Below are 57,671 nucleotides of genomic sequence, written 5' to 3'. Positions count from 1 at the left end.
GGAGCCCGGTCTGGCGCTTGAGGGGGACGACCACGGTCGGGGTGTCTCCCGAGCAGGACACGTACGCGTCGTCGGCGTCGAAGCGCACCCAGCGCTGCAGTGCCGAGATCTTCCGGCCGAGGTTGTGGCCGAACCAGCCGCCGATCCGTGCGTCGGCCTTGTCGATGTCGAACGAACAGCGCTGCTGGCTCCGGCTGTTGCCGCCGAGCGGGACGTCCTGCTCCAGGCCGACCTCGTACCCGGAGAGCCAGCCGCGCCGTTCCACGAGGGTCGCGAACCGGTCCGAGTCGGGCAGGTACGTGATGTCGGAGATCTCGCCGGTGACGTCGCCGAGGTGCGGGGCGGCCTGCGCCTTGCCGACCACGTAGGGCGCGCGGGCCGCCATTTCGGGCACCGGCTCGCTCACGATCTGCACGTTCTGCATGTACGCCCGGTCCTGGAGGTAGGACCCGTACACCAGCCACCAGATCCCGATGCCCAGCCCGAGGACGGCGCCGAGCCATCCGAGGACCACCCCGGCGCTCCCGCCGCCCGCGCCACCGCCCCGCCGGCGCCGGACGAGCTTCACCGCCAGCCCCGCCAGCAGGAGGAGGGCGACGAGCAGCAGCGGCGCGGCCAGCCAGGACAGGAGTTTGCGACCCTCCCAGACGATGATCGTGGTGGCGTACGAGGCCCACCAGAAGAAGAGCCCCGCCAGAAGTACGGGTATCCCCACCCACCATGCCAGCGATACCCGTGATGCCCGCGATGTCCGCCCCATGACCGCCCCCCGCCGTCAGCCTGCCCAATTCTGTACCGGGTACGGGATGTTGTCAGCCACTCGACCGGTTCGGGGTGTCCGGGTCAGCGGGCGGCCGTGGGCGCCGGACATCTCGGGAGCGGGGGCCGGTCCTTCGTGCGCACGGCCGGCAGCCAGGCGATGGCGCCCGGGTCGGCGTTCGGCAGGCGGACCCGGAACCAGTGCGTGGAGCGCGTGTCCGACTCGTCGATGACCACTTCGCCGCGCAGCAGTTGGCAGTCGGCGTCGAGGACGTCGGCGTGCCAGACGCGGGTCGGCACGACGTTCCCGGCGATGTACGGCCGCATGGGGTCGATCGCCAGGCCCAGACTGCACTGCAGGTCCCGGTCCGTCCGGTCCTGGCAGGCCTTCTCGGCGTTGAACACCCGTACCTGGAGCGGCGGTTCGGCAGTGCCGACCTGCGCGGCAACGCCCCCCTCCCGGCCGGCGTGCCCCGCGTACCACCAGATCGCGGAACCTGCCGCGCCGCACGCCGCGAGGGCGAGGAGGGCGGTCCGCGCCGCTCGCCGAAGGCGGCCCGTCCGGGTCCGGGGGGCAGTACGGCCCGCCTGCCGGTCCGCGATGCGCTCCAGCAGGCTCTCGGCGGTGTGCGCGGCGCGCTCGGCGTGGGTCGGGGCGAGGCAGTCGGTGGCCAACAGGCGCCAGAACTCCGGGACACCGTTGGCCATGCGCAGGGGCGCACGCCCGGCGGCGTACTCCTGCACGGCGGCGCCCCTCGCCACCGGTGTGGCACCGGAGAACAGCGGGGCGCCCGAGGCGAACACCTCGTGGATCATGATGCCCAGGGCCCAGATGTCGGCGCTCGGACGGATCTCCACGCCCAGCTCCCCCAGCGGGGCCCTCCAGCGCTCGGGCGGGAGGTAGTCGAAGGTGCCCATCGGGGGCCCGTGCCCGTGCGTACCGGTGGTCAGCTCGGCGGCGAGCCCGAAGTCCGAGAGCTTGACCGAACCGTCCTCGCCGATGAGGACGTTCTCGGGCTTGAGGTCGGCGTGCACCCAGCCGGCGCGGTGCAGATGGGCCAGCCCCTCGCAGATCCCGGCGATCAGCCGGCCGCCTTCGGCCTCGGTCGTCCCGGCGCCGAGCAGATCGCGCAGGCTGCCCTTCGCCCGTTCCATGACCAGGACGATCGCCCCGTCCAGCGCCGGGTGGTCCGGTGCGCTGAGGACGGTGCTGTCCAGCAGCCGGATGAGCCGCGGATGCCCTGCCCGCACCCCGATCTCGACCTCGCGCCGGGCCGCCTCGGCCACGCTGCGGGCCTGGCGCGGTGCGAGTCCGGAGGTGGGCATGATCTTGAGGGCGACCTCGGCGGGCTCCGGGACCGCCGCGTCCCTCCCCCGCGCGGCCGCGCGCTCCGCGCGCCCGCCGGCCGGCCGGCCCGCGTACACGGTGGCCCAGCCCCCGGCCCCGATCGGCTCGGTGACCACCCAGTCGCCCACCCGGTGGCCCGCGGGCAGCAGTTCGGTGTGGCTGCTGTCCCACGAGGCGCCCGGACCGCCCGGACCCTGCACCCGCATCACGTCGCCTACCGCCCCCGCGCGCCCGCTTCGGCCCGGGGCGGCAGCAGTGCGAGGTGCTCCTCCCGTACGATGCCGAACCGCAGGGCGAGCCCGACGACCGCGTCCCGCTTGCCGTTGCGGCGGTCCGCGCCACTCGTACCGCCGCCCGCACCGGGATCGGGTGCGGCTGCCGCGAGGCCGATCCGCAGCTTCTCGTCGGCCAGGTAGTCGATGTGCGAGCTGACCGCGCGCGCCGTCAGCCTGCCGCCGGTGGCATGGCCCCGCAGCCGCTCGACGACCTGCGGGGTGGTGGGCACCGCGACCGGCGACTGGTCGCGCAGCCAGGGTTCGCAGAGGGCGACGAGCACCAGGAAGTAGGTGGCCGTCTCGTCCAGGGAGTACGCCGTGACGGTGCGGCTCGCCCAGGAGCCTCCCGCACCGGGCGGGTCCAGGTAGACGTGGTCGGGCGCGAACACCTGGAAGGAGACGGTGGTGCCGCGGCGCGTGGGCAGCACGACCCGGGAGAACTCGAACGGGATGGGTGCCCCGGCCCGGCGCGGCGACACCCGCAGGTACTCGCCGGCTCCCTCCGGGTTCTCCACGACATAGCTCTGGGTGGTGCTGTGGTTGGTCAGCTGCCAGTGGTCGTCGGTGACCCGGATCTCACCGGCCAGCCGGGAGATCGCCTCGTCGGCGAGCCGCAGTTCGACCGGGGTCGCCGAGGAACCGCGCCCGAACCGCGCGACCTCGCCCGGCCCGAGCCGTAACGTCACCGCGCCACCGCCCGGCTCCCCGTCGGCGCCGCCGCTCCCCTGCGGCAGATGGACGACTATGCCGCTCACCACTCCCCCTGTACGACGTGCCGACAAGACGTCGTACAGGGAACGTTACCGGTTGGAAGCCTGACCACAGGGGGGTTCACCGGCCATTTCCGGGACCCCCGCGAGCGCGGCCTCAGTACCCGGGAGTGCCTGTCGGGAGCGGCGCGACCAGGCGTTCCCCGAAGGAGTTCCACGGTCTCCAGCCGCCGCTGGGCCGGTCCTGGACGCGGGTGCGGATCCGGCCATCGGCGGTGACGGCGAAGACGTGGAGCCGGCCCGTGGCGTCGGCCGCGGCCGTGGGCGTGGCGGCGAGCGGCACTCCGGGCTCCCCGAATTCCTCGGCGGCGGCCCAGGTCCCGCCGGGGTCGGCGTACCAGCGGTGACCGAGCGGGGCCCCGCCGGGCGACAGGGCGAAGGCCTCCAGCCGGCCGTCGGCGCTGGGCGCGAGCAGCGGTGCCGCGGCCGACCAGCCGAACAGGTGCTGCCAGTCGCCCCAGCCGCCGCTGGGTACGGTCTGCCGCCGGTGGAAGGTGGCCAGGCCGGACGGGGCGATGGCGGCGACGGTGAGTCTGCCCGTACCGTCCCGCGCGGCGCGCGGGGCCCCGCCTGCCGCGGTACCGAACGCCTGCCATCCCGCGGCCCAGGCGCCGCCGGGGGCCGTCTGCCAGCGGTGGTGGATCGCGGAGCCGCCCGGCGCGAGGGCGAACACCTCCAGCCGGCCGTCGGCGTTGGCGGCGACGGCCGGGGGCGCGCCGACCGGAGCGCCGAACTCCCCGTCCCACGCGTCCCAGCCCAGCGAGCCGGGCGACGACTGCCGGCGCCGTGCGAGGGAGGCTCCGCCGGGGGCCGGAGCGAAGGCCTCCAGCCGGCCGTCGGCGCCCCGGGCGACCGACGGGGCGGCTCCCGCCGGCCCGCCGAACTCCTCCCAGGCGTACCAGCCGCCGTCGGGCCGCTGCACCCGGTGGTGCAGGTTGACCGCGCCCGGGGCGAGGGAGAAGACCTCCAGGCGGCCGTTGACGTTGCGGCCGAGGGTGGGGACCGCCCCGGCCGGCCCGCCGAAGGACTCCCACTCCGACCACGTGTCGGACTGCGGGTCGAGCTGGACGCGCCGCAGCATCGACCGGTCACCGGCATCGAGCGCGAACACCGTCAGCCGGCCGTCCACGTCGAGGCCGGCGACCGGGTTGTCCATGCTCTGCCAGGGCGGCGGTGCGTCGTCCCGCCAGAGCAGGGGTGCCACGTACAGGCCTTGGCGGAACCAGCCCGCGGCGCTCGCGTACCAGTCCTGTCCGTCGGAGACCACCTCGACGGCGTGGCCGGGGACATGGCCCGCGTGGCCGTCGAGGCCGAAGCGGAACGGGTCCCGGGAGACGAACACGTCCGTACCCTCGTAGCCGCCCCGCGGGCCGATGAACAGGTGGTACCAGCCGTCCCGTTCGACCACGCACGGCGACTCGGTGACCGATGGCGTCGCGTCGGTGCTCGCGTCGGTGAAGGCGGTCTCCGGTGCGCTCCAGTGCAGGAGGTCGGCGGAGCGCCGTACGGCCACGATGTGCCGGCCGGGCGGGGCGGACAGCTCGGTGTAGTACATGACCCACTCGCCGGCGATCCGCGTCACCATCGGATCGCGCGCCGCCGGCCCCCGGAAGAGGGGGCCGGAGGGGACGCGGGTCCAGGTGAACAGGTCGGTGGAGGTCGCGAGGTTGATCGCGGCGCCGCTGCGGCCGCCGGCGGCGTAGAACATCCAGAACGTGCCGCCCGCCTCCACGACGTACGGGGCCCACAGGTGCTCCTCGCCGAAGTAGGACCGGTCGACGGTCAGCGCGTCGGCGTGCGTGGTCCACGGCCCGTACGGATCCGGGGCGGAGGCGTGGGCGAACGCGACCTCGGCCGCGCTGTCCGGGGACTCACCGGGCGGTGCGCTGTCGCCGACGATGCCGAACAGGTGCCACCGCCCGGCCGCCTTGATCAGCGTGTGGTCGTTGAGGTAGCGCCGGCGGCCGGGGAGGGACGGATCGTGGACGTGGGTGAACTGCCCGGCCCCGATCCAGCGGTGCGGCGGGGTGTCCGCGGCGGTGGCGGCGCGGGCGAGGGCGGGCAGCGCGAGCACGCCCGTCCCGGCGACGGCGCCCCGCAACAGGTCGCGCCTGCTGATCGGTTGCACGGACCCCACTCCTCCCGTATCAGCTGACGCCGGGCCCGGCGGAGTTGCCGACCCACGTCCATTCGGACCAGGTGGAGAATCCGGTCTGCCACTTGTGGAACACGCCGGCGCCACTCGTACCGAAGACCTCGATGCGCCCGTCGGCATTGGTGGCCGCGGTGATCTCGGTCCCGCCGCCGCCGAACTCGGCCCACTGGCTGAACGGGGCGTTGACTCCGGTCTGCCAGGCCTGCTTGGCCACGCTGTTGTTGATGGCGAAGACCTCGACCCGGCCGTCGGGCGCGCGTTCGCTGGTGAGCTGCGCGTCGGCCGGTCCCCCGGCGGGCTCCCACTCCGACCAACTGGTGGGATTCGTCTGGTACTTGTGGAAGACGCCGACGGATCCGGAGGCCAATACCTCCAGGCGGCCGTCCTGGTTGTGGTCCACGGTGAGGTCCCGGCCGCCGCCGCCGAAGTCCTCCCAGGCCGACCAGCCGCCGCTGACCGCCGTCTGGTACAGGTGCTGGAAGGTGTCGCCGTTCAGGGCGAAGACTTCCAGACGCCCGTCGAGGGACTTCTCCATCTCGATCCGGCTGTTGGCCGGACCGCCGCCGGCGGGCTCCCACTCCGACCAGCCGCCGTTCGGCGCGGCCTGGTACCTGTGGAACACCCCGACCGGACCGGAGGCGAACACCTCCAGACGCCCGTCGCCGTTCGCGCCGACCGCGATGTCCTTGCCGCCCCCGCCGAAGGACTCCCAGCCGGACCAGCCGCCCGAGGGCTGGAGCTGGTAGCGGTGGTAGAAGGTGGTGTCGTTGATGGCGAACAACTCCAGCCGGCCGTCGGCATTGGGGCCGATCGCCAGCTGCGCGCCGCCCGGGCCGCCGAGGGCTTCCCATTCGGACCACGAGCCGTTGACCGTGTTCTGCCAGGCGTGGTGGATGCCGTCGGCCCCGGCCGCGAAGACCTCCAGCCGGCCGTCCGCCGACCGGGCCGACACCACCCGGCCCGACTCGGCCGGATAGGTCAGCGGGCCCGGTCCGGGTTCGTGGTGGCCGAGCCGGTCCACCGCGGCCCGGGCCTCGTCCATGTGCCGCCAGTGCACGCCCGCGTTGTACGTGGACCAGGGCTCCCAGTTCGTGCCCCCGGCGGAGATCTTGAAGGCGGCGTTCGCGTTGCACTGGGCGTCGTAGGCGCAGGTGTCATCGACCTCGGGGTGCCAGTAGTCGTTGATCTGCCAGAGGCCGCGGTCCCTGGACGGGGGCGTGTTGTTCTGGACGTTGGTCGCCGACGGGTTGCAGCTGGACTCCGCGAGGGCGACGGCGACGGCGGTGACCAGGCCGTCGCCGCGGAATCCCGCGTTGTAGCCGGTCTGCGCGCACAAGTCGCTCGACGCGGCGGAGGCGGGCGAGGCCCCGGCGACCGGTCCCGCCGCTCCGAGCAGCACGGCCAGCGCCGGTGCGGCCAGGCGGCGGACGGTGCGGCGGCGCGGCGACGGCGTCGTACCGGTGGGTAAGGAGCGCTGGGTCCTGGACAACTGCTTCCCCCTTCGGGCGTGCTGGATGCAGGGCGGCGGCGAGGTCGGGTCAGTTGACGGCGGGGCCGGCGGTGCCGGTCACCCACGCCCATGCGGACCAGGTGGAGAATCCGGTCTGCCACTTGTGGAACACGCCGGAGCCACTCGTACCGAAGACCTCGATGCGCCCGTCGGCATTGGTGGCGGCGGTGACTTCGGTCCCGCCGCCGCCGAACTCGGCCCACTGGCTGTACGGGGCGTTGAGGCCCGTCTGCCAGGTCTGCATGGCCACCGTGTTGTTGATGGCGAAGACCTCGACCCGGCCGTCGGCGGTGCGTTCACTCGTCAGCTGCGCGTCGGCGGGCCCGCCGGAGGGCTCCCACCCGGACCAACCGGTGTGGCTGGTCTGGTACTTGTGGAAGACGCCCACGGGACCGGAGGCGAAGACCTCCAGCCGCCCGTCGGCGTTGTGGTCGACGGTGAGATCGCGTCCGCCGCCGCCGAAGTCCTCCCAGGAGGACCAGCCGCCGTTGACGGCGGTCTGGTACTGGTGCTGGAAGGTGTCCCCGTTGATCGCGAACACCTCCAGCCGGCCGTCCGGGGACTTCTCCATCTCGATCCGGCCCTGCGCCGGACCGCCACCGGCGGGCTCCCACTCGGACCAGCCACCGCCGGCCGCCGTCTGGTACCGGTGGAAGATCCCGACCGGGCCGGACGCGAACACCTCGATCCGCCCGTCGGCGTTGGTACCGGCGGCGATGTCACGGCCGCCGCCGCCGAACGTCTCCCAGCCCGACCACCCGGCGGAGGGCGCGGTCTGGTAGCGATGCTGGAAGGTGGTGCCGTTGACGGCGAGCAGTTCGAGCCGGCCGTCCGCGTTGGGAGCGATGGCCAGTTCGGCGTTGCCGGGGCCGCCCAGGGCTTCCCAGGCGGACCAGCCGCCGTTGGCGGCGGTCTGCCAGGCGTGGTGCACGCCGTCGGCGGCCGCCGCGAACACCTCCAGCCGGCCGTCGGCCGACCGCGCCGACACCACCCGGCCCGACTCCACCGGGTGCACCACCGGCGCGGGTCCGGGGCCGGGGCCCTGGCCCGGCACGCAGGGGAAGGTCACCCCGCGTTCCGCGAGGTACGGCTCGGGGTCGGTGCGGACGCTCGCGTTCGGGTCGCCCCAGATCCGCAGGTGGAGGTGGGGCCCCTCGGACTGGCCTTCGCTGCCCACGAGCGCGATCTGCTGCCCGGCCGTGACATGGTCACCGGTGGCGACGTCCCGCCGCTGCATGTGCCCGTACTCGGATATCGTCCCGTCGCCGTGCAGGATGCGGATCCACTGGCCGTAGCCGTCTGCGGGACCCGAGTTGAGCACCTCTCCGTCGCCCACGGCATAGATCGGAGTGCCGTAGTCGCTCGCGATGTCTATGCCGTTGTGCTCTTGGCTGTAGTGCTGGATGATCCAACCGGAATTCGGGCACGAGGCGGCGAAGCCGGCGGCCCGGGCAGCAGCCGTGGACGGGGCCACGAGCGGCGGCAGTACGGCGGCCGCCGCCGCCAGGACCAGCCCCAACGCGCGTCGCGAAAGACCGAGAACCACGTGACGTTCCTCCCCCTGGGTCGTCGAGCCGGGACGTACGGGAACGTAGCAACGGCCCGGGACCAGGGGATCCGGAACATTCCGGAATGACACGCGAGCGCGGCTCGGGTAGGGCTGGGCCCTGTCTCTCGGATCAGGAGGCCCGGCCCGCGCTCAGCCGGTGGTCAGGGCGTCAAGGTGTCAGGCGTCAGGGCGTCAGGGCGTCCACTTCGGCCGCGTAGAGGCGGGCGGGGTCCAGGCCCATGCCCGTGAAGTGGCCCGCCAGTTCCAGGGAGAGCACGCCGTGCAGGCGGCTCCAGAAAGCCAGCGCCAGGCGCAGGGCGGAGGGCGGGGCGTCGGGGTGGCCGCCAGCCCACTCCCGGTGGCCGGCCAGGTGCTGCTCGAAGTCCCCGTCCCCCTCCCCCCGTTCGGCGGCCACACAGGCGTCGAGCAGGACGGACATCATCTCGGCGGTGATCGCGGTGGTGTCCTGCGGCGCGTGGTAGCCGGGTACCGGGGTGCCGTAGACGAGGAAGTAGCGGTGGGGGTCCTCCAGGGCCCAGCGGCGCAGCACCTTCGCCAGTGCGGCGAGGCCGGGCCGGCCCGCTCCCCCGTCGGTGTCGCCGTCACCGCCGTCACCGGCTGCGGCGAAGGCGTCGGCGAGGCTGCGGTACGCGTCCCGGATCAGCTCGGTGATCAGCTCGTCGCGGTTGGCGAAGTACCGGTACAGCGCCGGTCCGCTCATGCCCATCTGCTTCGCGATGGCGTTGAGGGACAGCGCGGAGGCCCCGGATCCGGCGATCTGCTGCCAGGCCTTCTCCTTGACCTCCTCGCGCACCTGCTGCCGGTACCGCTCGCGTGGGGATTCCGTACGTCCGGTCGTGCCCATGCCCGCCACCTCTCATCGCGCCACGTCACTGATGAGTTAGAAGCTATCACTATCGGCAGGTCCCCTCACGATCGGATGAGCAACTCGCTTGACATCTCCAATACACCCGCTCATTCTGGTTACAGCTTCTAACGAACACGAGAAGCAAAAACAGCAAGGCCAGGACAACAACCCCCTCTGGAGGTCATGGTGAACACCGTCGAGCGCGTGGAGATCGTTCTGCCGGGCAAGGTCGAGCCCGAGGGCCTGCAGCTGCACCGGGGCCCGGTTCCGGCGCCCGCGGCCGGACAGGTGGTCGTCGCGATGGAGGCGACCGGAGTCTCCTTCGCCGAGCAGCAGATGCGCCGCGGTCGGTACTACGACCAGCCCCCGTTCCCCTTCGTCCCCGGCTACGACCTGGTCGGCACGGTGCTGGCCGTGGGCGGGGGTGTCGGCTCGGACCTGCTCGGCCGGCGGGTGGCCGCCCTGACGAAGACCGGAGGCTGGGCGAGCCACATCGCGCTCGACGCCGCCGACGTGGTGGAGGTACCCGACGGGGTCGGCGCGGTGGACGCCGAGACGGCTGTCGTCAACGGCATCACCGCCTGGCAGATGCTCCACCGCAAGGCGCGGGTGCGCGCCGGCCAGACCGTCCTGGTCCACGGCGCCAACGGCGGCGTCGGCTCGATCCTGGTCCAGCTGGCGCTCGCCGCGGGGGCCGCGGTGATCGGCACCGCCTCCACCCGCCACCACGACGGACTGCGCGCCCTCGGGGTGACCCCCATCGACTACCGCTCGGGCAACGTCTCCGCACGGGTACGGGCCCTCGTGCCCGGCGGGGTGGACGCGGTCTTCGACCACGTCGGCGGCGAGGGCATCGTCGATTCCTGGCAGCTGCTGGCCCCCGGCGGCACCCTCGTCTCGTACGGCACCGCCGCCACCCGCGACGACCAGGGCTCCGGCTCGTGGCCGGTACTCAAGCTGCTGGGCCGGGTGTGGCTGTGGAACGCGCTGCCCAACGGCCGCCGGGCGTACTTCTTCAACGTGTGGGCCGGTCGGGCGTACGCCAAGAACCGCTTCCGGGCGCGCCTGCGCTCCGACCTGACCCAGGTGTTCACGGCCCTTCAGCGCGGTGAGATCACGGCCAAGGTCGCCGCCGAGATCCCGCTGGCCCGCGCCGCCGAGGCGATGCGCCTGGCCGAGTCGGGCACGGTCGCCGGAAAGGTGGTCCTGGTCCCGTGATCCGGCGTCCCGCCGCGGACCGCACCGACCGCATGTTCGCGCGGCGCGGGGCCGCCGTCACGCTCAACGAGATCGCCCGCGAGGCAGGCATCGGAGTCGGGACGGTGTACCGGCGCTTCCCCGACGTACAGGCGCTGGTCACCGGCGCCGACGTGTACGCCTTCCTGCACATGATCGGCGCCGTCGGCGACCGGACCCACGACATCGACCCCGAAGCCTGGCGCCGCTACGCCGAGGCCCTGCTGATCGGCTTCGGCCTGGACCGGGCACCGGCAGCGCACACCTCGGCGATGACCGACGCCCAGATCCGCCGCACCTGGCCCGAACCCGGTGCGCACCAGAGGCAGCGGCCCGCCCGGGACCCCGAAGGGCCGGCCGGACGGGCCCCGGGGCTCAGCTGACCGGCGCCGTCCTGCGGCGTCCGGCGCGGTGCGCCCGCGGCTGCTGGAGGGGCAGCGTCGACGGTTGCACGGTCGTCGGGTACATCGCGACGGCCTGACGGGCCACGTACACGCGGGCGATGAGCTCGTCGCGGTCGGACTCCGGCACCTCCATGCCGAACAGGTCGCGCAGGAGGGCCGGGATCTCCTCCGGGGTGTAGGTCTGCGCGGTGGCCGTGCCGTCGGGCTGGGTCCGGGTGAGGACGCTGCCGTCGAGGAAGACGTGCTCCCGCTCGCGCATCTGCTGGACCAGGAGCCGGCCCGCGAACGGCGAACGCGCATGCGTGGACAGGAAGTGGTTGGCCACGACCCAGTCCTGCGGATACCGCTGGTCGAGGGTGAAGGCGTGCAGGTCGTACCAGCCGTCGGCGCCCCGCGTCCGCATCGCGTACAGCCGGTCACCGGTCTCGGTGGTCGACCCCTCCAGCCGGAAGCCCCAGCCGCTGAACGAGGTCTCCGCGCCGTCCGCCAGTTCGATGGGCTCGATGGGGTTGCGGCCGAAACCGGGGTCGCACACCCACACCTTGCCGGTCTCGGGGGTCTCGCCCGTCTCCACGCGCAGCATGGCGTGCGTCGCCGCACGGACCGCTCCCTCGGAACCGATGCGGACCCGCGAGGCGAGCCCGGTCACCCGGAAGCCGACGCGTTCCAGCACCGCCGCGAGCAGCACGGTGTGCTCGTAGCAGTAGCCGCCGCGGCGACCGTGGACCAACTTGTCCTGGAGGTCCTGTAGTTCGAGGGAGATCGGCCGGCCGAGCACGATCTCGACGGTCTCGAAGGGTATCGAGGTGATGTGCGCACGCGTCAGCGCCCGCAGAACGTCGAGGGTGGGCACGAGCTCTCCGTCATAGCCGGTACGCCGGAGGTACGCATCCAGGTCGAGGCTGCCGCCCTGCCAGGCCGTGGCATCGTCGTTCGTCGTCATGGCAGACATGGTGCATACAAAACCGGTCATGGCCGGAGAGCACGGGGAAGAGAACGTCACGTCGCGGGGATCCCCGGGATCCCGGGGACACCCCCGCGGCCGCGTCAGGGCCAGGTGCGGGAGCAGAGCACCAGGCGGTAGCCGTCCGGGTCGGCGACGGTGACCCCGTACTCGTCCCAGTAGGGGTTGTGCGCGGGGACGCGCGTGCCGCCGTGCTCGACGAGCTTGCGGACGAACTCCTCGTCGGGCGGCTCGCCCAGGTAGACGACGAAGAGGTCGTCCACGGTGGGGGCGGGCACCATCGGGTTCTCGGGGTCGTGGGTGAGCTCGAAGTGCCATCCGCCCGCGGCCGGCCCGACCATGAGCAGGTCGTGCGCGCCGGACGTGCGCCCGGTACTGCGCCACTGCACTTCCAGGCCGAGCCCGTCGACGTAGAAGCGCTCGGCGGCCTTCAGGTCGAGGGAGGGGCGGGCGACGCGGACATGGGTACGTGAATCGATCATGGGGCAGAGGGTACGGGCGCACCTGTGCCCGGGCCAGAGGGCCCGGGCAGGGTGTGGCAGGTCGGGGGCGGCGGTCAGCGCAGGTTCATGGAGACGTGATGGGCGTCGATCCGGAAGCCGTTGCGCAGGTAGGTCCGGTGCGCGGCGTGGCGCTGGTGGCCCGTGTCGAGGTGGAACTCCTCGCACCCCTCGTCCGTTGCGATGGCCTTCAGGGCGGTGAGCATCCGGCTGCCGAGGCCGCGGCCGCGGACGGCCTGGTCGGCGACGAGGTCGTCCAGGTACAGGATGCGGCCCGAGATCATCGTGTGCATGACGCGGAAGCCCGCGACGACGCACACCTCGCCGTCCTCCTCCAGGTAGACGATCCGGTAGCCCTCCGCGGTCTGCTTCCGCCAGCGCTCGGCGAACCCGTCCTCGTCCAAGTGGGGCCGCAGCTGGGAGAAGACGGGCCAGCAGCGGCGTACGGCGCCCTCGTCCTCGGCAAAGATCACATCCATGGATGAAGGGTCGCACGCCGCCGCCGACTCCCCGCCTCCACCAGCCTGATCCGACCCCTTTGCCGTCAGGTCCGGTGGGGTGCCGTCAGGTCCCGTGTGCGGGCGGGGAGGAGGGCCGGGCCGGGGGGCCGCCGGGACGGGGTCAGCAGCCGATGGTGCCCCTGCGCAGTGCGTGGCCGCCGGTGTTGCTGTCGTCGGACCAGTACACGGGCTTGGTGCCGCTCACGCATTCGTCGGCTCCGGCGAGCGCGAAGCCCTCGTTGTTGAGGTCCGGCATGCCGCTCGGGCGGTCGTAGGTGGCGGTGAGGGCGAAGGTGCCGGAGGCGCCGATCTTCATGGTCCGGTGCCGGCCGTCGCAGGTGTCGTCACACACCAGCCACAGCCGCGCGGCCTGCGGCTCCCACTGGAGCTCCATCACGCCGGACACGCCGCCGGCGATCGTGGCGACGCGGGTCGCGGCCCCGCCGTCCGCCAGGACGTAGCCGTAGACGGCGCCGGTGCCCTCGACCCCGAGGAAGAAGACGCCGCCGGTGTGCGCGCCGTACCGGTTCGGGTCGTAGGCCGCGCCGGTCGACTCGTCCTTGAAACCGGCCGCCGTCAGGGTGGCGTCGGGGATCCAGGTGATCGCCTCGAAGCCGAGGTTGGAGCCGACGGCGGGCAGGCCTGCCGTCAGGTTCCACTCCTTCGTGGCGGTCAGGGCACTGCCCGCGCCGGTGGTGACGTCGTAGCGCAGGACGGACAGCCGGCTGGTGCCGGACGCGTCGCCGTTGCGCTCGGTCGCGACGTACGCGCCGCCCGCCGCGCCCGCGCCGGTCAGGGTGACGGCCTCGCTGTCCGGGCTGCCGGTGCCGCCGGGGTAGCGCAGGGTCTTGCCGGAGGACCAGCCGTTCGCGGTGTCCGGGCGCCAGCCGCCGGAGCCGTCGCGGACCAGCCGCCACAGCTTGCCGGAGTTCTGGGCGCCCCACAGCACGGAGCCCTCCTGGTACAGGCCGCTGAGGTCCTGGCCGAATACGTTCGAACCGTCGGCCGTCGTCGCGGAGCTGCCGCCGGGCCAGGCCACCGGGTTCGTGGCGCCGCCCCCGGAGCCGCAGTCGTTCGGCGCGCCGAGCGTCAGGGCCGCCTTGGCGAAGGCGCCGGTGCCGTCGGGGCAGCGCGACCAGGAAGGACTGGAGTGGCTGCTCCAGCCGAAGCTGTCGACCAGGGTGCTGCCGTCGGGGAGGTAGAGGCGGGCCTGGTCACCGGAGCCGAGGCCGAACGCCGCGTCCACGTCGAAGGCGCGGGCCGCCCCGGGGGCGAGCACCGTCCCGGACGGGATCGTGAACTTCGAGCTCTTGTCGTCGTCCTTGAGGATCCAGCCCGAGATGTCGACCGCGGCCGCGCCCTTGTTGAACAGCTCGATCGAGTCGTCGACGCTGCCGGTCGTCACCACCTCGTTGATGCGGATGTCGTCGGCAGGGGCCGCGTGCGCCGCGGGCGCGAACAGCATCGCGGCGGCCGCCAGCGTGGAGCCGGCGACGGCGAGGTGGAGCGGGGCGAGGCGAAGACGCCGCTGGGATGTGCCTGCTTCGAGCACGGTGACCGTCCCGGGTGAGTGGGGGCTGGAGCCACACGAGGGTCCCGGCCGGCCCCGAACGGCCGTCGGCGTCCGACGGGTTGTCATGTGAACGCATGCCGAACGGCACGTCGCGCACCGCTCGCGTACCGCCGTCCACCTGTCCGCCCGTCCGCCCGTCCGCCCGTAGGGACGGACGTCCGGCCGTACGGGTGCCCGGCGTCGTGATCCAGCCCTTCCGGGGGCGCGGTGCATGGAGCGGCGGATGCCGGGGCACCGATGCCCGCGTGCACCTTGCAGACGCGACACACCGCTCCACCACCCTGTCGCCCCCGGGGCCGAAGGAGGCGTGACGTGCCGTCCGGCTTACCTCCCCCGTCCCGGGCCCTCGCCAGGGACGCCTGCCCCCATGGCACGTGGGAAGTGGTGCGCGGCCTGCCGCATCCGCGGCTGCGGCCGGGTGTGCGCGGTTACCGGGGCTACCGCATGGACCTCGGGTACGGGCGCCGGCGGCTGGAGGTGCCGGACGCCTGTGTCTCGCTGGTCTTCAACCTCGCCGACCCGGTGTGGGTGACGCTCGGCACGCAGCGCGACGCGACCGCCCGCCCCTACACCGCGCTGCTCTCGGGCCTCCAGACCCGGCCCACGCTCGGTGAACACGCGGGCCGGGTGGAGGGCGTGGAGGTGCTCCTCGCGCCGTGGGCGGCGTTCGGACTCCTCGGCCAGCCGATGGGCGACCTGGCCGACCGGATGGCCGAGCCGGTCGAACTCCTCGGCCGGCGGGCCGATCTGCTGGCCGAGGCCCTGTACGAAGCGGTCGGTTGGGGTCCGCGCTTCGCCTTGCTGGACGAGACGCTCCGCACCTGGACCGAGGCGACCGGTACGCGTGCCGCCGAGCCGCTGCGCCGCGCGTGGGGGGAGTTGGTCCGCAGCGGTGGCAGCCTCCCGGTCGGGGAGCTGGCGGTACGCACCGGCCGCGGCAGGCGGCGGCTGGAGTACCTCTTCCGGGAGCAGATCGGTCTGACGCCGAAGACCGCGGCGCGCGTCCTGCGCTTCCAGCGCGCGCTGTGGCTGGTCAACCACGGCGGCCGCCCGCTCGCCGACGTGGCCGCGGCCTGCGGGTTCAGCGACCAGGCCCATATGAACCGGGAGTTCAGGGCGATGAGCGGGCGCTCGCCGCGGCGGTTCCGGTCGGAGCGCGGTGCCGACCTGCCCGGGCCGGCCGGGGTCGACCGGGTGACCGGGCAGGTCACCAGCATCGTGCTGCCCGGCCGGGTCAGTCGATCTTGATGGAGCTGACCCGGTTGTCCCAGCCGCTGCGCATCGCGTTCTCGATGTGGTTGGGGCCGGTGTTGCCCGGGTACCAGTACCCGCCGCCGCCCGCGTTCTCCGCGAGGTGCGCCGTACAGGCGCCGGTCCAGTAGGAGGACGTGGCGTTGTCGAAGCTGTACGCGGAGAGGTTCTGCCAGTACCCGCGGTCGTAGAACTTCAGGTCGCGGCCACCCTTGTCCGTGTACTGGTACAGGTCCAGCGGGGTGGAGCAGGCGGCGAGGACCTGCCGCGCGGTGGCGGTGGCGCGCAACTGCCCAGCCCGTGCCTCCTGTTCGGCGGCCGTACGGAAGCACTCCACCGCCCCGCGGCCCTGCCACACCATGCAGACCCTGGCCTCGCCCCAGTCGCCGGACAGGTCCAGGGTCCGTCCCTCGAACGAGGCGTACCGGGCCGTGGCGTCCGCGGCGGGGGCGGCGGCCGCTCCGGCGGGTGCGCCGAGGAGCACGGAAGCCGCGAGCGTTCCTGCCGCGACGACGCCGAACGTCGTCTTGCGCGTGTCGAACACGGGATGCGTCCCTTCACGAGGTGCCGCCCGGCGGCTGCCGGGACGCCCCCATCCTGGAACCACCTCCGCGCCGGCTTCTTGAACAAACGCGCACCCCGCGCCGATGGACCGGTCACGGCGAGAGAGGCGGTCCCACTCTCGGTGACCGCCGGTTTGAGGGCCGTCAGGCTGGTCAGACGCCAAGGGCCACTCCCCCGCCCACGTGAGCGGCACGAGTCGGGGACCCGCACACGGCGGGGCGGCGGAGACGGCGGCCCTGACGTCCAAACGATCGGAACAGTGCCATGGAAGCCCACCCCCGGAGCCCGGAAGCCCGTTCCTCCCCCGTTCCAGCCTCACGGCGCCTCCTCACGATCTACCTGAACGACCACCTCGCGGGCGCCAGTGCCGGCGTCGCCCTCATCCGCCGCATGGCACGGAACCACCGCGGTACGCCGGCGGGGCCGCCCCTGGCCGAGCTCGCCGAACAGATCACCGAGGACCGGGAGAGCCTGCGCGAGATCATGACGGCCCTCGACGTCCCCGCGCAGTGGTCCAGGGTCGTCATGGGCCGTCTGGCCGAGAAGGCCGGCAGGGCCAAGCTCAACGGACGGCTGGTGAGACGTTCACCCCTCAGTGACGTCCTCGAACTGGAGGCCATGCGGCTCGGGGTGGAGGGCAAGGCGTCCCTGTGGCGGTCGCTGAGCACCCTCGCCGGCGCCTCGTCCGGCCTCGACCCGGCTGCCGTCGACCGGCTGCTGGACCGGGCCCGGCGGCAGGCAGCCGTACTGGAAGGGCTGAGGGTGGACGCCGCGGGCCGGACCTTCACCGCCGACGCCGCATCCCCCACCCGCTCCGGCAGGGGCCGCGCCCCCGGCACAGCACACCACCCGCTGCCGCGAAGGCCCCGCTGGGCGTGACGGGGGCCGCCTGGGCGTGATGAGGGTCGCCGACACCGGTGCCGGGCGCCGCCGGCACGGACGGTCGGCCTGACCCGGGCGGCCCGCCCCGGCGGCCCGCCCCGGTGGCCTGACCGGTCAGACCGGGTGGCCGGCGTCGATCTCCTTGACGTCGTCGTACCGCAGCAGAGCGGGCGCGGTCCGCACCGCTGGGGAGGTCTCGGTGGGTGCCAGGACGAAGCCCACGTGGTCTCCCCCGTCGACCCTCGCCTCGATCCGGCCGACGAACCACGCGCGGGCGCCGGTCAGCAGGGGACTGCCGTCGGCGCTCGGCCTCCAGTCCACCCGTTCGAACTTGTCCACCTCGTCGCCCGTCTCGCCGCCGAACAGCTCGGCCAGCGACCGCTGGCCGCGGTCCAGTACGTGCACCGCCAGGTGCGAGGCGCCGCGGGCCACGCGGAACGTGTGGTTGAGCCGGGAGAGCCACACCACGAAGCGCGGCGGCCCGATCGAGCACTGCGAGGCGAAGCCCACCAGGCAGCCCGACCGCTCGCCCGCCGCGGCCACCGTGACCACGTACACGGGGCCGTCCAGGACGTCGGCGAACGCGTCGAGTTCCGTCTCGGCCACCACTGCTCCCTTGATCTGCCGATCTGCGCTGATCAACGGGATGCGACCCCACGACGCCCAGGCGCCGGGGGGCCGCGTCCTCGCTCACCCGCGAGCCGCGAGGGCTCGCCGGGGCGGCGTCAGGTCCTGTCGCGCTTGTCGCGCAGCGAGTCCTGGATGCCGCGGGCACGCTCCTCGGTCTCGCCCAGGGCCTCCTTCGCCTTGCCCTTGGCTTGGTCCATCTTGCCCTCGGCCTTCATCCGGTCGTTGCCGGTGACCTTGCCGACGGTCTCCTTGGCCTTGCCCTTGGCCTGGTCCATCTTTCCCTTGTCAGCCATGGTGATCTCCTTGGTGTGGGGAATGGAATCTCGACGGTGCCCAAACTAGGCGAAACCGGACCATTGCGCACGGCGGGGGCAGCGGTTCCCACGCGTCCCGTCCCCCGGGCGCCGGGTGCGCGGCGGCCGTCCTTCCGACAGGCCGTCTGCCCCGTCACACCCGTCGCATGCACAACGATCCGCGGGGTGTGCGACCCACGGGCGTCAGAACGCGTAGACGGGGTTCCCGTTCAGGGTCGCGGACATCGCGCACGCGTTGGAGAAGGTGTGCTTCCACGTGACGTGGGCGCCGCGCCATACGCCGTCCGCGGTGACCGTGACGGGGTCGTAGTGCATCGGGCACGCCCGGTCCGGATGCGGAGCGGCCAGCAGGCGGTTGAACTCGCCGCCCGTGGCGTTGAGGGCGTCGCAGGCGGCCCTGGGGGCGGGGTGCGTGCCCTCGGCGGCGTAGGCGCAGCTGAGTACGGTCGCCCGCAGGACCGTACCCGTGGCGGCGTCGTCCCCCTGGGTGACGGTGAAGACCATGGCGGAGGGGGCGTACAGGCTCGTGGGGCTCGCGTCCGCCACGCCCGTGGCGCCGGCGAGACAGAGGAGAGAGGCGGCGGAGACGGTGGCTAAGCGGTGACGCATGACAAGACTCGCTTTCGATTCGAAGGCTTTAGGGGCGCTACGACTTCCATGCAGCGCTCAACTGAGGCCGAGCCTGCCAGGCATGAAGGTCCGCCGCACATCGGCGGTCGATTTACGGACAGTTCGTTCGGATATCGGTTGCGTGAGGGGTATGCGCGCAGCTCCCGCCGACCTCTCGCAGGCCCACGCCCCGCAGGGGCGCGGCGTGTCGACCGGTGTGACCCGACCTCCCGCACCCGCCGCCCAGGTCGCGGCCACCCCCCGTTCGCCGAACGGCCCACCAGGCTGACCGGATCGATGCGGCGACGCCCCCTCATCCCCACCGGAATAAACCATTCCACAGTCGCGCAACCTCCGTGGGGCGAAAGGCTGTTCAGTGACGGAGTGCGGCGCACGATCCGCGCGATCCGTCATCGCGCTGCGCGGAGCGTGAGGATGTACGTCGCCGTGAGCGCGACCCCGGGGTCTTCGTCGTGCGACAGCTCGGTGAGGGCGCGGGTGGCGGTGGTTCCCGGGATGTCCGCGAGGGCCTGGGTCAGTCGTCGGCGCGCGGGAGAGGCGTCGGGGCCTTGCGGGAGGCGGGCGACGAGCGTGGCGGCGATCCGATCGGCCGGCTCGGGTCGGCCGGCCAGCGTGCTCAGCGCGTCGGCCGCGTCGACGTCGTTCGTACCCTCGACGATCATGTCGACGAGTGTGGGGATCGCGTCGGCCGCTCCTGCCGCTCCCAGCGCGAGGGCGGCGTGACTGCGGACCGTGGTGTCGGGGCTCGTGAGGGCGGTTCGCAGGAGGAGGGTCGCCCGTTCGCCCGGAATCTCGGCGAGGGACCGGACCGCCCGCTCCCGTACCTCGGCCACGGGCGAAGCCAGGCCCTGCGCCAGCAGCTCCAGCGCGTCATCGCCCGATCGGGCCACGGCCCAGCGAAGGGCTCCCGCGACGTTCGGATCCGTCTCGCCGAGCGCCGCCTCGACGAGGGCTTCCACCGGGAGCGGCGCCTCTTCGGCCGAAGCCAGCGCCGCGCGCTGGCGTTTCCCGGCGCTCTCCGATCCCAGCGCGTGCAGGAGCGCGACGGTGTGAAGAACCTCCTCCCAGCCGGCCGGATCCGCGGCGCCGATCCGGCGCAGTCGCGTGAGCAGCGCCGTCTCGACGGCGATGCGTTCCCGCGTCTGGCGGATGAGGTCGTCCACGAGAGCCGAGGGCCGGAACCCCGGGTCGTCCAGGGCGCGTGCGACCTCGCGCAGCGACAGGCCCAGGGAGCGCAGGCTCTCGATGTGGAAGATCCGCCGGATGTCCTCGGCCGAGTACTCCCGGTACCCGGACCCGGTCCGTCCCGTCGGCCGCACCAGGCCCAGCGATTCGTAGTGCCGGAGCATGCGGGCACTGACTCCCGACCGCCTGGCGACCTCACCGATCAACATCGCCTTCTCCTGCTCCCCTCGCGGCCGGCCCCGCACGGCCGTACCTGACCGCAATGAAGACCTTGTCACCGTGTCAAGGTCAAATGGGGCCGCGCCACGAGGGCGCCGGCCGGTGCGGGGCACGACTGCTCCGCTCCTCCGTCAGGAGCCCGTCAAAGCCGGGCCCGGCATCTTGCCCGTGGGCATGCCGATGCGCTGGGATGGGTCCATGAACAGCGGTCCGCGCCACGAAGACCGGCCACCGAATACGGTGCAGCCGGTAGCGCCCGCTGCCCGCCCGGCCGTCTGAATCCGGCCGCGCGTCATCCGCTCCACGTACCCGGCTCCGGCCCGATGAAGCCCGTAGCGGCAGCGACGTAGGAGCATTTCGCCCCTTCCCCGCATGACCTGAGCCCACGCCCCGCGCTGCTCCGCGCCCGGGGTGCCGGGCGCATGCGTCATGCCTGCATCCAGGGATCACACATGTCCAACACCCTGTCCGGCCGTACCGTCCTCGTCACCGGGGCCACCTCCGGCATCGGCTTCGAAGCCGCCCGCATGCTCGCCGAGCGCGGCGCCCGCGTCCTCCTCCACGGGCGCACCGCCGAGGAGGCCCGGGCCGCCGCCGACCGGCTGATCGCGACCGCCGGCGTCGAGGGCGCTCTCCTGCACCCGCTCGCCGCCGACTTCTCCCGCCTGGAGGAGGTCGAGACCATGGCCCACACGGTCGTACGGAACCACCCCCTGCTGCACGCGCTGGTCAACAACGCCGCCATGACCGCCCCCGAACGGCACACGCTCACCGCCGACGGCAACGAGATCGCCTTCCAGGTGAACTTCCTGGCCCACTACCTCCTCACCAGCCTGCTGGAGCCGGCACTGACCAGCGACCCCGGCGGCCGGGTCGTCAACGTCTCCTCCTCGCTCCACCGCACCGGCGCGATCCAGTGGAACGACCCGCAGCGCATGCGCCGTTACGCCCGCCTCGCCGCGTACGCGCAGTCGCAGCTGGCGCTGACCGTCTTCGCCGCGGACCCGCGCGTCACCGCCGTCTCCGTCGACCCGGGCATCTGCGAGACCGGCCTCCTCCCCCTCTACGGGCACGAGGGCGCGCCGGCCGCCGAGGGCGCGGCCCACGTCGTACGCCTCTGCGACCCGGCGACCGAGATCGTCAACGGCGCCTACTACGACCGCTCCGAGCGCGTCGCCCCGGCCCCGGCCGCCACTGAGGACCGCACGGTCAAGCGCCTCAACAAGCTCGCCGACCTCCTCGTCGGCCACACCGCCTGAAGGGATCCCGTACCTCCATGTCCAAGCGCGCACGCAAGAAGAGGTCACGCCGCAAGAAGGGCGCCAACCACGGCCGCAAGCCCGGCCAGTAAGCCCCTCCCCTCCCCTCCCCTCCCCTCGCGGGGGCGGCCCGCCGTCCGGGGCCGCCCCCGCGGACCGCGTCCCGGCGAACGAGTGCGCCGGGCGCGATCCGGACCGCTCAGGCGGCGCCGAGTGCGGTGTGCAGGGTGGTGACGGCCTGGCTGATGGCGGCTTCGGCGGCGTGGGTCTCGCGCAGGGCGTTGAGCATGACGAAGTCGTGGACGGCCCCCTGTTGGCGGACGGCCGTGACGGGGACGCCGGCGGCGCGCAGCTTCTCGGCGTAGGCCTCGCCCTCGTCGCGCAGGACGTCGGCCTCCGCGGTGATGACCAGGGCCGGGGGCAGTCCGGTGAGCTGCTCGGTGGTGGCGCGCAGGGGTGAGGCGGTGATCTTGGCCCGGTCAGCGGGGTCGGTGGTGTACTGGTCCCAGAACCACTGCATGCCGTCGCGGCGCAGGTAGTAGTCCGAAGCGAACTGCTGGTAGGAGCCGGTGTCGAAGGCGGCGTCGGTGACGGGGTAGAAGAGGACCTGCTGGCGCAGGTCCAGTCCGCCGCGTTCCTTGGCCATGAAGGTCAGGGCGATGGCCATGTTCCCGCCGACCGAGTCACCCACGACGGCGATCCGGGTGGAGTCGAGGCCGTGCGCCGCTCCGTCGGTGACGACCCAGCGGGCGACGGTCCAGTTCTGCTCGATCGCGACGGGGTAGCGGTGCTCGGGCGAGAGGCCGTACTCGGGGAACACCACGGCGGCGCCGACACCGGCCGCGAGCTCGCGGACGAGGCGGTCGTGGGTGTGGGCGTTGCCGAACACCCAGCCGGCGCCGTGGATGTAGACGATCACCGGCAGCGGGCCGGCCGCCCCTGCCGGACGGACGATCCGCACCCTGACCTCGCCGGTGGGGCCGCCCGGGACGGTCACCCATTCCTCGTCCGCATCGGGCGCGGCGATCTCACCCGACTGGAGCTCGTCCAGGGCCTTGCGGCCCTCGGCCGGCGGCATCTGGAACAGGAACGGCGGCTTCGCCGTGGCCTGCGCGAGCGCGGTCGCGGCAGGCTCCAGGACGGGACGTGCACTCTTCTCGGTCATGTCGGGCTCTCCAGTTCGTGGGACGACGAGCTCGGGCGGCAGTCCTCGAAGTTCGCGGCAGGCAGGCTCCCGAAGGGCTGCGTCCCGCCCCTGGAGTCGAGGTCCTGTCACCGGGGTGGCGGCTCCTGTGCTCCCGCCCGGGCCGCGGTCCGGGCGCTCCCGTTCTCCCCGAGGAAGTCCGCCACCGCCATCGCGAAGAGGAACGCGAGGGCGATGCCGACGATGACCCAGCCGGTCGGGTAGCTCCACAGCACGACGGTCAGCACGGCCGCGGCGACCAGGATCCAGGTGATCCAGGTGCGGTACCGGTGGACGAACGGGCCCACCGGGCCGGTTCGCAGGCCCGCGCGGTCCGCCGTGGAACGGGCGGCCCCGATGCCCGAGTTCCACATCTGCCGTACGAAGGTGGCCCAGCGGCCGGGGCCGGTCAGCCAGGCGGCCAGGGCGACCACGAGGCCGAGCGTCACGGCCATCCGGACCGTCGTACGGAGGTAGTGCGTCAACGCGTCGTACACGCTTCCGGCCGCGGGCTGCGAGACGCTGTCCGGCAGCGCGTTCAGGTACACCACGCGGAAGACGGTCAGGCCGACGCCGAGCATGAGCGTGGCGAAGGCGAAGGCGAGTGCCGCCGTCACGAGAACGCGGCGCCGGTGACGGGAGAGGAGCACACCGGCGGCGATCAGCAGCACCGAGAGGAACGGCAGCCAGTTGCCGGCGATCTGCAGGAGGCGGAAGTAGGTCTTGACCTTGCCGATGTCGTCCGCCCGCAGGACGGTGAAGTCGGTGTGCACCTCGGGGATCTTCGCGGCCGCCTTCAGCCCTTCGTCGACGAGGCGCTGTTTCACCTGGTCGACGACGGGGCCCAGGTCGACGGTGACCGAGTCGTTGTTGATCTTCACGGCGCCCCCGCCGCTGCCCGTGAGGGCCTTGTCCACCGCGGTGTGGATACGGCGGTTGGCATCGGTCCAGATCCGCTCGAACGTCTCGGAGGCGATGATGTCCTGCGCCTTGTCGTGGACGAAGCTGCGGAGGGCGCTCTCCAGCGAGTCGCCGAGCTTGCCGAGCGCCTTCTCCACGAGTGGCCGGTCGTCGGGACCCACGCCTTCCAGCAGGGACGGGAGGTCGATGTGCTCCATCACCGCGTTGGTGACCCGGTTGGCCGCCGCGGCCTGGACGTCCGGATCGGACGCGAGCGGGGCGACCGTCGCCACGTAGCGGTCCGTGTCGCCGACCACGCTCGACGTCCACGCCGCGACGGCCGCGAGCGGGGCGAGCACACAGCCGATGACGATGAGCAGGGCGGCGAAGAACGACTTCCACCGGTGATGGGGTGCGCGGGCCGCCTTGTCGGCCTCCAGCGCCGCCACCCGGGTGCGCAGACGTTCGAGTTCAGAGCGCTCCGCGTCCGGGCCGGGCTCGCGTGTGGGCTCCCCGCCGGGGGCGGTGGCACCTTCGTCCGTCATGACACGTCCTCTCCTGCCCGTGAGGGTTCACCTTGCAGCCGACCACCGGGACGGGGCAGCGGCGAGCATTGCGCGTCCGAGCGGGTGAACGGCCGGATCATCGGGAGGGTTCGCTCCGGGGGCGCCGTCCGCCGCCGATGCCCTGCCGGTCCGCGGTCTGCGCACTGGCGCGGCGGGCGGGGTCGGTGAACGTGCGCAGGACGGATTCGTCGAGGAGGGCGAGCTCTGCGCGTACGGCCGGCAGGCGCTCGGCCGACTGGGTCTCCAGCAGGTCCTCCAGCAGCGCGCGCAGTCGCCTGCACACCTGGAGGGACGTGGCCCCGTACTCGCGGATCTCGGTGACGCCGACCCGGAGGTACTCCTCCCAGCTGCGGCCCGGTACCACCAGCCGCGGCCGGCCCTGGTCGTCGGCGAGCACGTACTGCTCGCGCAACCGGGCCCGGCCGACCGTGTGCAGGAACGTGTCGATGTGGTTGAGGACCTGCACGGCCGTCGTGGGGTCGTTCACGGCGGGTGAGAGGGCGCGGATGGCGATGTCGACGAGGATGCGCAGGGCGAAGGCGGGGTCCTGCTCGATGGTCCGCTCGGTTCCGAGGGAGACGCGTCCGGTCACCTGCCGCGGGTCGAATGACGGCGCGGAGCCGTACGCCTCCACCAAGGTGGTGCCGGGCGGTACGAAGTCGCCGATCTGGTGGGCCAGTACGAGGACGCAGTCGTCGCGGACGGCTGCGGCGATCAGCCCCACCGCGTCGAACGCCTGGATGACTCCCCCGCGTGCGGAGCGGATGTGGGTCACCGGACCGGTACGGGGCAGGGACGCCCCGTCGCGTGCCGCGTGGCGATGGAGGTGTTCCGTCCCCTGGTCGAGCACCTTCTGGCCCAACCTCCCCACCAGGTCGGCGATGGCCACGGGCCGGAGGTTGTGGGTGAACCGGTTGAGGTAGATGAGCAGCAGCATGAGGCTGACGGAGACGGCCACGCCCGACAGGGTCACCCCCAGGTCGGGGACGGAGTCCGACTCGATGCCGCGCAAGAGGGAGTAGGCGAAGGCGAACGTTCCGGTGAACGTGGCCAGCACGGCCTTCTGCAGCCGGTCGCGGTACCACAGGCGCATGTAGCGCGGGGACAAGGTTCCCGTGGCCTGCTGGACGACGAGTACGCCGATGGTCACGACGAACCCCAGCAGCGCGACCATGGACCCGACGACCGAACTGAGTACCGTGCTCGCCGTCGAGGCGGAGTACTGCCAGGTGCCCGGCAGCCAGCCCGCCCCCTCCGCGGCGGCGGCCGCTTCGGCGAGCAGGGCGCCCAGCAGAAGACCGAGCAGGGGGACGATCCACAGGCTCGCCTTGGCGTACTGCCGCAACCGGAAGCGCGCCGCCCAGGACATCATCGTCCGCACCCGTGCGGACCACACCGGACGCCCTCGTGGGCATCGGGAGCCGGCGCAAGGGTCGACAGCACGGGCAGCCTCCGGATTCGGCGGTGCGATGCGACCTGAACAGCCCATTCGTGCGTTCCGATGCTAAGGCCGTTTCCCGGCGGGCGCAGAGGCGGCCCGCTCGGGAGGCTCGCCCGGAAACCTGTGCTTAAGCTGATGGGGTGGCGTCGGAAGGGGCTCTCCCATGGCTGACTACCCGCTGATCGAAAACCATGGCCTGATCGGTGATCTGCAGACCGCGGCACTGGTGACCACGGACGGAACGATCGACTGGTTCTGCTGTCCGCGTTTCGATTCGCCCAGCGTGTTCGGTGCTCTTCTCGACTGGGAGAAGGGCGGCCATTTCACGGTCAAGCCGATGGAAAGCACGTACACCACGAAGCAGTTGTACCTGCCGGACACCGCCATTCTCGTGACGCGGTTCATGACCGAGTCCGGTGCCGGCGAGGTGGTCGACTTCATGCCGGTGACCGGGACGACGGCCACCGACCGCCATCGCCTCGTGCGGATGCTCCGCTGCGTACGGGGCAGCATGACCTTCCAGGTCGACATCGCACCGCGGTTCGACTACGGCCGCAAGCCCCACACGCTGCACGTCACCGAGAACGGAGCGGTGTTCGCCTCCGACGGCCTGGAACTCACCCTCAGCGTGGTGCGGGAGCCCGAGGACGACCGGTTGGTGCACTCCCTCACCGGAGAGCACGACCTGCGCGTCGAACTCGCCCTTGAGGCCGGACAGCAGCGCGGTCTGATCATGGAGTCGGCCGCGGACGGACCGCCGCGCGAGGTCCGGGTCGCCGAGTTCCAGGAGCTCTTCGCCGCCACCAGGGAGTACTGGCGGTCGTGGCTGCGCCAGTCCCGGTACACGGGCCGTTGGCGCGAGACCGTCGAGCGCTCCGCCGTGACGCTGAAGTTGATGACGTACGCACCCAGCGGCGCCCTGGTGGCGGCCCCCACGGCGGGACTGCCGGAACAACTGGGCGGCGAGCGCAACTGGGACTACCGGTTCACCTGGATCCGAGACGCGTCCTTCTCCGTGTACGCCCTGCTGGGGCTGGGGTTCACCGATGAGGCGAGGGCGTTCATCGGCTGGCTGAGCGACCGGGTGAAGGAGAAGGCCGGTCGCGACACCGACACGGGACCGCTGAACATCATGTACCGGGTGGACGGTTCCTCCGATCTCTACGAGGAGACCCTGGAGCACTGGGAGGGGTACCAGGGATCCGCCCCGGTGCGGATCGGCAACGGGGCCGCGACACAGTTGCAGCTGGACATCTACGGCGAGGCGCTCGACAGCATCTCCTTCGCCCACCAGCATGGCATCCACCTGGACATCCAGGGCTGGAAGTCGCTGCGCACGCTGCTCGAATGGCTCGTGGACCACTGGGACCAGGCCGGCGAGGGGCTGTGGGAGACCCGCGGCGGGCGCCAGCACTTCACCTACGGCCGGGTGATGTCCTGGGTCGCGTTCGACCGTGCGCTGCGGCTGGCCGTTGCCCACGGCCGGCCGGCCGAGAGCGCCCGCTGGGCCGCCGAGCGCGACCACATCTACGAGCAGGTGCTGGCGAAGGGCTGGGACCCGGGCCGCAAGGCGTTCGTCCAGCACTACGGGAGCGATGTGCTCGACTCCTCGCTGCTGCGGATGCCGACGGTCGGGTTCATCACGCCCGACGACCCGATGTGGACGTCCACTTTGGACGCGATGGACCGGGAGCTGGTCACCGACAGCCTGGTCTACCGCTACAACCCCGAGGCCTCGCCCGACGGTCTGCGCGGGTCCGAAGGGACCTTCTCCCTGTGCACCTTCATGTACGTCGACGCCCTGGCGCGGGCCGGGCGGGCCGATCAGGCCAGGCTCGTGCTCGAGAAGATGATGACGTACGCCAACCACCTCGGCCTGTTCTCCGAGGAGATCGCCCTGACGGGCCGCCAGCTCGGCAACTTCCCGCAGGCCTTCACCCATCTCGCGCTCATCGACGCGGCCATCACGCTGGACGAGACCCTGAACCGCTTGCAGCAGGGCGACTAGATCAGACCGTGGGAACGGGGCCGAGCAGGACGAGGAGGTCGCCCTCGTGCGGGATCACCGGCTGCGTCTCGTCGACCGGATCCAGCCGGCCGCCGGCGGTGACCACGAACAGCGTTTCGTGCCGTGGCGGGACGGGGTCGGAGGCGGGCTGCACCAGGAACCGGGCGCCCTGTTCGTACTGTTCCGCCAGGACGTGTCTGACGAGTGAGCCGCCGAACAGGACGGCGCCGCCGGTGTAGGGCGCGACGACGCCGTGGCCCTCGTGCGGCGGTCCCACCCGGTAGACGGGGCCCTCGACGTTGTCCTCGACCACCACCGACGCGAGCGCGTTGAAGTCGTCGTCATCGGTGAGCAGGTAGACGGCGTTGACCCCCTCCAGCCGCGCGCGGGGGTTGGTGGCCGTCGCCAGCAGGTCTCCTCTGGCCAGCTGGATCCCGGCGTCCTTGATCCGTTCGCGTTCCTCGCCCATTCCCGCCCACATCTGCACGTCCAGCCCCGCCGACCGCAGGGCCCGTCCCAGCGCGATCGCCCACGGAGCGCCGCCCACGAGCAGCGGGCGCGTGAGGTTCGGCTGGGCGACGCCGAGCCGCCGGGCCATGGGGGCGGCGGTCAGGGCGTACAGCACGACCGTGGAGACGATCACCAGGAAGGTGATGGGAAGGATCTTCGAGGCGCCGCGCAGCCCCAGTTGGACCAGGCTCGCGGAGAAGGCGGCGGCGGTCGAGGCCGCGACGATGCCGCGCGGCGCCATCCAGCCCGTGAACCCGCGTTCTCCCCTGGTCATGTCCTTGCCCATGGTCGCGACGAAGGCCACGAGCGGCCGCACCACGAGGACGAGGAACACGACGAGGACGAGCGTGGGCAGGAGCACGGGCTTCAGGGAGGCGGGGGTGACGCTGGCCGAGATGGAGATGAACAGCAGTCCGATGATCAGCTGGACCAGTGTCTCGAAGAAGGGCCGGCGGGCGGGCATGTCGAAGCCCCGGATGTTGGCGGCGGCCATGCCGATGACGATGGCCGCGATGAGCCCGGTGTCGTCGCGGACGATGTCACAGCCCGCCGACACGGCGATGACCGTGGCCAACTGCGCCAGGGTGCCGAGCGTCTCGCCGAGCCGCAGCACGCGCAGGGTCAGCCACAGCAGCGCGACCCCCACGCATCCGCCGACGAGGCCGACCGCGATGCTGATGAGGAACTGGCCCAGCTGGTAGCCCCGGCCGATGTCGATCCGGTTCGTCGTGTCGATGGCGTGGAAGACGAGGGCTCCGAGGATGGCGCCGATCGGGTCGGTCAGCGTCCCTTCCCAGATCAGCAGGCGCCGCACCTTGTCCGTGGGCCGCACGTACTGGAGCAGGGGGCCCACGACCGTGGGCCCCGACACGACGAGGATCATGCCGACCATCGCGGCCACCCTGAGCGACATGCTGAACAGGGCCGGACCAACGGCGCAGACGGCCAGGAAGGTGATGGCCACCCCGAAGAGCAGCAGTCTGCCCACGATCGCGCGCGTCTGTCCGGTGAGGTTGTGCAGGTCGAGGCCGAGACCGGCGTCGTAGAGGATCACCGCCACGGATAGCGACACGAGGGCGGAGAAGTCGTCTCCGATCAGCTGGTCCGGGTGAACGACGTCGGTGATGGCGCCCGCGGCGAAGCCGGCCGGCAGCAGCAGGATCAGCGCCGGGATGCGCAGCTTGCCGGCCAGGATCTGGCAGACGGCGGCCAGGGCCACGGTCAGGGCGATGCCGAGGAGGACGTCGTTCTCGCTCACAGCGGTTTCCTTCCTCGCCGTACGGGCGCGATGGGGGACTCGACGAGGTTCCGGCGGCCGCGCTCCCCTGGGTGGACGGGAGCGCGGCCGCGGGGGCGGCGCGGCGCCGTGAGCTCAGTCGCCGTCGGCCGCGTCACCCCTCGTGGGGCCGGCCCGGCGCAGGTCGGACTCGGTGAGGGGTTCCAGCTCGCCGTGGGTGTCGAGCCAGTAGAGGAAGAAGACGGCCGGGGCGACGAGCAGCAGGGCGACGAGGCTGACCACCGAGAGCCAGAGCAGCGTCTCGGAATCGCCGGCGGCATCCGCCACGGTCAGGGAAGTGGGGATGAGGTAGGGGCGCTGTGCGAGCCCCCAGGCGAAGACGGCCGCGCCGACGATGCCGACGGCGCTGAAACGGGCCCAGTGCGTCTGCCCCCGCAGCACGAGCAGTCCGGTGGCCGCGAAGAACACCGCGGCCACGATCACGAGGGCGAGCCCCGCACCGTGGGTCAGCCCGTGCCAGATGTGGGGGGCGTCGCCGTGGGTGACGAGGAGCACGCCCACGGCCGTCAGGGCGACCGCGACGAGCGTGACGAGGGCGCGGAGCCGGAAGTAGCCGACCAGGTCGGGTGCGTCGAAGCGCGCCGCGTCGGCGGTCAGGAACACCGCGCCGAGGAGCGCCGTCGTGGCGACGGTGAGCAGCCCGAACAGGAGGGAGGTGGGGTTGGCCCACGCGTCCGCGGAGGCCTCCGTACCCGGCGCGACCCGGCCGGAGGCGATGCCGCCGACGGCCGCCCCGAGGAAGAACGGGGTGAGCAGGGAGGCGATCGCGAACACGGCGCCGTAGAGGCGCCGCCGGGCCAGCCGACGGCTGGGTTTGCGCAGGGCGAACCCGGCGCCGCGCAGGACCAGGCCGAGGGCGGCCAGCGCCAGCGGGAGCCACATCGCCGTGAACACCGTCTGGAACAGCACGGGGAACCCGGTCCACATGAGGATGAAGATGAAGATCAGCCAGACGTTGTTGACCTCCCACACGGGCGCCATGGCGTGGTCGATCAGCCACCTCGGGCGCTTGCCGCGCTCGGCTCCGCCGGCCGTCAGGTCCCAGAAGCCCGCCCCGTAGTCGGTGCCACCGGCGCAGGCGTACGCGGCCACGGCGAGCAGCAGCACGAAAGCGAGGAAGTCGGCCATCACGCACCACCTCCCCCGGACGGTGTGGAGCCGTCGTCTCCCGAGGACGGGGCGTCACCGACCGGGACGGCAGGGCGCGGACCGTAGGGGGTGACCGCCTCCGGTCCCTCCGGCGGCTCCCCCTGCCGCCCGTCCGCCCGCCCGTCCGCCCGCTCGTCGGCCAGGCGCCAGCCGTCGCGCATCTTCAGCAGCACCAGGAGGAACGCCCCGAAGACGGCCACGTACACCACGACCACGAGCCCGAACATGATCCAGAGGGTGGTGGAGCGGGTCGAGGTGACGGCCTCCGCGACGCGCATGTTCTGGTAGACGATCCAGGGCTGGCGCCCCACCTCGGTCGTGATCCAGCCGCATTCGACGGCGACGACGGAGCCCACTCCGGCGCAGGCGGCGCTGCGGTAGAACCATTTGGAGCGGGGCAGCCGGCGGTGGCGCAGCCAGACCAGGCCGTACCAGAGGGCGAGCAGCACGAGCAGGGAGCCGATCATGACCATGGTGTCGAAGGCCCAGTGGGCGATCGTGGCCTGCGTGGCGTTCGGGCGGTCGCTCGCCGGTACGGAGGCCAGCCCGGTCACCTTGGTGTCCGGACTGAACCCGGCCAGGATGGAGTCGAGTTGGGGGATCTTGATGCCGCCGGAGACGGTGCCGTCCGGATGGAGCCGGCCGTAGAGGTACTCCGGGACGTGGGTGTCGGTCTCCCAGACGATCTCCGTCGCGGCGAACTTCACGGGCTGCTTCTGGAACACCTGCCGGGCGATCGAGTCGCCCAGGATGAACTGCACCGGAGTGGCCACCGCAGCGAGGGTGAAGGGGACGGTGAACCCGAGCCGGTGGTAGCGGTCCCGGCGGCCGCGGAGCCACCCGGCGGCGTAGACGCCGGCCACGACGTAGCCCGCCGTCACCAGCATCGCCACCACGAAATGCCAGTACTGGGGACCGAACATCGGGGTGAAGATGGCCTTCCAGACGTTCACGTCGACCGGGTTGCCCTGCGAGTCGAGCGTGAACCCCTGTGGGGTGTTCATCCACGAGTTGGCGGCGAGGATGCCGAACGCGCCCAGCAGCGCGGTGGCCGGCAGCGGCAGCCCGAGCAGGAAGTGGGTGCGGGGCTTCAGCCTGCGCCAGCCGTACAGGTAGATGGCGATGAGCACCGCTTCGAGGAAGAACGCCCAAGCCTCCACGCCGAAGCCGATGCCGAAGACATCGCCCCACCTGCCCATCAGGCCCGGCCAGAGCAGGCCGAACTCGAACGACAGCACGGTTCCGGTGACGACCCCGATCGCGAACTGCACGGCCATCACGGCCGACCAGCGCCGGGCCAGCAGCAGGGCCGTTGCGTCGTTCTTGCGCAGGCCGCGGTAGTGCATGACGAGGGTGATGAGCGGCAGCGCCACCCCCATCGGCACCAGGATGATGTGGGAGGCGAGGGTGAACGCCATGAGCTCCCTGGCCGGGAGCATTTGGGCGGGGGCGTCCGCCGCCAGCAGATGGAGCGTGGTGTGCATACGTTCCTTCGGCGCTCGGGATGACAGGTCGGAGGGGGCTCAGCCGCCGGTGGCGAAGCCGGGGAAGAGGGTCATCCCGCCGTCCACGTAGAGCGTGGTGCCCACGACGTAGTCCATGAGGTCGGAGGCGAGGGCCACGGCCGCGTGGGCGATGTCCTCGGGGTCACCGATGCGCACGTACGGGATCAGCTTGAGCAGGTCCTCCCGAGCCTGTGGCGTCTCCCACGCGCTCCGGTTGATCGGCGTCTTGATGGCACCGGGCGCGATCGCGTTCACACGGATCTTCTTGGGCGCGAGTTCCTGGGCCAGGGTCGCCATCATCATCTGCACGCCGCCCTTGGAGGAGGCGTAGTTCACGTGCCCCGCCCAGGGAATGATCTGGTGGACCGAGCTCATGCAGATGATCTTTCCGGCGGCACGGGACACCTCCGGGACGACGCCGCGCCGCAGGAACTCCTTCGTCGCCTCCCGCGCGCAGAGGAACTGGCCCGTGAGGTTGACGTCCAGCACCTTCTGCCACTGGGCGAGCGTCATCTCCTCGAACGGGGCGTCGCGCTGCAGTCCGGCGTTGGCGACGAGGATGTCGATCGTGCCGAACTCCTGGACCATCCGGTCCATCATGGCCACGACCTGGTCCTCCTGGGACACGTCCGCCTCGTACGCGGCGGCGCGCACGCCGAACGAGGCGATCTCCTCGACCACCTTCTCGGCGTCCTCCTTGCCCGCCACGTAGTTCACGACCACGTCGGCGCCGGCCCGGCCCAAGCCGATGGCCGTGGCCTTCCCGATCCCGCTGTTGGCGCCGGTGACCAGCGCCTTCTGCCCCTTGAGCAGGTGGGCGGGGATCACTCCCCGCGGTACGCCCTCGGTGGAACTCACGATCGACCGCCTCCTCGAATGCCCGATCCGGTCCGCCGGACCGCGGCCCGGCAGGGCCCGAACGCCACCAAAGCACCCCTGGGGGGGATCGGCGTCCCGGGCGAGGCGGTCTTGGGCCACGCGGCCGAGCATCGACGCCCGGTCGGAGGAACCTCCGGGGTCAGCTGAGCCGTTCCACCAGGTGGTCGCCCACCCGCAGGGCGTTCGCGATCGCCGTGAGGGACGGATTGACCGCGCCGATGCTCGGGAAGAAGCTCGTGTCGACCACGTACAGGTTGTCGAGGTCGTGCGCCTTGCAGTTCACGTCCAGGGCGGAGGTGGCCGGGTCGTCGCCGAACCGGACGGTGCCGGCCTGGTGCGCCGTGGCGCCGATCGGCATGCCCTTGTGGAGGTAGATGCTCCGCGACAGGAGCCGGTGTTCGTGCATCCCCAGATGGCCGAGCATGCCCTGGAGCTTGTGCCGCAGGCGTTTCAGCCCCTCGATGTTGTTCTTCTCGTCGAGCACGAGACGGATGGTGCCGTCTCCGTCGACGGTGACCCGGTTGTCGGGGAGCGGAAGGTCCTCGCCGCACAGCCAGAAGTCGACCGCGTGGTGGGCCATGACCTCGAAGGGCATGTCGGGGGTCACGGCCCCCGCCCAGCGGGGCGCCTCACCGTGGATCTGGTCGGCGTCCGACTTGCCCAGCATCTGGATGCCGCCCAACGGGTAGTCCCAGTCGTCGGCGCCGAGGTACCAGTCGTGCAGGGCCAGGGTCTTCTGGAACTTGGTGGGGTTGGGCTCTTTCGAAATGGCCATCAGAGCGAGGTTGTTGTGGCGCATGTAGTTCCGGCCGACCACGTCGGAGCTGTTGGCCAGCCCGCCGGGGTGGCGGTCGTTGGCCGAGGCCAGCAGCAGCGCAGCCGAGTTGACCGCCCCGCAGGCGACGACCACGATGTCCGCGGAGTAGGTGGTCTCGTCCCCGTCCTCGCTCCGGGTGACGACGGTGCTGACGCTGCGTCCGGTGGGGTCGGTCTCCAGCCGGACCACCCGGGCATTGGTGATCATCTCGACGTTCGGGTGCTGTAGGGCCGGCTCCACGCAGATCACCTGGGCGTCCGACTTGGCGCGCACCAGGCAGGGGAAACCGTCCACGCGGTCGCAGCGGATGCAGACGCTGGAGCTGGTCGCCCGCCCGTTCTCGTCCTGGCTCAGGTCGACCCCGATGGGCAGGTGGAACGGGTGCAGGCCGCGCTTCTCCAGGTCGTCGCTCAGCTGCTGGATCCGCGGCTCGTGTTCGACCGGCGGATAGGCGTACTGGGCACTGGACGGCCCCTCCCACGGGTCCTCCCCGTGGCGTCCGTGCACCTTGTACAGGTGCTCGGCCTGGGTGTAGTACGGCTCCAGGTCCTCGTACCGGATCGGCCAGGCCGGCGACAGCCCGCCGTGGTGGCGGAGCTCCCCGAAGTCCTCGGGCCGCAGCCGGAAGAGGGCGGCGCCGTAGAACTTGGTGTTGCCGCCGACGTAGTAGTTGACCTCGGGCGGGAACTCGTTGCCGTGCTTGTCCAGCCAGAACTCCGGGGCCCGGTACTTGCCCTTGACGAACACCGCGGTGGAGTCCCAGTTGTCCCGCTCGCGGGGGAGGTAGTCACCGCGTTCGAGGATGAGTACCCGTTTGCCGGAGGGCGCGAGCCGGTGGGCGAGCGTACCGCCGCCGGCGCCGGTGCCGATGATGACGACGTCGTAGTGCGGGGAGTCGCCCACGGCGACCACCGTCCTTGCGCTCGCGGGCCCGCTCTGTCACCGGGTCCTCTCTCTGCGCGCTGCCGAGACACGGCAGCCACCCCCACCCCTTCGAACGTAGCCCTCCTTCCCGGGTACGGCGACCGCACGGAGCGACCGCGCGGGACCGCCCGCGCCGGGGCTCTCACAGCACGGCGATCGGGTTGACGGGCGAGCCGGTGGCCGCCGGAAGCCTGAGCGGCGCCACCGTGCACAGGAAGGACCACCGCCCCTCGCGGGCGCACGCCCGCGTCAACTCCTCGAACTGCAGGTAGTCCATCAGATGCAGTCCCATGGCGTGCATCGCCAGCACGTGCACGGGAAAGCCGACGCCGTCCACCGCGCTGGGGGCGGTGTCGTTGTTGCCGTCCGAACCCAGCGCGGCCACCTGCCGTTCGGCCAGGAACCGTACGGCCTCGGGATGGAGGCCGGCCCGGGACTGCGCGGCGTTCCACGCCCCGCGCTCCTGGCGCCGGGGGCGGTGCCCCACCCGTACGAACAGCACGTCCCCCGGCCCGACCCGGACTCCCTGGGCCGCCTCCGCCGCGGTCAGGTCGGCGGCGGTCACGTGGTCTCCGGGCTCCAGCCAGGGCAGGCCCCGCAGCCGCGGAACGTCCAGGAGCACGCCGCGGCCGACGATGCCGTCCCGGACGACCTCGACGGTGAGCGCCCCGGCTCCCTCGGAGGTCACGCTGCTCGCCGGCACGCCGTTGTAGAGCTCCCCGTCGAACAGCACGTGGCACAGCGCGTCGAGATGGCTGTCCGCGTCCCCGTGGACGTTCATCGCGAACCGGTCGCGTGCGAAGTGCAGCCCGTCGCCGCCGCTCTCACCGGTCTCACCGGCCGCGGGCGCGATCATCCGGTGGTGTGCCGGGTCGGGATTGTCCGGGCCGGGCAGGGTTTCGATGGGCGCGGCCAGGGACACCGTGCGTCCGGAGCGGACCTCGGCCGCGGCGGCCACGACGCGCTCGGGCGTCAAGTGGCGGAGCGCACCGCGCCGGTCGTCGGGGGCGCGCGGGCAGCGCTCGCGCAGTTCCTCGTACAGCGCGCGGAATCCCTCGCCGGTCATCCGCTGCGGCGTCGAGGGCCCGGTGTCCGGGCTCACCAGGATCCCCACGGGGCCAGGACCCACCGGAAGACGTGGCTGTCACCCGGTTGCAGGACGGTGAGCGCCGTGCCGCTGCGGAAGGCGTCGGCCGGGCAGGACATCGGCTCGATGGCGACGCCGCGCCGGCGCCGCCCGGGCTCCGGCAGCGTGTCCCCGGTGTACACCTGCACGTACCGGACGCCCTCGACGAGCCGTACGTCGATGCCGTGTTGCCCCGAAGGGTGCGCGAGCCGTACCGCGCACTGGCCGGCGGGGTCCCGGTCGAGCCCCGTGTACGCGGTGTCCAGCCGCTCCTCGCCGATGGGCCGGGCGGTGCGGAAGTCGTACGCCGTGCCCTCGACCGGCTCCTCCCCGGTCGGCAGGCCGTGTTCGTCGGTGAGGAGCCGCAGGCGGGCCGGCACGGTCAGCAGCGCGGTGTCCACCAGGTCGGTGCCCACGGTCAGATAGGGGTGCTGGCCCACGCCGTAGGGCGCGGCGGTGTCTCCCGGGTTGGTGGTGGTGACGGTGGTCTCCAGCCCCTCGGGGCCCAGCCGGTACTCGGCACGGACCTCCAGCCGGTACGGATATCCGGGCTGCGGGAAGAGGGTGGTGCCCACCGTGACCGCATCCTCGCCGCGGGCGAGCAGCCGCCACGGGACCCACCTCAGGAGGCCGTGGATCGCGTTGTCGTTCTCCGGTTCGGTCAGCGGGAGTTGCAGGTCCTCGGCACCGAACGCGTAGCGCCCGCCGGCCACCCGGTTCGGCCAGGGCACGAGGAGCTGCCCTCGGCCGCCGGTGATCGGTTCGCCGGCGGCGAATCCGTCGAGGAGCGGCCGCCCGGCCACCTCGTAGTGGCGCAGCGCACCGCCGAGCTCGACCACCACCGCCTCGTGCGCGCCGTGGCGCAGCCGCCACTGTTCTCCTGATGCCGTGGGGGGCATGTGCGGCTCCTCGGTCGGCGCGACGGCAGCGGATGGTGGCGCGCCGTGGGGTGAAGGATCCGAAGGGGTGTCAGTGGCGGTGCCGGTGCCGGTGCCGAGCAGTGCGACGACGGCTGTGACCACGGCTTCCGGGGGCTGGTCGATGTCCACGACGCAGGCGTGCTCGTCGGGCTCCGGCTCCTGGAGGTCGGCGAACTGGCTGTCCAGCAGCCGCCCGGGGAAGAAGTGGCCGTGCCGGGACAGCAGCCGGGACCGGATGAGTTCCCGCGAACCGTGCAGGTGCACCAGGCGTACTTCGGGCCGTCCTGCGGCCAGTTGGTCCCGATAGGCGCGCTTGAGGGCGGAGCAGGCGATGACGGCGGGTTCCCGTGCCGCGATCCGGCGGTCGATCCAGGCCGCGACCGCGACCAGCCACGGGCGTCTGTCCTCGTCGGACAGGGCCTCGCCGGCCGCCATCCTGGCCCGGTTCTCCGGTGTGTGGAAATCGTCCGCGTCCTGGTAGACCCAGCCGAGCCGGTCGGCCAGCAGCAGGCCCACCGTGGACTTCCCCGATCCCGCCACGCCCGTCACGAGCACCACGGAGGCGGGCGTTCTCGCCCCGCGGGCTCGCGGCTCGGCCTGACCGGACGGATCCGGGCGCACCTCGCCGGTCGGGGCTCCGCTCGGCGGTGCTCGCATGGGCTCCCTCACGTGGTGACGCGCCATACGGCCTCCTTCGCGAGGTACGGACGGACCCGTCCGGCCGCCGGCCGGGTACTTCCACTCTCGGCGCAGGCAGGCGGCGGCGCACTTCGGCGACCGTGCGACGGAGGTACGGCGCAGGTACAGGGGAACGCTCAGACGGAGCCGGACCCGCCCGACCCGCCGGGGGCGGGGGATCCGGCGGTCGGCGCTTGCGCCGGTGCGGCCGCGGGCGCCCCCGCGGAACCGCGCGGCAGCAACTGGGTCGTCACGAAGGCCACGACGGCCGCCAGGATCACCACGGGGGTCATGGCGACACTGCCGAGCACCAGGACGACGAGCACGATGCTGCTGACCGGCAGCCGCAGGGCGCTGGTCGTCGCGGCCGCCATGCCCGCGGCCATGGCCGGTACGACCCCCAGGCCCGGCAGCGGCGCGAGCAGCACGCCCAACGCGGCGCCCAGGAACAGCGACGGAAACACGGGGCCGCCGCGCAGGCTGCCCAGGCACAGGGCGTAGGCGACGCTCGTGCAGAGCACCACCGCGATCAGGGCCCCGACCCCCCAGAGGTGCGGATTGGCCGCCAGCTCGCTCAGCGTCTGCTGGCCGGAGGACGCCACGTTCGCGGGCGACCGGCCCGTGGTGAGCGCGTACACGGCGGAGCAGACTCCGGCAGCCAGGGCACACAGGGTGGTACGGGCGACGGTGTGCTGCGCGACGAACCGCGCGGTCAGCCGCCCGCCTTGCATGATCAGATGGACGAGGACACCGATGGCCACGGCCATCAGCACCGCCCACAGCACGTCCCCGATGTCGAGCTGCGGAACGGGTACGCCCACCTTCACGGAGAGGGTGGGCGCATCGAAACCGGTCCAGCGGCCGATGCCGGTGAACACGAGCGCGCCCACTCCGCTCGACAGCAGCGCGGGCAGCATGACCGCGAACAGCTGTGGCCCGCCCACCCCGGCCACCTCGATGAGGATCACGGCCGCGACCAACGGGCTCCCGAAGATCACGGCGACGGCTGCCGCCGCTCCCGCCGCGCCCAGGAGCGCCGTGCCCTGGGGGGTCGCCGGGACCCGTGCCAGATCCCTGAAGAGCAGGGCCAAACCGCCGCCGAGGGCGATCAACGGGGCCTCCGGTCCGAGCGTGGCGCCCAGGGGGAGGCTGAGCAGGGCGGCGAGGATCACGCCCGGCAGGGCTCCGGGCGAGATGCCGCCCGTATGGAGTCCCGAGGCGGGGACGTGGCCGCCCGTGCCCGGCAGGCGGGTGATCACGAGCCCGACGGTCGTGCCGGCCACGAGCAGCAGGGGCAGCGGCCACCACCAGGGCGGGCCGTTCCACCCGAGCGCCTCCGGCAAGCCGGACCACATCAGGTGCTCCAGTTCGTGGAGTGCGACCAGGAACCAGAACGCGACCAGCGACACCGGAATGCCGATGAGGGCGCAGAACACGAGCGCCTTGAAGTAGCCGGGACTGCGCAGAAGTTCGCGCAGCCGGTCCGCCTCTTCGGGCTGTGTCGCTGCGGCAGGCCCTGCCGGGCGTGGAGCGGACGCCGTCATGGGGTGTGTCCCGTCTCGGTTCCGGACGTCCGTGTCAGCCGAGGAGCTTGGCCTTCTCGGCCGCGAACTCCTCGTCGGTCAGCAGACCTTGGGCCTTCAGGTCGCCCAGCTGCTTGAGCTGCTCGATCTTGGTGCTCATGTCGTCGCCGGGAGCCGCGGCGGGCGCCGGCTCCGGGGCGGGCGGGGGCTGCTGCTGATACGCCTCTTGCGGTTCGCTCTGCTGCGCCCATCGGCCCGCCTGCCGCCGCGAGACGCGGTTCGACACCGCGGTGGCGGTTCCGGCCACCACGGCCGTACGGGCGACGCCACGAAGGAGTCCAGGCATGTGCGTTCATCTCCCAGGGGTGTACGGGTGGACCGGACCGACCGGATGGCGCGGCCCGGGTCCTCAAGCCGCTTCCTCGCCCGCCTCGAGCGAGGCCAGCAGGGCCTGGACGGGGATGCGGCCGCTCGCCACCAACTGGGCGCCGCCGCGGCGCAGGGCCCGGGCGAAGGGGGCGGCCCACACGTTCTCGTAGACGAGGATCGCGGCGGAATTGCCGGGCTCCAGCGCCGCCCCCGCATCGTCGAAGTCGCCCTGGTCCAGCAGTCCGGACGACGCGCCTTCGAAGACGGTCAGTTCGGGCTCGTCGCCGAAATCCGTGAGTTCGACCGCGACGACCGAGCCGTCGCTGTCCTTCCGGACGAACTTCAGGTCCAGGATGCGGATGAGGCCGCGGTCGACGAGGTCGACGAGCAGGGGCAGGCCCTCGCCCGTCATGCGGTTGCCCCGGAACTCGACGATCAGGTAGTCGACGGGACCCATGTCTTCGATGTCTACGCTCATGGCCACTCCTGACGAGCGGATTGGAGTCTGGGCCGTGCCCGCAGCCCCCGGTCCGGGGGTGCACGCCACGACACACGGCGACGGACGGCCCGCCACAGCCATTGCAACATCCAGCCGGGGGGCGCGCACTTCCGGACACCTCCCCCGGAACGCCGTGTCTCAGCCGTCCCCGCCCGACAGCCAGCGCAGTTCGATCTCGAGCCATTGGCTTTCGTGGCGCCACGTGTCCAGGACCGCCACCAGCCGGCGGCTCACCGCGTCGGCGGTGAGGGAACGCCACCGGCAGCTCGTGAGGAACTCGACGAGCAGATCGATCCGCTCGTCATGGCGGGGCACCGGTATCGGGTCCGTCGCCCCGGGGTCGTCCACCGCGGCGAGCGCGCGCCGGCTGACCATTTCGGGGGTGAGCCTTCGCCACTCGTACGGGCTGAGGGCGTTGGCCACCGCGCACACGCGGATGTCCGTCAGGGATGCCGGGCGCAGCATTCGAGCCCTCCGCGGTCTGGGGCGGTTCCCGTCGACGGCCTCTTCGTCGGCACGGGCTCCCCCGCCCCTTGCATCGCACCAAAGCGGGGTGAAAGGGGGGTGAAAGGGGGGTGAATTTCGCAGATCGTACGTGGGTGGTCCGGTTTCTGGCTATGTCGCCGCTCACAGGGCGCCGCGGACGTGCGTGCGTACGGCGCTCAGGGCGCGGCGCTGGACCAGCCTGATGACCGGACCGCCGGCCCAGAGCAGCGGGGCGGCCAGGGGGGCCGGCTGGATCGCCATCGTCCAGGTCAGGCGTGAGCCGGCGGGCGTGGGCTCGATGGTCCAGTCCTCCGCCGCGTGGCGCAGACCGGGACGGGATGCCTCGTACACGCTGAAGGTGTACCGATGATCTTCGTCCCAGCGGAAGAAGCGTTCCCTTACGGTGAAGAATTTCAGCAAGGTGACATCGCGTACCGTGCCGACGCCGAATGGGCGGGGTGAGTTCCATGTGAGACCGGTGAATGCCCACACCCAGTGGACCAGCTGATCTCCGGTGAGGATTTCCCACATCCGTTCGGCCGGCGCCGTGGTCTCCACGGAGTGTTCGTAGCGGAAGGGCGCAGATACGAGGAATTCGTCACCGATTTCGGTGAGCGGGTACCAGCGGCGGCCCATGAGGCGCGTCCTCCCTCTGGTCTCACCATTCATGCAGCATTGTTCTTCTTGAGGTCTTCAAGGACCACCCACTCGTCGGATTTCGTGTACATGGAGCCTTGCAGGACGAACGCGCCCAGTACGGCATTGCACGGCAGGAGCCGGCCGATCGGGTCCTCTTCGGACGGGTAGATCTCCATGCTGGCTGCCTCGCCGGCGTAGACGTCCGCCTGAGTGATGTGCCAGGGGGTGCCCACGAGCTGGAGCACCTCGGCTCCTGCGTGGCCGTTCGGTCCCGGCCCGACGCCCGGGAAGCGCTTCAGCGCCACCGTCGGCAGCACGTAGTCCTGAGGTTCTCCCGTCGCGGGGGGCAGCGGCAGCAACAGGTTGTAGGGATAGGGCAGTTCGTCCGTGCGATCGGCCGGAAGGGGTACCGAGAACAGCTTGTCGCCCCTGGTGACGCCGGAGGAGGCCAGATCGTTGAAATTGGGATCCACGGTCTTCGTCTGGATCGAGCCGCGAGACATCTGGCTCAGGAAGAGATTTCCGTAGTTCCGCATCGTGATCCGGGCCATCTTCTTGGGGTAGCCGCCCAGTTCGCGCCCGGCGAGCAGCGCCGCGTCGTTGTCCACGTAGATGGCGGGGACGTACCCGTAGGGGCGGCCCTGGTGGAGGACCGAGATGGAGATGATCACTTCCATGTACGGGCCGAGGTCACATTCCCGGTACTTGGCGAATACCAGGTTCGCCGATGCCTGGTCGGGCAAAGCGGTAATCTTTATGAGTTCCAGCTCTTTCGGGATCAGCGCGGCCGCCTTTGCGGCGTCGGTCGCGAAGGCCACCGAAACATAGTCCATGCCCTTGTAGCCGGCCATTGCCCCGTTATAGGTCTCACCCCAGTGAGGCATGGTCTTCGTCGTGTACTCCTCCGGTGGCAGAGTACCCTTGAGGCCGGGCTCGATAGCAGGCGTAGTCATGTTCTCTTCCTTTGAATATTCGGAAGGCCCGGTGGCAGCCGCCCTCCGACGGAACTACCATATTCATCGTGCTGCACGCATGGCAGGCCAGCAACCGGACCTTCACGTCGGCCGCAGGCTCGGATAAGCACATCCTCGCGCGGTTCCGCGCCACTGAATTCTGACTTCTGAACCCCGAAAAAAGGTTCGCCGGGTTTCTGCTTCCGGGCTTCCGGGCTTCCGGGTTCGACACGCCCTGTCGGCTGTCCCCGAGTCGTTCCGGAACCCGCGCCGTCAACGGCTCGCGGCGCCGCCGCGCCGCGCACATCGGCCCGTCTGCCGAACCGTCCCGCGGGTCGGCAGGAAGGGAGGACAAGCACGATGCCAGTGAACGAATACAAGCCGGGGAGCGCCTTCTCCGGAGTGATCGGGCGGACCACGGACGTGTCCAGCCCGGCGTGGCCCGAACCGCCGGGGGCGGTGCCGGGGTCGCCCAACGTGCTGACGATCGTGCTCGACGACACGGGCTACGGACAGCTGGGCTGCTACGGGAGTCCGATGCAGACGCCCCGTCTCGACGGTCTGGCCGCAGGCGGACTGCTGTACAACAACATGCACACGACGGCACTGTGCTCACCGTCGCGCTCGTGCATCATCACCGGCCGCAATCACCATGCCAACGCCATGGCGGCGATCACGGAGCTGGCCACCGGCTACCCGGGCTACAACGGCAACATCCCGTTCGAGAACGGGTTCCTGTCCGAGATGCTGCTGGAGCACGGCTACAACACGTACATGCTCGGCAAGTGGCACCTGATGCCCTCGGCCCAGGAGTCACCCGCCGGACCCTACAACCGCTGGCCGCTGGGCCGCGGCTTCGAGCGGTTCTACGGTTTCCTCGGCGGCGACACCAACCAGTGGTATCCGGAGCTCGTGTACGACAACCACCAGGTCGAGCCCCCCGCCTCGCCGGAACAGGGCTACCACTTCACCCCGGACCTGACGGACAAGGCCAAGCTCTTCATCTCCGACGCCAAGCAGGTCGCCCCCGACAAGCCGTTCTTCCTGCACTTCTGCCCCGGGGCCACCCATGCGCCGCACCACGTGCCGCGGGAGTGGGCCGACCGCTACCGCGGGCAGTTCGACGACGGCTGGGACGCCTACCGCGAGGTGACGTTCGCCAACCAGAAGCGGCTCGGTGTCGTACCCGCCGATGCCGTTCTCTCGCGCCATGACCCGGACGTCCCCGCATGGGAGTCCCTGTCCCCCGACGCCCGCCGGCTCGCCGCGCGCATGATGGAGGTCTTCGCCGGGTTCCTGTCCCACACCGACCACGAGATCGGGCGGCTGCTGGACTTCCTCCAGGAGATCGGCGAACTGGACAACACGCTGATCATGGTCGTCTCCGACAACGGTGCGAGCGCCGAGGGCGGTGTCACCGGGACGGCCAACGAGGCGCAGTTCTTCAACAATGCTCCCGAACCGCTCGAGGAGAGCCTGAAGGCGATCGACGAGCTCGGCGGTCCGACCACGTTCAACCACTACCCCTGGGGCTGGACCTGGGCGGGCAACACGCCGTTCCGGCGCTGGAAGCGGGAGACCTACCGCGGCGGTGCCAGCGACCCGTTCCTCGTTCACTGGCCTGCCGGCATCAAGGCACGGGGCGAGGTGCGCACCCAGTACGCACACCTCGTGGACATGGTCCCCACCGTCCTCGACATCCTGGGGATCGAGCCGCCGGACACCATCAAGGGCGTCACCCAGTCCCCCCTGCACGGCGTCAGCTTCGCCCACACCTTCGACAACCCCGCCGCGCCGAGCCTCCACCGCACCCAGTACTTCGAGATGCTCGGGCACCGGGCCATCGACCACGACGGCTGGCGCGCCGTATGTCCCTGGCCGGGCCCCTCCTTCACGGAGGCGCTGCAGCCGTTCGGGACGCCCATCAGCTCGGAGAAGCTGTCCGAACTGGACGCCGGGTCCTGGGAGCTGTACCACATCGACGAGGACTTCGCGGAGACCCATGACGTCTCCTCCGATCATCACGCCAAGACCATCGAGCTGATCTCCCTGTGGTACGTGGAGGCCGGAAAGTACGGAGTCCTGCCGATCGACGGCAGCGCGCTGGCGCGGATGGCGACAGAACGTCCGCAGATCAGCAAGGCGCGGACCAGCTACACGTTCCGGCCCGGCACCCAGTCGCTGCCGCCCTCCGTCGCCCCCCGGGTGCTCAACCGTCCGCACAGCATCACCGCCGATGTGGAGATCCCCGCCGACGGCGCCGAAGGCGTACTGATGAGCCAGGGTTCGATGGCCGGCGGCTGGAGCTTCTACATCAAGGACGGCAAGCTGACGTACGTGCACAACTACGTCTCACGGGCCCTCTACTCGGTGTCCTCGACGGATCCGGTACCCGCCGGCCGGCACGAACTGCGCTTCGAGTTCGAACCGACGGGCAAACCCGATCTCGCCGCGGGCAAGGGAGCACCCGGGCGTGCCGAGCTCTACGTCGACCGGCAGCTGGTGGCGGTGGCCGAGTTCCCGGTGACCACCCCCGTCATGTTCAACCCGGGCGGGATGACCTGCGGCGCCAACCCCGGCCAGCCGGTGACCCCCGACTACCCATCACCGTTCCGGTTCACCGGCGGACTCCACACCGTGACCATCGACCTGTCGGGCGAACTCATCACCGACGCGGACAGCGAGATGCGCATGCACATGGCCCGTCAGTGAACGGGGAGCACCTCAGGCGGTGAGCTGGTAGATGCTCTTGCCCACCAGCCACAGGCCGATGAGCAGCGAGAGGGAGACGATCGTCTGGTCCTGGTGGTCCTCCATCCAGGACCGCAGCCGGCCGAGCCTGTCCCGTGCGGCCTGCGGGGCGAAGGTCGCGTAGAGCTCCATGCCGAGCAGTCCGGCGGAGGCCAGCAGGCAGAACCCGAACAGGGTGAGGACCGTGGTGGCCTCGGACATGTCGGCGTCGACGGCGGTGGCGCAGCCGGCCGCGACCAGGCCCCACGGCTGGACGAGGACGGCCAGCCCGGCGGCGGTCCAGTACGAGACCTCGTTCAGCCGGGCGGCCCACGCGGGGGGCTTGCGGGGCTGGGTGCGCGGGCGCCGCAGCGAGCGGCGTTTGTGCTCCCCGTAGACGACCAGCCCGACGCCGATGACGAGCTTGCCCGCGAGGGCCGCGGTCGACGGGGCGCTCTTCGCCGGAGGAGGGGTGCCGCCGGTAGCGAACACCACCAGGGCCAGGACGACGACCAGGCAGGCGAGCCAGGCGAGGAGGAAGACCAATCCCTTGCGTACGCCGCGGTCGGCGGACAGCAGGAGGATGAACGCGGTCACGGGGATCGGGTCCAGGGCGATCGCCAGCCCGATCAGCAGAAGGTCAAGAACCACTGCCGTCGCCCTCCCGGACCTGCCGGGCGGGGGTGTCCGCCGGCCCGTGGCGGAGCGGCGCCCCGATCTCCGGACTGTCCCAGGGGGCAGCCCTTCTCACCCCTGCGGTCGCGATCACCCGTACCTCCTGCCGCCTCGCCATCCCTGCCGGGGGACAACCATCCCCCGCTGGAGTCCGGTACGGCGGCGACGCCGCGCGGCATTTCACCCGTCCGCCCCTCCGGTCCCGGGACGCGCGTCTCGGCGCGCCGCTCCGCAAGGGTCGGGGATAGGCTGAGAAGGTCCCGATATGTCAAGCCGAGACCACTCAGTTCGGGCTGAGGAAGGGGACTGATGATGACTGAGGCATCCCTCGACGAACTGGGCCCCGTCGATTATCTCGTTGTCGAATTCCCGGCAGGAGCGAGCAATTTCACGGGGAAAATGGCGACAGCGCTTGCAGAATTGGTTAAATCCGGCACTATTCGCGTGATCGACGTCCTGATTCTCACGAAGGACGCGGATGGATCCGTCGAGGCGTCAGAGCTCTCCGATCTGGACGGTCTCGGGGAACTGGAGATCATCGAGGCCGAGCTCGGAGAACTCCTGGCCGAAGAGGACGTCGAGCACCTTGCGGCCGCCATGGAGCCGGGAAGCACAGCCGGGGTGCTCATCTGGGAGAACCTGTGGGCGGCACCCTTCGCATCAGCGGTGCGGCACTCGGGCGGCCGGCTGATCGCCAACGGCCGCATTCCGATCCAGGCGATCATCGCCTCGATCGAGGCCGACGTAGCAAACGAGACCGTAGGAGAATGACCATGCCACTGCGACCTGCACGGGTGGGAAGGGTCGGTGTCATCGGCGCGCCGGTTGCGAAGACCGCGGTGGTCGCCGCGGCCGTCACACCCGGACGCGAGGCCCCCGTCGCAAAGGCCGCGGTCGTGGCCGCGGCCGTCACACCTCGGGTGGGCCGTCGCCGGCGCATCTAGCACCGACCACGCAACCCGGGCCTCGCGGAACAGCCCTCGAGCAGTGCGCCATCCGTCGTTCCCTCGCCCAGCACCGCCGCATGAGCGAAGAACGCCTCGGCGAGCGAGCCCGCCATCGCGACTCCGGTGCGGCGACGGACTGCCTCCGCCTTCACCAGGCCCTCCGACGACCGGCACAGCTCCGTCTTCCGTCACCTGCCTCACCCGGGTGACCGGGTGCTCGGCTCCGGCGTTGATCTCCGCGTGGGATACCGCCTCTCCTGGGCTGATCTCGGCGTGCTCCATCCGAGCGGTTCACGGCCGCAAGCCCGCACGAAGTGTGCTCCACAGCGTGCGATGGCCTCAAGTACGACCCCGAAAACAGGAGTTGAGGGCGTCTCGCGGGATCCGTCCCGAGGAGCGACCGGTAGGACGCGATCGGCACAGTCGACGCCCCATCATGATCAGCTGGCTCTATGCCGCCGGGTGACCCGCTGGTAGCCTGCCAAAAAATCTTGTTCCTACGAGATCACAGGCGGGCGGCAGATCCATGCCTGCCTGCGGGAGGTGCCCTGCGTGGCAGCCAACCATCTGTTAAAGGAGGAGCTGCACGCCAGCGTCTCCGATCCGGTTCTCGACACGATGAACTTCCTCAACGGGATCACGCACCGCTACCCGGAGGCGGTCTCCTTCGCCCCCGGCCGCCCGTACGACGGATTCTTCGACACGGAAATGATCTTCGGGCACATCCGCCGCTACCTGGACCACCTGGCGGAGACCGGGTACACGCCCAACGAGATACGCGATGCGGTGTTCCAGTACGGACCGACCCACGGCCAGATCCGGGAACTGATCGCCGACTCTCTCCGCAAGGACGAGGACATCGACGTTCCGCCCGAGGCCATCGTCGTCACCGTCGGCTGTCAGGAAGCCATGCTCCTGACACTGCGCGCTCTCATGGCGAGCCGCGAGGACGTGCTCCTGGTGGCGAGCCCCTGCTACGTGGGCATCACGGGCGCCGCACGGCTGCTCGACATCGCCCTCACTCCCGTGGAGGAGCGGGCCGACGGCCTGCACTGCGACGACGTGGAGGCCGCGATCCGGGCCGAGCGGGCCCGGGGACGGCGCCCGCGGGCGCTCTACGTGGTCCCCGACCATTCGAATCCGTCCGGTGTCACCCTCTCCGCGGAAGCGCGCAGGAGGCTGCTCGAACTGGCCTCCCGAGAGGACTTCCTCCTGCTGGAGGACAGCCCGTACCGGATGGTCAGCCCCGGCCGCCAGGTCCCCACGCTCAAGTCCCTCGACCGTGACCGCCGCGTCGTCCACCTCGGCTCGTACTCCAAGACGCTCTTCCCGGGCGCACGGGTGGGGTTCGCCGTCGCGGACCAGGTCGTCGTCGACCGGGACGGCACCACCGGTCTGCTCGTGGACGAGATCACCAAGATCAAGAGCATGGTGTCGGTGAACACGTCCGCACTCGGCCAGGCGGCCGTGGGCGGGATGCTGCTGGCGGCCGACGGCCGCACCGCCGACATCAACGTCGAGACCTCCCGCTACTACGGCGACGCGATGCGAGCCATCCTGCGGGAACTGGACGAGGCCTTCCCCGAGGAGGAGCGCACGGCACTGGGCGTGCGCTGGAACCGGCCCACCGGCGGGTTCTTCCTGACCGTGGACGTCCCGTTCCGCGCGGACAACGCCGCGCTGGAGCGTTCCGCGGAGGAGTTCGGCGTCATCTGGACGCCCATGTCCTACTTCTACCCCCAGGGCGGCGGAGCCAACACCATCCGTCTGTCCATCAGCTACCTGACCCAGTCGGAGATCACCGACGGGGTCGGGCGTCTGGCACGTTTCATCAGGGATGAGACCGCTGCCCACGACCCGTCACAGCCCACAAGGAAACCGACACGTTGTTGAACACACAGACACTGATACGCAGCAAGCCGCGTATGTGGGGGTGGACCTTCCGATGACCACCGCGATGAACCCCCGGTACGCCGAACTCCTCGAACCCTCGATGTCCTCCCCCGGCCCGGCACTGACCGCCCCGCGGATCGCGGGCGTCGCGACGGCCGTCTCGGGAACGTCGTACACCCAGCGGGAAATCCTCGACCTGTTCGAGATATCGGACCCCAAGGTCCGGTCCGTCTTCCTCAACAGCGCCATCGAAAGACGCTTCCTCTCCCTGCCTCCGCGCGACCGGCACGGCGCGCTCCGCTCCGAGGCCCAGGGCGAACTCCTCGACAAGCACAAGAGGCTCGCCCTCGACATGGGGGCCTCGGCGATCCGCAAGTGCCTGGCCGACACGGGGATCGACCCGCTCGCCATCGACTACCTGTGCGTGACGACCACCACGGGCTTCCTGACTCCCGGCCTGAGCGCCCTGCTGATCCGCTCCCTGGGGCTGCGCCCGCAGACGAGTCGGGTGGACGTCGTGGGCATGGGCTGCAATGCGGGCCTCAACGCCCTTCAGGCGACGGCCGGCTGGGCCACGGCGCATCCGGGCCGAGTGGCCGTCATGCTGTGCGTGGAGGCCTGTTCCGCCGCCTACGTCATCGACGACACGATGCGGACCGCCGTCGTCAACAGCCTCTTCGGGGACGGTGCCGCCGCCGTCGCCCTGGTCGCCGATCCGCCGCAGCCCCCGCCGCCCGTCGGCGCGCACCGCGGGTTCCACGGTCCGCGGATCCTGGGCTTCTCCAGCCACCTCATCACCGACGCGATCGACGCCATGCGGTACGACTGGAGTGACGAGCAGGGCAAGTTCAGCTTCTACCTGGACCCGCAGGTGCCCTACGTCGTGGGCGCGCACGCGGAGCGGGTCGTCGACCGTCTGCTGGCCCCGGCCGGCCTGCGCCGCTCCGACATCGGCCACTGGCTGGTGCACTCCGGCGGCAAGAAGGTCATCGACGCGGTACGGATCAACCTGGGTCTCACGCGCCACGACGTGCGGCACACGACCGGAGTCCTGCGCGACTACGGCAATCTCTCCAGCGGCTCGTTCCTGTTCTCCTACGAGCGACTGCTCGGGGAAAACGCGGCCGCACCCGGCGAGTACGGCGTCCTGATGACGATGGGGCCGGGCTCCACCATCGAAACGGCGCTCGTTCAATGGTGAATGAGGAGCAGGTGAAGGAAACCATGACCGAAACAGGCACGACCTCCGCGGCCTACGACGCCGCCACCGCGACCCTTGCCGTCGACGGCCGCTTGCCGCTGTCCCCCGCTGCCGTCGCCGCCGTCAACGCGGCCTGTGACGGCGCGGAGGACGGACACACCGCCGGCCACCTGATTCTCCGGCTCTCGGGCGTCCCCGCGGTGCCGCAGGCCGACGGGGTGACGGTCTCCCTGGTCAGCAAGTGGGAGCGGGCGCTGCGCCGGCTCGAACGCCTGCCGGCGGCGACCATCGCGACGGTCCAAGGGCCGTGCGGTGGTCTCGCCCTCGACCTCCTTCTGTGCGCGGACCGCCGCATCGCCGACGGCGCCGCCAGCCTGGTGATGCCGGTCGAGAACGGAACGACCTGGCCGGGCATGACGCTGTACCGGCTCGGCAGGTCCCATCCCGGTGCCGCAGCGGTCCGCCGTGCCGTCCTCTTCGGCACCGCGATCAGTGCGCAGGAGGCCGTGGCCCTCCAGTTGGTCGACGTCCTGGCAGACGACGTCGAGGCGGTACTGGCGCAGGCCGTCGCGTCGGCCGCATCCGTGCGGGGATCCGAGCTGGCCATCCGACGCCAGCTGCTCTTCGACGCCGCGACGACCAGCTTCGAAGAGGCACTCGGCGCCCATCTCGCCGCGTGCGACCGGGCTTTGCTGCAGTCGGCCGTCCCCGGGGCGGCCGCGTGAGCGTCGACCGCGTCGTGGCCGGCACGGCTGCCGGAGCCGCGGCCGCTCCCGCCCCTACCGCCCTCCCCGCCGATCTGGACTCGGCCCGGCTCGCGCTGGCGCGCGCGGCCGCGGCCACCTCGGCCCGGCTCGCCGGCCTCGGCGAGCCGGCGGACCGGTCGCCGGAGCAGCGTGCCGAGGCCGCCGCGGCGGTCGACGCCGCCAGGGCCTTGCGTGCGGCGTTCATGGACGCACACGCGGAGGCGGTGTACGACGAGCTCACGGACCACCGGTCCCGTCACCTGCGCGTCGCCGAGCTGGTCGGGGAGGCCGCGGTGCGCTTTCCCGGACTCGTGCCGACCGCGGAGCAGCTGACCGCCGAACGCGCCCGGGCCCAGGCGCACAAAGAGGGCCACGAGGTCGACCAGGGGATCTTCTTCAGCCGTGTGCTGCGCTCCCCGACCGCGGGGACGCACCTGCTCGACGCGATGCTGCGGCCCACTCCTGCCGCCCTCGCGCTGCTGCCGGAGTTCACCCGCACCGGAACGGTCCGGTTGCCGTCCGTGACGGTGGAACGCCGTGGTGCGGTCACCCATCTGACGATGTGTCGCGAGGACTCCCTGAACGCGGAGGACGACCAGCAGGTCGACGACATGGACACGGCGGTCGACCTGGTCCTGCTGGACCCGGCCACCGAGGTCGGTGTGCTGCGGGGCGGCGTCATGTCGCATCCCCGCCACCGCGGTCGGCGGGTCTTCAGCGCCGGCATCAATCTCAAGGCGCTGCACGGCGGCGGCATCTCGCTCGTGGACTTCCTCCTGCGCCGCGAGCTGGGCTACCTGCACAAGCTGATCCGGGGTGTGCGGCCGGAAGGGGCGCCGGACTGGCGGAGGCCCACCGTCGACAAGCCGTGGGTCGCCGTCGTGGACGGTTTCGCCATTGGCGGCGGCGCCCAGTTGCTCCTGCTCTTCGACCACGTCATCGCCTCGTCGGACGCCTATGTGAGCCTGCCCGCGGCGCAGGAGGGCATCATCCCGGGTGTGGCGAACTTCCGGCTGACGCGTTCGGTCGGGCCCCGGCTGGCCCGGCAGGTCATCCTGGAGGGACGGCGCGTGCACGCGAGCGAGCCGGCGGCCCGGCTGCTGGTCGACGAGGTGCACGAGCCGGCCGCGCTGGACGCGGCCGTGGCCGAAGGCGCGGAGCGGCTTCGCGGCACGGCCGTCCTCGCGAACCGGCGCATGCTCAACCTGGCCGAGGAGCCGGTCGACCAGTTCCGTGCCTACATGGCCGAGTTCGCGCTCCAGCAGGCCCTGCGGCTGTACGACGCCGACGTGCTCGACAAGGTCGGCCGCTTCTCCGGGGCTTCGGTCGGGAAGGCGGTTTCGGTCCGGGGCTGACGCGTCCGCCCACGCGCGGACGGCCCCCCTGTCCGGGGGGCCGTCCGCGTCGACGGGTTGCCGCGCCGTCACCGGCCCTCGCAGCAGAGCCCCCACGTACCAAGGGATTTCGAGGAATCATGGTTGCCGCAAGCTCGCGGGGCCGCAGGATCGTCCTGTGGCGTCACGGCCAGACCCCCTGGAACCGGGAACAGCGTTTCCAGGGGACCACCGACATCGGACTGAACGCGGAGGGCGTGGCGCAGGCGCGGCGCGCCGCGCGGGTGCTGGCGGCCTTCGCTCCCGATGCCGTCATCACCTCCGATCTGCAGCGGGCCGCCGCCACCGCGCGCCGCCTGTCCGCCCTGACCCGGCAGGCGGCCACCCCCGAGGAGGGGCTCCGCGAGGCGTACACCGGCCTGTGGCAGGGGCTCACCCACGACGAGATCGTGGCCAGGTACGGCGAGGAGTTCGAGGCCTGGAGAAGGGGTGAGCCCGTGCGTCGCGGGGGAGGCGAGTTGGACACGGAGGTGGCCGAGCGGGCGACCGCCGTCGTGGCGCGCCATGCCGAGCGGCTCCCGGACCGTGGGACGCTGGTCGTCGTGAGCCACGGCGGCACCATTCGGGCGATCGCCGGCCGTGTCCTCGGCATGGATCCGACGGACTGGATGTCCCTGGCCGGCTTGTCGAACTGCCGTTGGCACGTGCTGAGCGAGGAGGGTTCCGGGTGGCGGCTGTCGGTGCGCAACGCCGGGGCCCCTCAGGAGGCGGAGTTCGGCGAGGGCTGACGGCGGGGCCGCGCGCGTCCGCACGATGCCTCGCGTCCGTGCGTTCCGTCTAGCGAGTGCGGTCGGGGAACAGCCCGGCGATCCGCGCCACGAGGTCTTCCGCCCTGCCGTCCTGCAGATCGGCCACCAGAGCCGGCTCCGCGTCGTACAGGGGGTGGTCCTGTGCGAGCCGTGCCCGGCCCCCGCCGGTGATGTTGAGGAGGACGTGCTCCTCCTCGGGTACGCGGCCGTCGAGGACCGCCTTGCGGAGCCCGGCGAGTGCCACCGCGGAGGCCGGCTCGATGTCGACGGACTCGGCCTTCCCGAAGATGTCCCTCTCGTACTCCGCCGCGTCCTGCTCGACGGTCAGCACGTCGCCGGAGCTCTCGGTGAGCACGTCGTAGACGCCGCAGCGGACGGCGTACGGGGGGAAGCGGTTGGTCAGCTCGTCCGCGAAGACGGTCCTCGTCGCGGCCCGCGCATCGTCGGCGCGGCACGGGGCGAGCTGTCGCGTCCCGGACTTCCAGGAATCGGCGAGCGGCGCGAACGACGCGTTCTGACAGAGCAGGAGCCGCGGCAGGTCCGTACCGTAGCGGCCCGTGCCGATGAGTCTGGCCGCCGCCTCGTGGACGGCGATGGCGCCGGCTCCGCTGCCGACGGCCTGGACGTAGACGCCGGGCATCCTGCCCATGGCTTCGACGCCCGCGTACAGGACCGTCGCGAGTCCGTCGCGCCGGCCGATGTTGCGCACTCCGCCCTCGGCTTGGAAGCCGGGGAGCGAGGCCACGGACTCCGCGAGGGCTATCGCGTCGGAGTAGTCGGCTCCGTCCAGCACCACGAGCCTCACCGTCGGGTCCAACGGTGCCCGGAACCTCATCCTGTCGAGGCCGCGTCGGGGCACGATCAGGAGGCACGGGCGCCGGTGGCGTGAGCAGATCGAGGCGAAGGCCGCGGCGGTGTTGCCGGCGGAGGCCACGACGAGCACCGGCGGATCGGACGGCAGCCGCCCCAGGACCGCGTACGCCTCCAGCTCCTTGAACGTCGCCGTTTCGAGGAACGCCCCGCGCTCCGGCCAGTACCCGTTGAAGGCGATCCAGAGGTTCGGCAGGCCGAGCTGGGCGGAGAGTTCCTCACTCTGGAACACGGCCGTGCGGGCCGCGGTCGGGAACGTCCTCGCCACCGGGAGCCAGTCCCGGTAGCGGAACAGCCCCTCGGTATCGGGCTGTGGCGCGAATTCCTTCACCGTGTAGTCCGACCGGAGCAGCGCCGGCCCGTGATCGCGGCCGCACGACAGCGTCACGCCGTCGTCCTCGCCGTGCTGTCCGCACACCGGACAGAACACCGTGTAGTGGCGGCTCACCCTTTTCTCCATTTCCGCATTTCCTTTCTGAGGGTCAGCACCGGAATGTCGTCCGCCGGCCCATCGGTCCCGTGCTCCGTCGTCCCGGCCGCCGTGGGCGCCGGGTCGCCCGGCGGCAGGCACGCGGGTGGCACGTGCCTGCCGCCGTCACCTGTCCGCCAGGGCGTTCGGGCTAGCCGGCCCTGGTCACGGTCCGGATCTCGCGGGCGGCCTGCACTCCGTCGCATCCCGCGAGGCCGAGGGCGTCCCGCAGTTCCTCCGCCAGCAGGCCCAAGACGCGGCCGACGCCCCGCTCTCCCGCCGCAGCGAGCCCCCACAGCACCGGGCGCCCCACGAGAACGCCGTCGGCGCCCAGCGCGAGAGCACGCAGTACATCGGTTCCGCTGCGGATTCCGCCGTCCAGCAGCACCCGGCAGTCACCGCCGACCTCCGCGGCGATCTCCGCGAGGACGTCGACGCCGGGTACCGCTCCGTCCAGCTGCCGGCCGCCGTGATTGGACACGACGATGCCGTCCGCGCCGGCGTCGACGGCGCGTCTCGCATCCTCAGCGGCGAGCACCCCTTTGAGAATGATCGGCAGGCTCGTACGGCGCCGCAGTTCCTCGATGTCCTCCCAGGTCAGGGAGGGGGTGAGGGCTGATCCGGTGTGGGTGGCCAGCGCGGATCCGGACGTCGGCGCCCGATGGGCCTCGGAGCCCGATCCCCACGCCAGGTTGGCGGCTTCCACCCCGGGGGGCAGGGTGAACCGGTTGCGGACGTCCCGTAGTCGACGCCCCATCCACGGCACGTCGACGGTCGGCATCAGCGCCGCGCACCCCGCGGCCTCCGCGCGCTCGACCAGCTCGAAGGTCTTCTTCCGGTCGCGCAGCCAGTACAACTGGAACCAGACGGTACCGCCGACTCCGGTGATCGCCTCGATCGTGCAGCTGCTCAGGGTGCTGGCGGTGAAGGGCACTCCCGCCACCTTGGCCGCCCGCGCACTCGCCAGCTCGCCTTCCGGGTGGACGAGCTTGTGGTAGGCGATGGGAGCCACGGCCACCGGCATGGCGTTCCGCACGCCGAACAGCGACGACTGCGGGTCGCACCGCGCCACGTCCCGGAGGATGCGCGGCACGAGGGCGATCCGCCGCAGGGCCGCACGGTTGGCGGCCAGCGTGACCTCGTCGCCACTGCCGCCGGCGACGAAGTCCCACACGTCTGCCGGCATGGCCTCCCGCGCCGCCTGTTCCATGTCTTCCAGGCAGTGCACGTCCCGGTCGACTTCCCACGCCTCGCCGGCCGGCACCGTGCGGCTCACAGGGAGTCGTTCTGATGGGCGAGGCGCTCCATTTCCACCGCCTCGTACAGGGCCTTGATGTTGGAGCTGCCGAACGTCTGCGCACCGCACCGCTCGATCACCTCGAAGAAGAGGGTGCGCCTCGGGTGGGTGGAGCGCGCGAATATCTGGAACAGCTGTCCGGCGTGGTCCTCGTCGACGAGGACGTTCAGCTCGTGCAGGCTCTCCAGGGAGTGCTTGCTCAGGGAGATGCGCTGCTTGAGGAGGCTGTAGTAGGCGTCCGGGGTGGTCAGGAACTCCACTCCGCGGCCGGCGAGCGCCCCGACGGAGCGCACCACGTCGTCCGCGGCGAAGGCGACGTGCTGCACACCGGACCCGACGTGGTTCTTGAGGAACTCGTCGATCTGCCCGGGGTCCGCCGCGGGGTCGGGCTGGAGGATCGTGAAGGTCACCTCGCCCGACTTGCTCTGCACCACCTTGGACAGCATCGCCTGGGAGCCGACGACGATCCGTTCCGTGAAGATCTCGTCGAAGCCGAACGACCTCTCGTACAGCTCCACGATCGCGTCCAGCTCGCCGACGTTCGCGCACACGGCGAAGTGGTCGATCTCCAGGAGGCGCAGGCCGTCCGCCACGGGTTCCGTCGGCGCCGCGGAGCCGGGGAACGGACGGAACCCGGCGGGCAGTCCGGCCTCCTGGCCCGAACGCCGCTGCACCAGGGTGTGTACGACATCGCCGAATCCGGAGACGGTCGCACTGACCGCGACGTCGTCCCCCGCGTGCTCCACGGGCTCGGCCAGCACCTGTGCACCGTTGTCGACGGCCTGGCGGAACGCGCTGCGCACATCCCCCGTGCGCAGAGCGATGTTGGCGATGCCGTCACCGTGGGCGAGTACGTAGTCGGAGGCGGGGTGCCGTTCCGCCGTCGCCTCCGTCAGGACGAGCCTCATCGCGCCCTGGCTCATCACCGTGGCCCGGAAGCCTTGCTCCGGGGAACCACCGACTGCGGCCTCCACGAACCCGTAGGAGTCACGCCACAGAACGACCTGCTCGTCCATGTCGCGGACGTACATCTCCACATAGTCCAGTTCGAAGTCGTCGACAACTGTGTTGGCCTGGGAAGACGTCATGGAAACTCCAGTTCTCTTGCGTGACGGGAAAGCATGTGAGAGGAGAAGAAAGGACAAAAGCGCTCCCGGTGTCAGGTGTGCGCCTGCATGCGTACGGCAGCGGCAAGGGGGGCGCCGGACTCGGACGCGGTCGCGCCCGGCCGGGAAGGCCGTACGGGGGGCGGGGCGCGGCACGAGCGGCCGCGTCCCCGTCCCCTGCGGCAGGTCAGGGGCTGCCGGCCGGCCTTCCGGGCTTCAGCCGGTCCCGGAGTACACGACCGATGTGCTGGAGCGGCTCGGGCTGCATCATGCCGACGTGATCACATTCAATCACGTGTTCGTCAACTCCGCTTGTGACATGCGGAGTCCACGCCTCACGACCGGTCATCGGCATCGGGTTGTTGACGCCCGCACGGAAGAACAGCAGGTTTCCTTCCACTACCCCCGGGGTCAGGGACCGGGCGAGCCTGCGGTTGTTCTCGATCACGTCGATCAGGCCCGCTGCCCGTTCGACGTCGACGTCGAGGCTCTGTGCCACCGCGCCCATCTGGTCCGCCGCGTAGGCTTCGAGCAGGTTGGAAACCCCCTCGGCGTCGTCGTCCACGGCAGCGTCGTCGGGGAGGGGGAGACCGGCGGCCTCGGCGAGGGCTCTGATCAGGCTCTGCCGGTCGTCCTCCACGTCGGACGCCTGCGACGACGGCGGATAGGCGTCGACGACCGCGAGGAGACCGACCTCCTGCTGCTGCCTCTGGAGCTCTTCGGCCACTGCGTGCGCGACGAGCCCTCCGAAGGACCATCCCAGAAGGCGGTACGGTCCTGCAGGCTGGACGGAGCGGATGATCTGCACGTACTCGGCGGTCATCTCCTCGACCGTGGCGGCGGGTTCCCCGCCGCCCACCCCGCGGGACTGCAGGCCGTAGATCGGCAGATCTGCCGGCAGCTCTTTGAGCAGGCCGGAATAGCACCAGCTCAGACCTGCCACGGGGTGCACGCAGAAGAGGGGGCTCTCCGAGCCCTGCCGGCGCAGGGGGAAGAGGTCTTCGAACGGGTCCGCGAAATCGCCCTCATCGAGTCGCTCGGCGAGCCCGGCGACGGTCGGGCTCTCGAACAGGGACCGGATGCCGACCTCGACCCCGAGCGCGGTTCGGATGCGGCTCACGAGGCGGGTCGCCAGCAGCGAGTGCCCGCCGAGGTCGAAGAAGCCGTCGTCGATCGACACGGACTCGATGCCGAGGATCTCGGCGAACAGCCCGCACAGGACCTCCTCCCGCGGCGTGCGCGGTGCCCGCCCCGACGCGTCCGAGGTGTACCATGTAGTCCGGCAGCCGTTCCGCCGCGTGCCCGCGCAGGACAGCAGCGTCGAAGTCCGTGGTCGCAGCCACGACGTAGGCGGTGAGGCGCTTGTCGCCCGGCTGGTCCTCCCGTACGACGACGGCCGCCTGGGCGACCTGCTCGTGACCGGCGAGAACGGCCTCGATCTCGCCGGGCTCGATACGGAATCCCCGCACCTTCACCTGGGCATCGGCGCGTCCGACGAACTCCAGAACCCCGTCCACGGTCCACCGCACCACGTCACCGGTCCGGTACATCCGCGAACCGGCCACCGTGGCGAAGGGGTCCGCGACGAACCGCTCCGCGGTCAGGCCCGCACGGCCGAGGTAACCCCGGGCCAGCTGGGCGCCCGCCACATACAACTCGCCGGCCACGCCCGCAGGCACCGGCGACAGCGCGGCATCGAGGACGTACACCTGGGTGTTCCACATCGGACGGCCGATCGGGACCGCTCCCGCGGCAAGCACCGCATCGCCCGGCACCCGGTAGTCCGTGCACCCCACCGTCGCCTCGGTCGGACCGTAGTGCGCCACGACCGACACCTGCGGATGCGCCTGCCGCCACTGCGTCACCGCATGCGCGGG

At 71.5% G+C, this 57,671-nt stretch carries 50 protein-coding genes and 1 pseudogene (1 of these 51 running past the window's edge); 14 read left to right on the top strand and 37 right to left on the bottom strand.

From position 1 onward, the window contains the following. From ADK52_RS08320 to ADK52_RS08290, 7 genes are all read right to left on the bottom strand, one after another. On the bottom strand, positions 1-715 hold the 5' end (the start) of the coding sequence (locus ADK52_RS08320) for a hypothetical protein (RefSeq protein ID WP_234343544.1). 815 nt of this gene lie to the left of the window's left edge; 715 of the gene's 1,530 nt are visible here — the first part of the coding sequence; it begins with the start codon at positions 713-715; its stop codon lies beyond the left edge, outside the window. Positions 716-843: 128 nt separating this feature from the next. Next, positions 844-2,313 carry a serine/threonine-protein kinase gene (locus ADK52_RS08315; RefSeq protein ID WP_053689110.1) on the bottom strand — a complete coding sequence of 490 codons (1,470 nt, stop codon included), beginning with the start codon at positions 2,311-2,313 and terminating at the stop codon, positions 844-846. An 8-nt stretch (positions 2,314-2,321) separates the two neighbouring features. Next, the gene (locus ADK52_RS08310; RefSeq protein ID WP_199828466.1) at positions 2,322-3,137 is read right to left on the bottom strand and encodes a serine/threonine protein kinase; all 816 of its coding nucleotides are present in this window, start codon (positions 3,135-3,137) and stop codon (positions 2,322-2,324) included. 112 nt (positions 3,138-3,249) lie between these two features. Next, entirely contained in the window at positions 3,250-5,280 is a 2,031-nt protein-coding gene (locus tag ADK52_RS08305; RefSeq protein ID WP_053689108.1) for a family 43 glycosylhydrolase, read from the bottom strand. Positions 5,281-5,299: 19 nt separating this feature from the next. Next, the gene (locus ADK52_RS08300) at positions 5,300-6,796 is read right to left on the bottom strand and encodes a hypothetical protein (RefSeq protein WP_234343543.1); all 1,497 of its coding nucleotides are present in this window, start codon (positions 6,794-6,796) and stop codon (positions 5,300-5,302) included. Between the two features lie 49 nt (positions 6,797-6,845). Then, a complete protein-coding gene (locus ADK52_RS08295; protein ID WP_053689107.1) occupies positions 6,846-8,363 on the bottom strand; it encodes a peptidoglycan DD-metalloendopeptidase family protein in 1,518 nt (505 codons plus the stop codon). Between the two features lie 187 nt (positions 8,364-8,550). Then, complete coding sequence (locus ADK52_RS08290) at positions 8,551-9,231, bottom strand: TetR/AcrR family transcriptional regulator (protein ID WP_053689106.1); 681 nt, start codon at positions 9,229-9,231, stop codon at positions 8,551-8,553. Between the two features lie 186 nt (positions 9,232-9,417). Between ADK52_RS08290 and ADK52_RS08285 the strand changes: the two genes are divergently transcribed. Together ADK52_RS08285 and ADK52_RS08280 are read left to right on the top strand one after the other, a co-directional pair. Next, a complete protein-coding gene (locus tag ADK52_RS08285) occupies positions 9,418-10,452 on the top strand; it encodes a medium chain dehydrogenase/reductase family protein (RefSeq protein WP_053689105.1) in 1,035 nt (344 codons plus the stop codon). Continuing rightward, entirely contained in the window at positions 10,449-10,853 is a 405-nt protein-coding gene (locus ADK52_RS08280; protein ID WP_053689104.1) for a helix-turn-helix domain-containing protein, read from the top strand. Before ADK52_RS08285 ends, ADK52_RS08280 begins: the two co-directional genes overlap by 4 nt. Here ADK52_RS08280 and ADK52_RS08275 read toward each other — a convergent pair. The 4 genes from ADK52_RS08275 to ADK52_RS08260 form a co-directional block, all read right to left on the bottom strand. Next, on the bottom strand, positions 10,846-11,817 hold the full coding sequence (locus tag ADK52_RS08275) for an arylamine N-acetyltransferase family protein (protein WP_063783794.1): 972 nt from the start codon (positions 11,815-11,817) through the stop codon (positions 10,846-10,848). The genes ADK52_RS08280 and ADK52_RS08275 overlap by 8 nt on opposite strands. Positions 11,818-11,921: 104 nt before the next feature. Further along, positions 11,922-12,320 (bottom strand): VOC family protein, encoded by a 399-nt coding sequence (locus ADK52_RS08270; protein WP_053689103.1) that lies wholly within the window; start codon positions 12,318-12,320, stop codon positions 11,922-11,924. A gap of 74 nt (positions 12,321-12,394) precedes the next feature. Next, positions 12,395-12,817 (bottom strand): GNAT family N-acetyltransferase, encoded by a 423-nt coding sequence (locus ADK52_RS08265; RefSeq protein WP_063783793.1) that lies wholly within the window; start codon positions 12,815-12,817, stop codon positions 12,395-12,397. A gap of 142 nt (positions 12,818-12,959) precedes the next feature. Further along, on the bottom strand, positions 12,960-14,303 hold the full coding sequence (locus ADK52_RS08260; RefSeq protein WP_053689164.1) for a lamin tail domain-containing protein: 1,344 nt from the start codon (positions 14,301-14,303) through the stop codon (positions 12,960-12,962). A gap of 420 nt (positions 14,304-14,723) precedes the next feature. On the opposite strand from ADK52_RS08260, the gene ADK52_RS44395 reads away from it, so the two are divergent. Then, positions 14,724-15,659, top strand: a complete 936-nt coding sequence (locus ADK52_RS44395) for a helix-turn-helix domain-containing protein (protein ID WP_267887239.1) — start codon at positions 14,724-14,726, stop codon at positions 15,657-15,659. Here ADK52_RS44395 and ADK52_RS08250 read toward each other — a convergent pair. Continuing rightward, positions 15,646-16,206, bottom strand: coding sequence for a hypothetical protein (locus ADK52_RS08250; RefSeq protein ID WP_053689101.1), 561 nt, complete (start codon positions 16,204-16,206; stop codon positions 15,646-15,648). The two genes, ADK52_RS44395 and ADK52_RS08250, sit on opposite strands and share 14 nt — an antisense overlap. Before the next feature lie 410 nt (positions 16,207-16,616). Between ADK52_RS08250 and ADK52_RS08245 the strand changes: the two genes are divergently transcribed. Beyond that, positions 16,617-17,105: a hypothetical protein gene (locus ADK52_RS08245; RefSeq protein WP_324615890.1), complete on the top strand. Its 489-nt coding sequence runs from the start codon at positions 16,617-16,619 to the stop codon at positions 17,103-17,105. A 117-nt stretch (positions 17,106-17,222) separates the two neighbouring features. Here the strand turns inward: ADK52_RS08245 and ADK52_RS08240 are convergent, their stop codons facing one another. From ADK52_RS08240 to ADK52_RS08225, 4 genes are all read right to left on the bottom strand, one after another. Then, complete coding sequence (locus ADK52_RS08240) at positions 17,223-17,714, bottom strand: flavin reductase family protein (RefSeq protein ID WP_107090003.1); 492 nt, start codon at positions 17,712-17,714, stop codon at positions 17,223-17,225. Positions 17,715-17,833: 119 nt separating this feature from the next. Next, positions 17,834-18,031, bottom strand: coding sequence for a CsbD family protein (locus tag ADK52_RS08235; RefSeq protein WP_053689099.1), 198 nt, complete (start codon positions 18,029-18,031; stop codon positions 17,834-17,836). 204 nt (positions 18,032-18,235) lie between these two features. Then, positions 18,236-18,661 carry a subtilase-type protease inhibitor gene (locus ADK52_RS08230; RefSeq protein WP_053689098.1) on the bottom strand — a complete coding sequence of 142 codons (426 nt, stop codon included), beginning with the start codon at positions 18,659-18,661 and terminating at the stop codon, positions 18,236-18,238. Positions 18,662-19,071: 410 nt separating this feature from the next. Beyond that, on the bottom strand, positions 19,072-20,076 hold the full coding sequence (locus ADK52_RS08225; RefSeq protein ID WP_053689097.1) for a MerR family transcriptional regulator: 1,005 nt from the start codon (positions 20,074-20,076) through the stop codon (positions 19,072-19,074). A 462-nt stretch (positions 20,077-20,538) separates the two neighbouring features. On the opposite strand from ADK52_RS08225, the gene ADK52_RS08215 reads away from it, so the two are divergent. Both ADK52_RS08215 and ADK52_RS44955 read left to right on the top strand, forming a co-directional pair. Continuing rightward, positions 20,539-21,345, top strand: a complete 807-nt coding sequence (locus tag ADK52_RS08215) for an SDR family NAD(P)-dependent oxidoreductase (RefSeq protein ID WP_053689095.1) — start codon at positions 20,539-20,541, stop codon at positions 21,343-21,345. A gap of 17 nt (positions 21,346-21,362) precedes the next feature. Next, on the top strand, positions 21,363-21,437 hold the full coding sequence (locus tag ADK52_RS44955) for a 50S ribosomal protein bL37 (protein ID WP_402420495.1): 75 nt from the start codon (positions 21,363-21,365) through the stop codon (positions 21,435-21,437). Positions 21,438-21,544: 107 nt separating this feature from the next. Here ADK52_RS44955 and ADK52_RS08210 read toward each other — a convergent pair whose 3' ends face one another. From ADK52_RS08210 to ADK52_RS08200, 3 genes are all read right to left on the bottom strand, one after another. Next, complete coding sequence (locus ADK52_RS08210) at positions 21,545-22,510, bottom strand: alpha/beta hydrolase (RefSeq protein ID WP_053689094.1); 966 nt, start codon at positions 22,508-22,510, stop codon at positions 21,545-21,547. 107 nt (positions 22,511-22,617) lie between these two features. Continuing rightward, entirely contained in the window at positions 22,618-23,973 is a 1,356-nt protein-coding gene (locus ADK52_RS08205; protein WP_053689093.1) for a hypothetical protein, read from the bottom strand. Positions 23,974-24,070: 97 nt separating this feature from the next. Beyond that, positions 24,071-25,366, bottom strand: coding sequence for a DUF2254 domain-containing protein (locus tag ADK52_RS08200; RefSeq protein ID WP_234343553.1), 1,296 nt, complete (start codon positions 25,364-25,366; stop codon positions 24,071-24,073). A 232-nt stretch (positions 25,367-25,598) separates the two neighbouring features. On the opposite strand from ADK52_RS08200, the gene ADK52_RS08195 reads away from it, so the two are divergent. Continuing rightward, the gene (locus tag ADK52_RS08195; RefSeq protein WP_053689092.1) at positions 25,599-27,443 is read left to right on the top strand and encodes a glycoside hydrolase family 15 protein; all 1,845 of its coding nucleotides are present in this window, start codon (positions 25,599-25,601) and stop codon (positions 27,441-27,443) included. 1 nt (position 27,444) lies between these two features. Here ADK52_RS08195 and ADK52_RS08190 read toward each other — a convergent pair whose 3' ends face one another. The 13 genes from ADK52_RS08190 to ADK52_RS08130 form a co-directional block, all read right to left on the bottom strand. After that, entirely contained in the window at positions 27,445-29,211 is a 1,767-nt protein-coding gene (locus ADK52_RS08190) for a cation:proton antiporter (RefSeq protein ID WP_053689091.1), read from the bottom strand. Between the two features lie 114 nt (positions 29,212-29,325). Then, positions 29,326-30,378, bottom strand: a complete 1,053-nt coding sequence (locus ADK52_RS08185) for a cytochrome d ubiquinol oxidase subunit II (RefSeq protein ID WP_053689090.1) — start codon at positions 30,376-30,378, stop codon at positions 29,326-29,328. Continuing rightward, positions 30,378-31,883, bottom strand: coding sequence for a cytochrome ubiquinol oxidase subunit I (locus tag ADK52_RS08180; RefSeq protein ID WP_053689089.1), 1,506 nt, complete (start codon positions 31,881-31,883; stop codon positions 30,378-30,380). Before ADK52_RS08180 ends, ADK52_RS08185 begins: the two co-directional genes overlap by 1 nt. A gap of 39 nt (positions 31,884-31,922) precedes the next feature. After that, positions 31,923-32,717 (bottom strand): SDR family oxidoreductase, encoded by a 795-nt coding sequence (locus ADK52_RS08175; RefSeq protein WP_053689160.1) that lies wholly within the window; start codon positions 32,715-32,717, stop codon positions 31,923-31,925. A 205-nt stretch (positions 32,718-32,922) separates the two neighbouring features. Continuing rightward, a complete protein-coding gene (locus tag ADK52_RS08170; RefSeq protein WP_053689088.1) occupies positions 32,923-34,503 on the bottom strand; it encodes a GMC oxidoreductase in 1,581 nt (526 codons plus the stop codon). A 163-nt stretch (positions 34,504-34,666) separates the two neighbouring features. After that, entirely contained in the window at positions 34,667-35,590 is a 924-nt protein-coding gene (locus ADK52_RS08165; RefSeq protein ID WP_053689159.1) for a cyclase family protein, read from the bottom strand. A gap of 32 nt (positions 35,591-35,622) precedes the next feature. Next, positions 35,623-37,227 (bottom strand): gluconokinase, GntK/IdnK-type, encoded by a 1,605-nt coding sequence (locus ADK52_RS39685; protein ID WP_159045875.1) that lies wholly within the window; start codon positions 37,225-37,227, stop codon positions 35,623-35,625. Between the two features lie 158 nt (positions 37,228-37,385). Next, positions 37,386-38,792: a chloride channel protein gene (locus ADK52_RS08155; protein WP_053689087.1), complete on the bottom strand. Its 1,407-nt coding sequence runs from the start codon at positions 38,790-38,792 to the stop codon at positions 37,386-37,388. Between the two features lie 34 nt (positions 38,793-38,826). Continuing rightward, positions 38,827-39,117 (bottom strand): SHOCT domain-containing protein, encoded by a 291-nt coding sequence (locus tag ADK52_RS08150; protein WP_053689086.1) that lies wholly within the window; start codon positions 39,115-39,117, stop codon positions 38,827-38,829. A gap of 63 nt (positions 39,118-39,180) precedes the next feature. Further along, positions 39,181-39,618, bottom strand: coding sequence for a DUF6325 family protein (locus tag ADK52_RS08145; protein ID WP_182508492.1), 438 nt, complete (start codon positions 39,616-39,618; stop codon positions 39,181-39,183). A gap of 159 nt (positions 39,619-39,777) precedes the next feature. Next, entirely contained in the window at positions 39,778-40,104 is a 327-nt protein-coding gene (locus ADK52_RS08140) for a hypothetical protein (protein ID WP_053689085.1), read from the bottom strand. Positions 40,105-40,266: 162 nt separating this feature from the next. Beyond that, positions 40,267-40,761, bottom strand: a complete 495-nt coding sequence (locus tag ADK52_RS08135) for an SRPBCC family protein (protein ID WP_053689084.1) — start codon at positions 40,759-40,761, stop codon at positions 40,267-40,269. A 29-nt stretch (positions 40,762-40,790) separates the two neighbouring features. Further along, on the bottom strand, positions 40,791-41,717 hold the full coding sequence (locus tag ADK52_RS08130; RefSeq protein WP_078988097.1) for an acetoacetate decarboxylase family protein: 927 nt from the start codon (positions 41,715-41,717) through the stop codon (positions 40,791-40,793). A 360-nt stretch (positions 41,718-42,077) separates the two neighbouring features. Here ADK52_RS08130 and ADK52_RS08125 point away from each other — a divergent pair, with 360 nt between their 5' ends. Further along, a complete protein-coding gene (locus tag ADK52_RS08125) occupies positions 42,078-44,429 on the top strand; it encodes an arylsulfatase (protein ID WP_053689082.1) in 2,352 nt (783 codons plus the stop codon). 12 nt (positions 44,430-44,441) lie between these two features. Here ADK52_RS08125 and ADK52_RS08120 read toward each other — a convergent pair whose 3' ends face one another. Next, the gene (locus tag ADK52_RS08120; protein WP_053689081.1) at positions 44,442-45,098 is read right to left on the bottom strand and encodes a GAP family protein; all 657 of its coding nucleotides are present in this window, start codon (positions 45,096-45,098) and stop codon (positions 44,442-44,444) included. Between the two features lie 333 nt (positions 45,099-45,431). Here ADK52_RS08120 and ADK52_RS08115 point away from each other — a divergent pair, with 333 nt between their 5' ends. The 6 genes from ADK52_RS08115 (at position 45,432) to ADK52_RS08090 (ending at position 52,031) form a co-directional block, all read left to right on the top strand. Further along, entirely contained in the window at positions 45,432-45,893 is a 462-nt protein-coding gene (locus ADK52_RS08115; RefSeq protein ID WP_234343539.1) for a DUF6325 family protein, read from the top strand. A gap of 728 nt (positions 45,894-46,621) precedes the next feature. Then, positions 46,622-47,962, top strand: coding sequence for a PLP-dependent aminotransferase family protein (locus tag ADK52_RS08110; protein ID WP_234343533.1), 1,341 nt, complete (start codon positions 46,622-46,624; stop codon positions 47,960-47,962). Positions 47,963-48,014: 52 nt separating this feature from the next. Beyond that, positions 48,015-49,163, top strand: coding sequence for a 3,5-dihydroxyphenylacetyl-CoA synthase DpgA (dpgA, locus tag ADK52_RS08105; RefSeq protein WP_053689079.1), 1,149 nt, complete (start codon positions 48,015-48,017; stop codon positions 49,161-49,163). 23 nt (positions 49,164-49,186) lie between these two features. Beyond that, a complete protein-coding gene (gene dpgB, locus ADK52_RS08100; protein WP_053689155.1) occupies positions 49,187-49,888 on the top strand; it encodes an enoyl-CoA-hydratase DpgB in 702 nt (233 codons plus the stop codon). After that, the gene (dpgC, locus tag ADK52_RS08095; protein ID WP_420714820.1) at positions 49,885-51,264 is read left to right on the top strand and encodes a (3,5-dihydroxyphenyl)acetyl-CoA 1,2-dioxygenase DpgC; all 1,380 of its coding nucleotides are present in this window, start codon (positions 49,885-49,887) and stop codon (positions 51,262-51,264) included. The genes dpgB and dpgC overlap by 4 nt, the downstream gene beginning before the upstream one ends. A 119-nt stretch (positions 51,265-51,383) precedes the next feature. After that, positions 51,384-52,031 carry a histidine phosphatase family protein gene (locus ADK52_RS08090; protein ID WP_053689078.1) on the top strand — a complete coding sequence of 216 codons (648 nt, stop codon included), beginning with the start codon at positions 51,384-51,386 and terminating at the stop codon, positions 52,029-52,031. A gap of 49 nt (positions 52,032-52,080) precedes the next feature. Here the strand turns inward: ADK52_RS08090 and ADK52_RS08085 are convergent, their stop codons facing one another. The 4 genes and pseudogenes from ADK52_RS08085 to ADK52_RS44950 form a co-directional block, all read right to left on the bottom strand. Beyond that, the gene (locus ADK52_RS08085; protein WP_063783792.1) at positions 52,081-53,382 is read right to left on the bottom strand and encodes a cysteate synthase; all 1,302 of its coding nucleotides are present in this window, start codon (positions 53,380-53,382) and stop codon (positions 52,081-52,083) included. Between the two features lie 160 nt (positions 53,383-53,542). Further along, complete coding sequence (locus tag ADK52_RS08080; protein WP_420714819.1) at positions 53,543-54,667, bottom strand: alpha-hydroxy acid oxidase; 1,125 nt, start codon at positions 54,665-54,667, stop codon at positions 53,543-53,545. Next, entirely contained in the window at positions 54,664-55,776 is a 1,113-nt protein-coding gene (gene hppD / locus ADK52_RS08075; protein WP_053689077.1) for a 4-hydroxyphenylpyruvate dioxygenase, read from the bottom strand. The genes ADK52_RS08080 and hppD overlap by 4 nt, the downstream gene beginning before the upstream one ends. A gap of 205 nt (positions 55,777-55,981) precedes the next feature. After that, positions 55,982-57,671 (bottom strand): annotated as a pseudogene (locus ADK52_RS44950) (thioesterase domain-containing protein); the annotation flags it as partial.

The organism is Streptomyces sp. WM6372 (assembly GCF_001279655.1).
In the GTDB taxonomy this organism is placed as follows: domain Bacteria; phylum Actinomycetota; class Actinomycetes; order Streptomycetales; family Streptomycetaceae; genus Streptomyces.
This window is presented reverse-complemented; position numbering and strand designations above follow the sequence as displayed.

Bases quoted from the DNA above. Each gene is read 5' to 3' on its own strand.
- ADK52_RS08315 (WP_053689110.1), bottom strand. From the start codon at position 2,313: ATGCGGGTGCAGGGTCCGGGCGGTCCGGGCGCCTCGTGGGACAGCAGC.
- ADK52_RS08290 (WP_053689106.1), bottom strand. From the start codon at position 9,231: ATGGGCACGACCGGACGTACGGAATCCCCACGCGAGCGGTACCGGCAG.
- ADK52_RS08285 (WP_053689105.1), top strand. From the start codon at position 9,418: ATGGTGAACACCGTCGAGCGCGTGGAGATCGTTCTGCCGGGCAAGGTC.
- ADK52_RS08275 (WP_063783794.1), bottom strand. From the start codon at position 11,817: ATGACGACGAACGACGATGCCACGGCCTGGCAGGGCGGCAGCCTCGAC.
- ADK52_RS08270 (WP_053689103.1), bottom strand. From the start codon at position 12,320: ATGATCGATTCACGTACCCATGTCCGCGTCGCCCGCCCCTCCCTCGAC.
- ADK52_RS08265 (WP_063783793.1), bottom strand. From the start codon at position 12,817: ATGGATGTGATCTTTGCCGAGGACGAGGGCGCCGTACGCCGCTGCTGG.
- ADK52_RS08260 (WP_053689164.1), bottom strand. From the start codon at position 14,303: ATGCTGTTCGCGCCCGCGGCGCACGCGGCCCCTGCCGACGACATCCGC.
- ADK52_RS08245 (WP_324615890.1), top strand. From the start codon at position 16,617: ATGGCACGGAACCACCGCGGTACGCCGGCGGGGCCGCCCCTGGCCGAG.
- ADK52_RS08235 (WP_053689099.1), bottom strand. From the start codon at position 18,031: ATGGCTGACAAGGGAAAGATGGACCAGGCCAAGGGCAAGGCCAAGGAG.
- ADK52_RS08230 (WP_053689098.1), bottom strand. From the start codon at position 18,661: ATGCGTCACCGCTTAGCCACCGTCTCCGCCGCCTCTCTCCTCTGTCTC.
- ADK52_RS08225 (WP_053689097.1), bottom strand. From the start codon at position 20,076: ATGTTGATCGGTGAGGTCGCCAGGCGGTCGGGAGTCAGTGCCCGCATG.
- ADK52_RS08215 (WP_053689095.1), top strand. From the start codon at position 20,539: ATGTCCAACACCCTGTCCGGCCGTACCGTCCTCGTCACCGGGGCCACC.
- ADK52_RS08210 (WP_053689094.1), bottom strand. From the start codon at position 22,510: ATGACCGAGAAGAGTGCACGTCCCGTCCTGGAGCCTGCCGCGACCGCG.
- ADK52_RS08205 (WP_053689093.1), bottom strand. From the start codon at position 23,973: ATGACGGACGAAGGTGCCACCGCCCCCGGCGGGGAGCCCACACGCGAG.
- ADK52_RS08200 (WP_234343553.1), bottom strand. From the start codon at position 25,366: ATGATGTCCTGGGCGGCGCGCTTCCGGTTGCGGCAGTACGCCAAGGCG.
- ADK52_RS08195 (WP_053689092.1), top strand. From the start codon at position 25,599: ATGGCTGACTACCCGCTGATCGAAAACCATGGCCTGATCGGTGATCTG.
- ADK52_RS08185 (WP_053689090.1), bottom strand. From the start codon at position 30,378: ATGGCCGACTTCCTCGCTTTCGTGCTGCTGCTCGCCGTGGCCGCGTAC.
- ADK52_RS08180 (WP_053689089.1), bottom strand. From the start codon at position 31,883: ATGCACACCACGCTCCATCTGCTGGCGGCGGACGCCCCCGCCCAAATG.
- ADK52_RS08165 (WP_053689159.1), bottom strand. From the start codon at position 35,590: ATGACCGGCGAGGGATTCCGCGCGCTGTACGAGGAACTGCGCGAGCGC.
- ADK52_RS39685 (WP_159045875.1), bottom strand. From the start codon at position 37,227: ATGCGAGCACCGCCGAGCGGAGCCCCGACCGGCGAGGTGCGCCCGGAT.
- ADK52_RS08155 (WP_053689087.1), bottom strand. From the start codon at position 38,792: ATGACGGCGTCCGCTCCACGCCCGGCAGGGCCTGCCGCAGCGACACAG.
- ADK52_RS08150 (WP_053689086.1), bottom strand. From the start codon at position 39,117: ATGCCTGGACTCCTTCGTGGCGTCGCCCGTACGGCCGTGGTGGCCGGA.
- ADK52_RS08145 (WP_182508492.1), bottom strand. From the start codon at position 39,618: ATGAGCGTAGACATCGAAGACATGGGTCCCGTCGACTACCTGATCGTC.
- ADK52_RS08140 (WP_053689085.1), bottom strand. From the start codon at position 40,104: ATGCTGCGCCCGGCATCCCTGACGGACATCCGCGTGTGCGCGGTGGCC.
- ADK52_RS08135 (WP_053689084.1), bottom strand. From the start codon at position 40,761: ATGGGCCGCCGCTGGTACCCGCTCACCGAAATCGGTGACGAATTCCTC.
- ADK52_RS08130 (WP_078988097.1), bottom strand. From the start codon at position 41,717: ATGACTACGCCTGCTATCGAGCCCGGCCTCAAGGGTACTCTGCCACCG.
- ADK52_RS08125 (WP_053689082.1), top strand. From the start codon at position 42,078: ATGCCAGTGAACGAATACAAGCCGGGGAGCGCCTTCTCCGGAGTGATC.
- ADK52_RS08115 (WP_234343539.1), top strand. From the start codon at position 45,432: ATGATGACTGAGGCATCCCTCGACGAACTGGGCCCCGTCGATTATCTC.
- dpgA (WP_053689079.1), top strand. From the start codon at position 48,015: ATGACCACCGCGATGAACCCCCGGTACGCCGAACTCCTCGAACCCTCG.
- dpgB (WP_053689155.1), top strand. From the start codon at position 49,187: ATGACCGAAACAGGCACGACCTCCGCGGCCTACGACGCCGCCACCGCG.
- ADK52_RS08090 (WP_053689078.1), top strand. From the start codon at position 51,384: ATGGTTGCCGCAAGCTCGCGGGGCCGCAGGATCGTCCTGTGGCGTCAC.
- ADK52_RS08085 (WP_063783792.1), bottom strand. From the start codon at position 53,382: ATGGAGAAAAGGGTGAGCCGCCACTACACGGTGTTCTGTCCGGTGTGC.
- hppD (WP_053689077.1), bottom strand. From the start codon at position 55,776: ATGACGTCTTCCCAGGCCAACACAGTTGTCGACGACTTCGAACTGGAC.